Genomic DNA, 55205 nt, shown 5'->3' on the forward strand with positions numbered 1-55205 from the left:
TGCCCGTCGTGGGCGGCGCGTCGCTGCCGATCGCGCATCCGGGCCCGGATCTCGGGGCCGACACGCGCCAGGTGCTCGCGGAGTGGCTCGGCTGGGACGACGCGCGGATCGCCGCGCTCGAGGGCGAAGGGGTGCGCGCATGACCGTGCAGATCAGGGATGTCACGCTGCGCGACGGGCTGCAGCTCACCGGCAAGCCGCTGCCGACCGAGCGCAAGGTGCGACTCGTGCGCGAGCTGCTCGCGCTCGGCGTCGAGCAGATCGAGATCGGCTCGATGGCACGGCCCGACCTCGTGCCCGCCGTCGCGGACACCCTCGACGTCGTCGCGGCGCTCACGCCCGCCGAGCTCGAGCGATGCTGGGTGTGGGTCGCGACCCCCCGGCACGTCGAGCGCGCGGCAGCCGCGGGAGTGACGCGCTTCCAGTACTGCTTCTCGGCGAGCGACAGCCACAATCGCGCGAACATCGGCCGCGACACCGAGACCTCGATCGCGGCGATGCCGGATGCGCTCGCGGGGGCCCGGGCGGTCGACGGGCTCCTGCAGCTGTGCATCGCGACGAGCTTCACGTGCCCCTTCGAGGGCGAGGTGCCGCTCGAGCGCCTGCGGGGCATCCTGCAGGACGAGCGGACCGCGGGCGCGAGCGACGTCATCATCTGCGACACGCTCGGCCAGGCGCATCCCGCCGCCGTGCGGGAGCGGGTCGGGCTCGCGGCGGCGCTGCGCCCGGAGGCCGGGCTCGTGTTCCACGGGCACGACACGTGGGGCGCGGGCGTGGCCAACGCGCTCGCCGCGGTCGATGCCGGCGCCGGGGTGGTCGACGGCGCGCTCGGCGGGCTCGGCGGCTGCCCGTTCGCGCCCGGCGCCTCGGGCAACACCTCGACCGAGGACCTCACCTTCTCGCTGCGGCCGTCGTGGGCGAGCCCCGAGAGCTTCGCGTCGCTCGTCCGCCTCGGCGAGGAGATCACCGGCGTGCTCGACGAGCCCGACCGCGCTCGCGTGCGCGGCGGCGCGCTGAGCGACAAGGCGCGTGCCTTCGCCTGGACGCTCCGCGACTGAGGCGGTGCCGCCGCCGCGGCGCGCTCAGTCCGGCAGCGAGGCGTGCGCCCGCCAGGTGGCGAGCACGAGCCCGACGACGAGGATGATCGCCGCGAGCACCGCGAGGATCGCCCACTCCTCAGCGCCCGCCGCGGCGCGGGCCGCGAGCGAGCCGAGGGCGGCGACCGCCGCGACCGAGCCCGCGAGCCACGCGAGCGGCGTGGCCGCTCGGTGCGCGGCCCGGTAGACGCTCGCATCCGCGCGCAAGCGCCGACCGGGGAGGCCGAGCACGGGCGTCGGCGCGATGCGGCCGAGGCCGATCAGGTGGACGACGAGCGCGACCGCGATGCCGGCGGCGGCGAGCAGCGCCGAGCCGAGCGACATGAGCAGCGCATCCATGCGCTCATCCTGGCACGGTGCGCGGTCGCGGATGCGCCGCCACCGCCGGTCAGCCCGTGCGCAGCTCGCGGTGCGGCTCGTCGTCGCCGGGCCACTCGAAGCCGGCCACGAACCGCTCGAGCGCCGCCTGCTCGAGCACGACGGACTCGGGTCCGGGCTCGCGCTCCCGCAGCCGCTCGGCAAGCGTCTCGAGCGGCGCGCGGACGACGACCAGCTCGAGCGTCGCGCCCATCGCGACGCAGCGCATCCGCCAATCGTCGCGCACCGCGCGCGTCGACAGCGAGGCGTCGAGCACGACGCGCTCCCCCGCGGCGACCGCCGCCGCCATGCGCTCGTGCAGGTCGGCGTCGATGGAGGCCATGAGCTCCTCGGTGAAGGCGCCGTCGTGCACGCCGCGCGACCACGCCTCGCGATCGAACGAGAGCACGATCGCCCCGTCGGCCTCGAGCTCGCGCGCGAGCGTCGACTTGCCCGCGCACGCGGGCCCGCACAGCAGCGTGACGTCGGGCACGGGCGTGGCCATGCGCGCGAGCCTACGCGCCGCTCGCGGCCGCGGGCGGGTCAGGCGGCGGTGCCGGTGGAGCGGCGCGGAGCGCGGCCGAGCACGAACCAGGCGATCGATCCCAGCACCGGCGCGACCAGGATCACGAGCGCCCACAGCAGCTGCTCGCCACCGGCGTGTGCCCGCGAGCGCAGCGCCTGCCAGAGCGCCGTGACCGTCAGCGCGAGCACGCCCACGAGCACGAGCGTCCAGGCGATGTCGTAGCCGGCCGGGAGCAGCGGGTCCATGGCTTCGATGCGCATGACGCGAACCTACCGCGCACCGCGGCGGCTAGCGAGCGGCGACAGCGCCATGCCGGCCGCGGCGACCGCGAACCCGACGGCGACGATGACGAGCGCCGGGCCGAACCCGATCGCGTCGCCGACGAGACCCGCGATCGGAGCCGCGACCACGATCATCGCGCGGTTCACCGTGCGCATCGTGGCGTTCATGCGCGACTGCATGCGGTCGGGCGTCGCCCGCTGGCGCAGCGCCATCTCGCTCGGGTTGTCGATGCCCATCGCAAGCCCGGCGATCGCGAGGCCCACGAGCACGACGACGAGCGCCGCTCCCTCTGCGAGCGCCGCGAGCCCCGCCGCCGCGACGCAGCCCCACGCGACGGGATACGCCGCCTTCGCGACGACGATCGTGCGCCCCTCGCCGAGCCGGCCGGCGACGACCCCCGCGAGCGCCGTCCCGACGAGCGTCGCGCCGCCGAGCACGCCGAGCGCGAGGCCGAGCCCGGCCGGCCCGGCATCGAGGTCGAGCAGCACGAGCGGCACGAGCAGGGTCATCGCGGCGCCGTTGCACAGGAACCACACGTGCGTCCAGCGCGCGAACGGCCCGAGCAGCGGATGCCGGTGCACGAAGCGGAGGCCGCTCACGATCGCGGGCCCGAGGCGCTGCCGCCGGGCCGGGGCCGGCTCGTCGACCGGCAGCGTCGCGAGCACGACCACCGAGACGAGGTGCACGAGCGCCGCGGCGAGCAGCGAGACCGGTGCGCCGAGCCACGCGATGACGGCGCCCGAGACGGCGGGGCCCGCCGATTGCGCGGCAGAGCTGCCGGCATCGAGCCGCTGGTGCGCGCCGAGGAGTCGATCGCGAGGCACGAGCCGCGGGACGAACGCCTGCGACGCGGTGTCGTTCACGAGGCTCGCCCCGCCGAGCAGCACGGCCGCCCCGAGCAGCAGCCAGAGCGAGCCGAGCCCCGCGAGCCACGCCCACGCGAGCGCGCCCAGGACGACCGCGCGCGCGAGATCGCTGACGAGCATCGTCGTGCGCCGACGCATCCGCTCGACGACGGCGCCGACGACGAGCCCGAGCACGACGTAGGGCAGCCAGCGGGAGGAGGCAAGCCAGCCGACCTCCGCCGCTCCCCCGCCGAGGTCGAGCACGACCATCGTCTGCAGCGCGATGACCGCGAGCCCGATGCCCGTCTCGGTCGCGAGCTCGACGCTCCAGAAGCGCCAGAACGCGGAGCCCAGCCTCGACCGCGGCATGGCGTCAGCGCCGCCGCTGCGGATGCATCGCGGCGGCGCTCATGCCTCCGACGCTAGCGCGTCACCGCAGGTCGACCCGGATCACCGAACCGCCGCCCGACGAGATCGAGTCGACGCTCACGTAGGCGGAGCGGCCCTGGATCGCGAGCCCGTAGGGGGCCGAGAGGCCGTCGACGACCGCCTCGTGCACGGCCGCTCCCGGCGTGATCCTGCGCAGCGAGCCGACGTGGCCGTCGAAGAAGTTGTCGTCGTCGAGCTGCACGGCGTAGAGCGTGCGCCCCTTCCACTCGAGGCTCGTGACCATCGTGAGGCCCGTGGCGTACGCCGAGACCTGCCCGTCGCGCGTCACCCGCCAGATCGTCGACGAGCCGGTCGGGAACGGGAAGCCCGTGAGCTGCGACACGTAGTACGCGCCGTCGGGACCGACGGCGACGTCGGTCGGCACCGCTTGCGGGGTTACCTCGCCCGGCCCGAACGGGTTGGGCACCGGTGCGCCGTTCGGGAACACCGCGACCGCTCGCTCGCCGCCTCGGCCGACGCGCAGCAGCGCGTTGCCGCCCGCGTCGGTGATCGCCCAGCGCCCGTGCCCGAGCGCGGTGAAGCCGACGGCGTTGCTGTCGGGCGGCACGTTGCCGTCGGGGTTGTTCGCGACCTCGAACGCGTTCACGTCGGCGATCAGCGACAGGTCTGCACCCGTGATTGGCCCCCACCGCAGCCGCGCGCTCTGCAGCGTGCCGAAGTCGGCGTACTCGGCAGGCAATGCGCTCCGCGACGTCGCGGCACCGGCCATCCCGCCGATGAGCACCTCGATGCTGTTGCCGCGGACGGAGACGTCGGATGCGCCGATCACCTCGCCGTTGAACGTCATGGTGGGCAGCCCGGTGACGACCTGCCGCTGCTCGGCGCGCCGGTGATCGGGTCGCCGCACCTCGGTGACGCCTCCCGTCAGCCCACAGACCTGGAACTCCGGAGCCGCGCCCGGTATCGCGGTGCACGCGTCGGCGGTGCCCGCTTCGGCGACGTAGAGGCTGCGGCCGCTGAGCGACAGCTGCCGCGGATTGTCGAGCCCGGTGGCGACCGTCACGACATCGCGCGAGTGGCCGCCACCGGAGTGGCCACCACCGGAGTGCCCGCCGCCGGCCGCCGCGGGCGGGCCGGTCACGGCGATCAGGGCGAGTCCCATGACCGCGGCGGCTGTCGCCGCCACTGCCCTGGACCGAAGCTTGCGAGTCATCTGGCGCTCCTCACCATCGAGCATGCGGCGGCGGATGCCGCCGCGCCCTAGGGTCCGCTTCCGCCTGGTCGCCGACAAGCCCCCGGTTTGCTCAGGCGTCGCCCGCGAGGGCAGCGAGCTGCGCCTCCTCGTCGGCCTGGATGCAGGAGTCGATCACGGGCTGGAGCGCGCCGTCGAGCACCGAGTCGAGGTTGTACGCCTTGTAGCCGGTGCGGTGATCGGCGATGCGGTTCTCGGGGAAGTTGTACGTGCGGATGCGCTCCGACCGATCCATGCCGCGGATCTGGCTGCGGCGCGCGTCGGAGGCGGCCGCGTCGAGCTCCTCCTGCTGGCGCGCGAGGATGCGTGCGCGCAGCACGCGCATCCCGGCCTCGCGGTTCTGCAGCTGGCTCTTCTCGTTCTGCATCGAGACCGTGATGCCGGTCGGCAGGTGGGTGATGCGCACGGCCGAGTCGGTCGTGTTGACGCTCTGGCCGCCGGGCCCCGACGATCGGTAGACGTCGATCTTCAGGTCGTTCTGGTCGATCTGCACCTCTTCGGGCGCGTCGACCTCGGGGAAGACGAGCACGCCGGTCGTGGAGGTGTGGATGCGGCCCTGCGTCTCGGTCGCCGGCACGCGCTGCACGCGGTGCACGCCGCCCTCGTACTTGAGCGACGCCCACACGCCTTGCGAGGGGTCGTTCGACGACCCCTTGAAGGCGATCTGCACGTCCTTGAAGCCGCCCATGTCGCTCGGGGTGGACTCGAGCATCTCGATCTTCCAGCCGCGGCTCGTCGCGTAGTGCGAGTACATGCGCACGAGGTCGGCTGCGAACAGCGCCGACTCCTCGCCGCCCTCGCCGCCCTTGACCTCCATGATCACGTCGCGGCCGTCATCCGGGTCGCGCGGGATCAGGAGCCGCCGCAGCTTCTCCTGCGCCTCGTGCTCGACGCCCTCGAGCGCCGGCACCTCCTCGGCGAACGCCTCGTCGTCGCGCGCGAGCTCGCGCGCGGCGGCGAGGTCGTCGACCGCCGTGCGCCAGCGCTCGTGCGCAGCCTTGATCTGGCTGAGCTCGGCGTAGCGCCGGTTCACCCGGCGTGCACGACCCGCGTCGGCGTGCAGCGCCGGGTCGGCGAGCTGCAGCTCGAGGTCGGCGTGCTCGGCCAGCAGGCCGGAGACCGACTCGAACATGTCAGTCCTTGTCGTGCTGGCCGGGCACCGACTTCGAGACCTTCATCAGGAACTCGACGTTCGACTGCGTCTCCTTGAGCTGCTTGAGCGTGAGCTCGAGCGCCTGCTGCGTGTCGAGGCCAGCGAGCGCCCTGCGGAGCTTCCACATGACCTTCGTCTCCTCGACGCCCATGAGCATCTCCTCGCGGCGCGTGCCGGAGGCGTTGATGTCGACGGCGGGGAAGATGCGCTTGTCGGCCATCTGGCGCGAGAGGCGCAGCTCCATGTTGCCGGTGCCCTTGAACTCCTCAAAGATGACCTCGTCCATCTTGGAGCCGGTCTCGACGAGCGCCGTGGCGAGGATCGTGAGCGATCCGCCGTGCTCGATGTTGCGCGCGGCGCCGAAGAACTTCTTCGGCGGGTAGAGCGCGCTCGAGTCGACACCTCCGGAGAGGATGCGGCCCGAGGGCGGCGCCGACAGGTTGTAGGCGCGGCCCAGTCGGGTGATGCCGTCGAGCAGCACGACCACGTCGTGGCCGAGCTCGACGAGGCGCTTCGCGCGCTCGATCGCGAGCTCCGCGACGATCGTGTGATCCTCGGCCGGCCGGTCGAAGGTCGACGCGATGACCTCGCCCTTGACGGTGCGCTGGAAGTCGGTGACCTCCTCGGGGCGCTCGTCGACGAGCACGATCATGAGGTGGACCTCGGGGTTGTTCTCCGCGATCGCGTTCGCGATGGCCTGCATCACGAGCGTCTTGCCGGCCTTGGGCGGCGAGACGATGAGGCCGCGCTGGCCCTTGCCGATCGGCGCGACGAGGTCGATGACGCGCGTCGAGAGCTTGTTCGAGGTGGTCTCGAGGCGCAGGCGCTCCTGCGGGTAGAGCGGCGTGAGCTTCGAGAACTCGACGCGGTTCAGCGCATCCTCGACCGACTGGCCGTTGACCGAGTCGACGCGGACGAGCGCGTTGAACTTCTGCCGGTTCGACTGCTGCTGCTCGCCCTCGCGGGGCTGCTTGATGGCGCCGACGATCGCGTCGCCCTTGCGCAGGCCGTGCTTCTTGACCTGGGCGAGCGAGACGTAGACGTCGTTCGAGCCGGGCAGGTAGCCGGAGGTGCGCACGAAGGCGTAGTTGTCGAGCAGGTCGAGGATGCCGGCGACGGGCAGGAGCACGTCGTCCTCGTGCACCTCGAACTCGTCGTCCTGGTTGCGCCCGCGGTTTCGGTCGCGACCGCGACCACGGCGGCCGTCCTGGTCGGCCTGCGGCTGCTGCTGCGCCTGCGGACCGTTCTGGTTCTGGCCCCGGCCGCGGCCACGGCCGCGGCGGTTGTCGTCGTCGTCCTGCTGCTGGTCGTCCTGGCCGCCCTGCTGGCTGCCCTTGCCGCGGCTGCGGCGACGGCGCGAGGTGCCCTCGCGCTGGCCGTCGCCCTGCTCGGACTGGCCCTGCTCGGACTGACCCTGCTCGTCGGCCGTGACCTCCTCGACGGCGGCGCGCGCTCGCGCGGCACGGTCGTCGGATGCGGCTGCGGGTGCGTCGGGCTCGGCGAGCTCGCCGTCGCGCGCCGCTGCATCCGCGACCTCGGTCTCGGCGATCGGGGTGTCCTCGCGCGGCGACGGCTGGTCGTCGGACGGGGCGCCGGCCTTGGTGCGCGAGCGGCTCGCGCGGGTGCGCGGTGCGCGCTTCGCGGGAGCCTCGTCGGCAGGAGCGGCGGCGGCGGCGGGCGCCTCCTCGGCAGCGGCCTCGGCCGCGGGCGCCTCGGCAGCGGGGGCGTCGGCAGCGGGCGCCTCGACCACGGGTGCGGCGGTGGCGTCGGCCTGCTTCGAGGAGCGGCGCGGTGCGCGGCGCTTGGGCGCCGTCTCGGCGGCGGGCGCGGCAGCTGCGTCGCTGCTCGCGGCCGCGGCCGGCGCGGCCTCGGCCGCAGCGGACTCAGCCTTGGGCGCCTCGGCCTGCTCGGCCACCGACGACGACGTCGCGCGGCGAGAGCGGCGCTTCGGCGCGGTCTTGGCGGGGGCCTCGGACTCGGGCGCCTGGGCGGCCGCCGTCGAGTCGGTGCTGCTGGTCTGGACAGCGGCGTCGTCGGACGCCGGAATGCTGTCGATGATCTCGCTCGTCATGGGGCGAGTCTCCTTCGATATCGGCCCGCGCGCGATGCTCGCGGGCGTGGGACCACGTCTCCCGCTGCGCCCACGTCCGGGGTGCGGACAAAAGAACGCATCAGAGTGCGGAGAGAGGAGTCGGAACATCCCCTGCCGGGCTAGGCCGCGGCGTCGTTGGGAACGGCCTCAACTGTACCACCGCGGATGTCGACGGCCAGCAGGCGCGCGTGCCACGCATCCGCTCGCCGCTCGACCACCTCGACGGCGTCGAGCCGTGCCGCGGGGTCGCTCGCAAGCACGAGCACCGAGGGCCCGGCACCCGAGACGACCGCCGCGTGACCGGCGGCCCTCAGGTCGCCGATCAGCGCGCTCGTCTCGGGCATCGCGCTCGCGCGGTAGGTCTGGTGCAGGCGGTCCTCGGTCGCGTCGAACAGCAGCTCGGGGCTCTGCGTCAGGGCCGCGACGAGCAGCGCCGAGCGCGACAGGTTGAAGACCGCGTCGGCGTGCGGCACCTCGGTCGGCTGCAGGCTGCGCGCGAGCGACGTCGACATCGTCGCCTCCGGCACCGCGACGAGCAGCGAGACGCCACGGTGCACGGCGAGCTGCTTGTGGCGCGGGCCGGTCTCGTCGACCCACGCGATCGTCAGGCCGCCGAAGATGGCGGGCGCGACGTTGTCGGGGTGCCCCTCGAGCTCGGTCGCGTAGCGCAGCACGTCGCTGTCGCTCACGTCGACGACGCCCTCGAGCAGCCCCTTCGCCGCGAGCACGCCCTCGACGATCGCGGCGCCGGACGAGCCCATGCCGCGACCGTGGGGGATGCTGTTGGTCGCCGTGATCTCGATGCCCGGCGGCACGACGCCCACCCGATCGAAGACGTGCAGCAGGGCGCGCGCGACGAGGTTCGTCTCGTCGGTGGGCACGCTGTGCTCGGTGCCGGGCTCGCCGACGCCGGTGACCGAGATGCGGACGCCCGACTCGGTCGCGACGACCTCGAGCTCGTCGTGCACGTTGAGCGCGAGACCGAGGGTGTCGAAGCCGGGGCCGAGGTTCGCGCTCGTGGCGGGCACGCGCACGCGCACGCGCCGCCCGAGCGGCACGGTGCTGGCCGAGGACTGCGCGGCCGTCACGCGAGGCCCAGCATCTGCGCGACCTGCGCGGTGTCGGCGTCGGCCGACTCGGGCGTCGCGTCGGAGCCGTCCTCGAGGCGCAGGCCCCAGGCGGCGTCCTTCAGCCCGTGCCCGGTGACCGTGAGCGTTACGGTCGAGCCCGCGGGGATCTCGCCTGCCGCGTGGCGCTCGAGCAGGCCCGCGACCGAGATCGCCGAGGCGGGCTCGACGAAGACACCGGTCGACGACGCGAGCAGCCGCTGCGCGCGCAGGATGCCGGCGTCGTCGATCGCGCCGATGTAGCCGCCCGACTCGTCGCGCGCGGCGAGCGCCTGCTGCCACGAGGCGGGGTTGCCGATGCGGATGGCGGTGGCGACCGTGTCGGGGTCGCGCACGATCTCGCCGCGCACGATCGGCGCTGCACCTGCGGCCTGGAAGCCGATCATGCGCGGGCGCCGCGTCGCGGTGCCGGCCGTCTCGGCCTGCGAGAAGCCGCGCCAGTAGCTCGTGATGTTGCCGGCGTTGCCGACCGGCATGATGTGCATGTCGGGGGCGTCGCCGAGCACGTCGATGATCTCGAGCGCCGCCGTCTTCTGCCCCTCGATGCGGTCGTCGTTCACCGAGTTCACGAGGTGCACCGGGTACTGCTCGGCCAGCTCCTTCGAGATGTCGAGGCAGTCGTCGAAGTTGCCGCGGATCTGCACGATGCGCGCGCCGTGCACGACCGACTGGGCGAGCTTGCCCATCGAGATGCGCCCCTCGGGCACGAGCACGATCGCCTGGATGCCCGCCGCGGCCGCGTAGGCGGCGGCAGCCGCCGACGTGTTGCCGGTCGACGCGCACGCGATGGCCTTCGCGCCGCGCTCGATGGCACGCGAGACGGCGACCGTCATGCCGCGGTCCTTGAAGGAGCCGGTCGGGTTGAGCCCCTCGAACTTCACGAGCACGCGCGCGTCGGTCATGCTCGACAGCGCCCTCGACTCGATGAGCGGGGTGCCGCCCTCGCCGAGCGTCACGACCGTCGACGCATCCGTCACGTCGAGCACGTCGGCCCACTCGCGCAGCACGCCCTGCCACTGGTTCGCCATGTCAAGCCTCCTAGTCGATGAGTCGGATCACGCTGTCGATCCGCTCCACGTCGATGTGCGCGTCGAGCGCTTCGAGCACCGACGCGATGCGCGCCTCGCTCGCGGTATGGGTGCCGAGCACGAGCGAGGCGCTCGTCTCGCCCGCGTCCTGCCGGACGGACTCGACCGAGACGCCCTGCTCGGCGAAGACGCCGGCGACGGCGGCGAGCACGCCGGGTCGGTCGGCGACGGTGAGTGCGAGCTCGTGCCGGGCGAGCACGTCGCCGAACGGCGCGACGCGCAAGTCGGCGTGCGTCGATGCCGCGCGACCCGGTCCGCCGAGCACGTGCCGGCGGGCGATCGAGACGAGGTCGCCGAGCACGGCCGATGCCGTCTCGGGACCGCCGGCGCCGGCGCCGTAGAACATGAGGTCACCGGCAGCCTCGGCGGTCACGAAGATCGCGTTCTTCGCCTCGCGCACGGCGGCGAGCGGATGCGTCGCCGGCAGCGAGACGGGATGCACGCGGGCCGAGACGCGGTCGCCGGCGTCGCCGGACATGCGCTCGCAGATCGCGACGAGCTTGATCACGCGGTCGTTGCGCTCCGCCTGCTCGACCATCGCATCCGTCACGCCCGTGATGCCCTCGCGGTGCACGAGCTCGCCCGGCACGGCGGTGTGGAACGCGAGCGAGGCGAGGATTGTCGCCTTCGAGGCGGCGTCGAAGCCCTCGATGTCGGCGGTCGGGTCGGCCTCGGCGTAGCCCAGTTCGGTGGCGGTCGCGAGCGCGTCGGCGAGCGACGAGCCCTCGGTGTGCATGCGGTCGAGGATGAAGTTCGTGGTGCCGTTGACGATGCCCATGATGCGCGTCACGCGGTCGCCGGCGAGCGACTGCTCGAGCGGTCGGATGATGGGGATCGCGCCGCCGACGGCCGCCTCGTAGGCGACCTGCGCACCGACGATCGCGGCGGCGTCGAAGAGCTCCGGCCCGTGCGCGGCGATGAGCGCCTTGTTGGCGGTGACGACGTCGGCGCCCTCCGCGATCGCGTCGAGCAGCAGCGTGCGGGCCGGCTCGATGCCGCCGAGCAGCTCGACGACGATGTCGGCGCCCGCGACGAGCGTCGCGAGGTCGCTCGTCATGAGCTCGCGAGGCAGGTCGACGTCGCGCTGCGCCTCGGGGTCGCGCACGCCGATGCCGACGAGCTCGAGCGGCGCGCCCACGCGGGCGGCGAGCTCGTCCGCGTGCTCGAGCAGCAGGCGGGCGACCTGCGACCCGACGCTCCCGGCTCCCAGCAGGGCGATGCGGAGGCTCCGGTACGAGTTCATGCGTCTCCGTGGTTGTCGAGCGGTCGTGGATGCTGCGCGGCGAAGCCCGTGTCGGCGAAGCCCGTGTCGCGGGCGAGCAGGTCGTCGATCGACTCGCGCCGCACGAGCTCGCGCACGGCGCCGTCCCGCACCGCGAGCACGGGCGGGCGGGGCGTCGCGTTGTAGTTCGACGCGAGCTGGTGGCAGTAGGCGCCGGTCGCGGCGACGGCGAGCAGGTCGCCGGGTGCGACGTCGGCCGGCAGCCACTCCGCGTCGACGACGATGTCGCCCGACTCGCAGTGGTGGCCGGCGACGCGCGCGAGCATCGGCTCGGCGTCGCTGACCCGGCTCGCGATGCGGGCCGAGTACTGCGCGCCGTACAGGGCGGGCCTGGGGTTGTCGCCCATCCCACCGTCCACCGACACGTAGGTGCGGGTGCCGGCGTCGAGCCGCACGGGCTTGACGGTGCCGACGGTGTAGACGGTGACGCCGGCGGGGCCGACGATCCAGCGGCCGGGCTCGATCGCGATGCGCGGCACGGGCACGCCGAGCTCGTCGGCGGCCGAGCGCACGGCGTCGGCGAGCGATGCGGCGATCTGCTCGATCGGCTCGGGCCGGTCGGCGGCCGTGTAGGCGATGCCGAAGCCGCCGCCGAGGTTGAGCTCCTCGAGCGGGGCGTCGGCGCCGAGCTCGGCGTGGAGCGCGAGCATGCGGCGGGCCGACTCGGCGAAGCCCGACGCGTCGAAGATCTGCGAGCCGATGTGCGTGTGGAGGCCGACGAGCTCGAGGCTCGGCAGCTGGCGGATGCGCGCGACGAGCGCGGGCACCTCGTCGACGGGCACGCCGAACTTCTGATCCTCGTGGCTCGTCGCGAGGAACTCGTGGGTGGAGGCGTGCACGCCCACCGAGATGCGCAGGCGCACGCGCTGCACGCGGCCGGCGCGGGCGGCTGCCGCGGCGACGCGCTCGGCCTCGATCGGCGAGTCGAGCACGAAGGTGCCGATCCCGGCGGCGACGCCCGCCTCGATGTCGCGCTCGCCCTTGTTGTTGCCGTGGTAGCCGATCGCCTCGGGCTCGATGCCGGCGCGGAGCGCGATCGCGAGCTCGCCGCCGCTGCAGACGTCGATGCGCAGCCCTTCGGCGCGCATCCAGCGGGCGACCTCGGCGGTGAGCAGCGCCTTGCCGGCGTAGTAGACGTCGACGCGCTGCGCGTCGTCCTCGGTCGCGAACGCGGCCTCGAACGCCTCGCGGATGCGACGGGCGCGCGCGCGGGCGACGGTCTCGTCGACGAGCAGGAAGGGCGTGCCGTGCTGCTCGGCGATCTCGCGCACGTCGACCCCGCCGAAGCGGAGCGCGCCGTCGACGCGCTCGGTGCCCTCGGGCCACACCTCGGCGGCGAGGGCGTTCGGGTCGCCCGCGTCGAGCAGCTGGGGGGCGAGCGGATGCGGCACGGGACTCCGTCCGTGTGAGGTGCGGTGGGCTGGCGCGCAGGAGGCGCCGGCGGCGTCGGCGCTTGTGGCGCTGCGTCCATCCTATGAGGGCGCGCATGGCGGCTCGGCCGGTCGGGCGGTCGGCGGCCGCTCACGGCGCGAGGCGATCCGGAGCCGTCGTCACGGGCGGAGGCGATTTCCGGGTCGGGCTTGCGACCGAACCTCTCCCCCGCACGTGCCCTACGGTGGCGAGCGTGCCGACTCCCGACCCGACCTGGTTCGAGCGCGACCCGCTCGAGCTGGCGCCGCTGCTGCTCGGCGGCGTGCTCCGGCGGGCGGATGCCTCGGGTGCGGTCGCGCTGCGCCTCACCGAGGTCGAGGCCTATCGCGGTTCCGACGACCCGGGCGCCCACACGTTCCGGGGAAAGACCGCGAGGAACGCGACGATGTTCGGCCCCGGCGGTCACGTCTACTGCTACTTCACCTACGGCATGCACCATGCGGTGAACGTCGTCGCGGGACCGGAGGGCTCGGGCTGGGGTGTGCTCGTGCGCGCCGGAGAGGTCGTCGAGGGCGAGTCGCTCGCGCGCGAGCGCCGGTCCGCGCGACGGGCATCGGCGCCGACCGGCGAGCTCGCGCGAGGTCCGGGCAATGTCGCGCAAGCACTCGGGGCGACGCTCGCGGACGACGGCGCCGCGCTACTCGACGAGCCCTCCCCCGGTCATCGAGGAGGACCGGAGGCCCATATCGAGATGACGCCGCTCTGGTCCTTCGAGCCGGCCGCGGAGCCGCCTGCCCACCGCACCGGCCCGCGCGTCGGCGTGAGCGGCCCTGGTGGGGACGCATCCGCCTACCCGTGGCGCTTCTGGCTCCCGGGCGAGCCGAGCGTCTCGGCCTACCGGGCTGCCGTCGCTCGCCGTCGGTCGCGCTGACCTGTCGCGAACGGTCGGCATCTGGCGCGCAATCGACGCCTGGTGCCCTGCCGCGACCGGCACGTACACTCGCCGCGTGGCGGCCCCGCCGCCGCGTCCCGCGCGGATCCCGAGGGAGCGCCATGGAGGGTCGAGCGTCCCGCCCGCAGGCGGCGATCCTCGTCGTCGCCGCCGACGAGTCGGCTCGCCGCGCGCTCTTCGAGCCGCTCGAGCGCCGCTATGCGCGCGACTACCTGCTCATCGATGCCGAGGGTCCCGCCGACGGCGTCGCGGCGATCGACGAGCTGCGCGCCGCGGGCGGTGCCCTCGCGCTCGTGCTCGCCGACGACGCATCCGCCGTAGGCGACCACGCGAGTGTCTTCGCGGCGGCCCGGCGCGCGTTCCCCGACGTGCGCCGCGGCTTCGTCATCGAGTGGGGGTCGTGGGCGGATCGGCGGACGGCGGATGCGGTGCTGCAGCTCATGTCGCACCTGCAGATCGACTACTACGTCGTGCGGCCGACGCACTCGCCCGACGAGTCGTTCCATCGCGCCGTCACCGACTTCCTGCGCGAGTGGGAGGCGTCGGTCGGCAAGCGCCATCGCGCGTTCACGATCATCGGCGACGGCACCCAGCCGCGCACGCACGACCTGCGCCGACTGCTCGACCGCTCGGGCGTGCCCGCCGACCAGCTCGGCCCCGATTCCCCCGACGCGCTCGCGCTGCTCGCCGAGGCAGGCGTCGACTACGCGGGCGTGCCGCTCGTGCGCACCCCCGCCGGCCACGTGCTCGTGGACCCCGACGACGCCGAGCTCGCCCGGTCGCACGGGCTCACGACCGAGCTGCCGACCGGCGTGCGCGACCTCATCGTGGTGGGCGCAGGGCCGGCGGGGCTCGCCGCGGCCGTCTACGCGGCGTCGGAGGGGCTCGACACGCTCGTGCTCGAGACCGACTCGATCGGCGGGCAGGCGGGATCGAGCTCGCTCATCCGCAACTACCTCGGCTTCTCGCGCGGCGTCTCGGGCTCCGAGCTCGCGCAGCGGGCGTACCAGCAGGCGTGGGTCTTCGGCGCCCGCTTCGGCCACACGCGCCGCGTCACGGGCATGCGCGTGGATGACGGCTTCGAGCTGCAGGTCGCGCCCGACGAGGTGGTGCACGCGCGAGCGGTCGTGCTCGCGAGCGGCGTCAGCTACCGCCGACTCGCAGCGCCGGGGTTGCAGCGGTTCGTCGGCGCCTCGGTCTTCTACGGCGCGACGTCGGTCGAGGCGCGCGCCCAGGCGGGGCGCGACGTGCTCGTCGTGGGCGGCGGCAACTCCGCCGGGCAGGCTGCGCTGCACCTCGCGCGCTACGCCGGTTCCGTGACGATCGTCGTGCGCGGCGAGGGGCTCGCGGCGAGCATGTCGCGCTACCTCATCGACCAGCTCGAGGCGATGGGTGTGCGGATCGTCACCGGCGCCCGCGTGGTCGACGCGAGCGCCGCATCCGCCGACCGGCTCGAGCGGGTCGTGCTCGAGCGCACCGAGTCGAGCGAGCGCCTCGAGGTGCCGGCCGATGCCGTGTTCATCACGATCGGCGCGCGGCCGCACACCGAGTGGTTGCCGCCGGCGGTGCTGCGCGACCGCTGGGGCTCCGTGATCACCGGGCCCGAGGTGCTCGCCGAGGGCGGCCGCCGCGCGTGGCAGGGCGAGAGCGGCACGGAGCCCGCCCCGCTCGAGACGTCGGTGCCGGGCTGCTTCGCCGTCGGGGATGTGCGGCGCGGCTCGGTGAAGCGGGTCGCGTCGGCGGTCGGCGAGGGCTCGGTGGTGATCTCATCGGTGCACCGGCACCTGGGGGCGCTGGTGGGCGGGTAGCCTCCACGCCGGGCTTGTCCGACGCCGGGAAGCAAGATGAGTGTGGAAATCTGGGTGGTGCCGCCTGAAAGTGTCGCTCAGGTCGATCTCCACCTCCGCTCTGCACGCCGTGGGCGACGCGGCGTGCACGGCTCAACTACTGCTTGACGAGCTGCCCGACGCGTTGGTGCGAGACATCGAGCAGTTGACCAGCATCTCGATAGCTGACCCCGTGGCTCGTCAGGCCTACGGCGAGCGATCGCTGCAGCGTGGCTCGTTCCTCCTCGAGAAGTCGAGCTTGCTCGGTCACCGCCTGGTACTTCGCAAGCAGCGGGTCGACCTCTGCGTCAACATGAGGCACGAGACGGATCTCGATCTCATCCTCCCCGATTCCCTCGACCCAGGCGATCGCCTCACGGATGATGGTCACCTCTGACAGCTTCTTCACCTGACTGATCGCGCCGGGCACAGCTTCCGCCTGCAGCACCCACCAAGGCCCGCTCTTCCTGGCCGTCACGTCATACGTCTTCATCGCCACCACCCTTTCCCGAGCTCGTCCGCGAACTGATCCCAGAAGCTGTGCGCGGCAATGTCGGGAATCTCCGCATGTCGACCGATCGTCGACCGGCACTTGCCCACCTGGAGACCGGTGTGGTTGGTCAGTTCGGACACTTCGAGCTCGAGAGCTCGAGGCCTCGCCGCTTCGCTTCCCTCGTGAGCCACTGGATCACCTCGCGCCTCTTCCCGCTGACAGTCTACTCGCGTGGACGAACCGCGTCTAGCGCCATAGACAACCCGTCGATTACGACCCTTCGACTGCGCGATGACTGGCGGCGAAGAGCGGCGTCTCGATACGGGCCTTCGGTCCTACTCGACGAGCGGGTGGGGACGACAGCGGGTGGGAGCGGCGGAAGACCTACATGCGCTCGGGCGCGCTCACCCCGACCGTCGCGAGGGCCGCGCGCAGCACCGTGCCCGTCGCGTCGTTCAGCCACAGCCGCGTGCGGTTCAGCGTGCCGACCGGCTCGTCGCCGTGCGGCGCGACGCGGCAGGCGTCGTACCAGCGGTGGTAGAGCCCCGCGAGCTCCTCGGCGAAGCGCGCGACGCGGTGCGGTTCGCGCAGCTCGGCTGCCTGCGCGAGCACGCGCGGGAAGTCGGCGAGCGCGCCGAGCAGCGCCGACTCGGTCTCGTGCTCGAGCAACGTGGGGTCGAACTCGCTCCGGTCGACGCCGGCGGCCACGGCGTTGCGCGCCACCGCAGACATCCGGGCGTGCGCGTACTGCACGTAGTAGACGGGGTTGTCGTTCGTGCGCTGCGTGAGCAGCTCGAGGTCGATGTCGAGCGGCGTATCGGCGCTCGAGCGCACGAGCGCGTAGCGGGCGGCGTCGACGCCGACCGCATCCACCAGGTCCTCCATCGTCACGACGGTGCCCGCGCGCTTCGACATGCGCACCGGCTGCCCGTCGCGGATGAGGTTGACCATCTGGCCGATCATGATCTCGAGGTGCTCGTGCGGGGTGTCGCCGAACGCGGCGCACATCGCCATCATGCGACCGACGTAGCCGTGGTGGTCGGCGCCGAGCATGATGATGTTCTGGTCGAAGCCGCGATCGCGCTTGTTCTGGTAGTAGCCGAGGTCGCCGGAGAAGTAGGCGGGCTGGCCGTTCGAGCGGATGATGACGCGGTCGCGGTCGTCGCCGAACGTCGTCGTGCGCAGCCAGATCGCGCCGTCCTCCTCGAAGACGTGGCCGCGCTGGCGCAGCACCTCGATGGCGCGCTCGACCGAACCGTCGGACTGCACCTGGTGCTCGTGGAAGTACACGTCGAAGTCGACGCCGAACTCGTGCAGATCGTGGCGGATCTCGTCGAACATGAGCTTGACGCCGAGCTCGCGGAACGTCTCCTGCAGCGACTGGTCGTCGAGGTCGAGCAGGTCGCCGTCGTAGGAGTCGTCGACGCGGCGGGCGATGTCGGCGATGTAGGCGCCGCCGTAGCCGTCCTCGGGCGTCGGCTCGCCCTTGAAGGCGGCGACGAGGCTCTTCGCGAACCGGTCGATCTGCGCGCCGTGGTCGTTGAAGTAGTACTCGCGGGTGACGTGGGCGCCCTGGCGCTCGAGCACGCGGCCGAGGCTGTCGCCCGCGGCGGCCCAGCGGGTGCCGCCCATGTGGATGGGTCCGGTCGGGTTCGCGGAGACGAACTCGAGGTTGATCTTCACACCGCTCAGCGCGTCGCCCGAGCCATAGGACTCGCCAGCCTCGACGATCGTGCGGGCGAGCTCGCCGGCAGCGCCCGCCGAGAGCGTGAGGTTGATGAAGCCGGGACCGGCCACCTCGGCCCGCTCGATGCCGTCGACCTCGGCGAGCGAGGCGGCGACGTCGTCGGCGAGCTCGCGCGGCGGCACACCGACGCGCTTCGCGAAGCGCATCGCGGCGTTCGTCGCCCAGTCGCCGTGGTCGCGGTTGCGGGGACGCTCGAGCACGATGTCGGCCTCGCCGACCTCCACGTCTGCCGCTCGTCGGCCGACCGCGGTGCGGACGGCGGCGAGCACGGCGAGCGAGAGGTCGGAAGGCTGCATGGGGTCCAGGGTAGTCCGCGCGGCGTCGGGCCGACGCCCGCCCGGCACCGTAATCTGACTCCATGTCGAGCCCCAGCATGCGCATCCGCCGTCTCCTCCCCGTCGCCCTCGTGGCGACCGCGACGGCTCTTGCGCTCACCGGCTGCGAGCCGGGCGCGCTCGCCCCGAACGACTCTGAGGCCCCGTCGCCGAGCGCCTCCGAGACCGATCCGTCGTCGCCCACGCCCAGCGCGAGCGAGACCGAGCTGCCCGAGCCGCCGACGCCGACGCCCGCTCCCACGGGCAGCGCGCTGCCGACCACGCCGCCGGTCGCGGGCGACATCTCGTGCACCGACGTCTACTCGGCCGACCAGCTCTACGAGTTCAACCCCAACTTCGCGCCCACCGCCGAGCAGGGCTCGCTGCCGGGCGCGATCGACGACGTGGCGGATGCGGGCGGCACCGTGTGCGCATACCAGCACGTGACCGGCGCGGATCGGCTGCTCATCGGGGTGCTGAACGACGCGGCCGGCTTCGCCGCGCCGGCCTTCGAGACGGTGGCCGGGATGGGCGTCGCGACGTCGCCGCAGAACAGCGCGATCATCGCCGTCGCCTCGGAGTACTTCGACACCGTGCAGGACGCGCAGCAGGTCATCGACCAGGTCGCCGACAACCTCGATTGACCCCCGACCCCTGACCGCCGGTCACCTCAGCGCCTCGGCGCGTGGGCGCGGGTGGTCACGACACGCCGCACCGACGGTGTGGCTCGCGGCGTGTCGTGACCACCCGCGGCGTGCGCTGCGGCGTGTCCTGACCACCCCGCGGGAGACAGTCGTCAGGGGATGCGGATGCGCAGCGTCGCGTCGTCGACCGCATCCTCGGCGAGCGCATCGTCGGTCGCCTCGACCGTGAGCGACTGCAGCTGCACGGGATTGCGCGTCGTGGTCGCCCACGCGGTCTCGAGCGCATCCGCCCCTGTCGCGATGCGGATGAGGCTGCCGCGCGGGGCGAGGCCCGTCGCGTCGACGACCCACCACTCCCCCTCGACGTGCACCTCGGCCACCGCGTGGAAGTCGGGCGGCTGCAGGCCGGGCGCGTAGACGCCGACGTAGCGTGCGGGGATACCTGCCGCCCGTGCCATCGCGATCATGACGTGCGAGTAGTCGCGGCACATGCCGCCGCGCTTCTCGAGCGTCGAGACCGCCGAGTCGTCGATCACCGACAGCGCGGGCGAATAGGTGAACCCGCGAGCGATCCACTGCCGCATCGCGGCGATCTGCTCGAAGCCGTACGCGCGGCCGAAGCGCTCCTCGACGAAGCCGCGCAGCGCGCTCGCCTCGACGTAGCGGGAGTCGTCGAGGTAGCGCGACGCGTTCCCCTCGTCGACCGGGCGCTGCAGCCGGTCGACCGTCGTCCGCACGTCGACCTCGAGGAGGCCGGCGGGAGCGGTGAAGACGAGCTCGCGGGTGTCGTGCGCGGCCGGCTCGATCCGCCAGTCGACCGGCGCTCCGTCGACCGTGACCGAGATGCGGTCGTCGGATGCGTAGGCGTCGGCGGGCAGCACGAGGAGCGTGACGTCGGTCTCGCCCACGAGGCTCATCGTGAAGGCTGCATGGGCGGTGCGCATAGGCGTCGATCCTCCCACAAGGGACGGGGCTGCTACGGGGTGTTCGCCTCCGGCTGCAGCACGTAGAGGTAGCCGCCGATGGTCACGCCCCAGGGGTCCTCCGCGATCGACTGGAGACCCGGTCCGGCGTCGGGGTTCGCCACGGCGACCGCATCGATGTCTGCCTGCGCGTTGGCGATGAAGCTCGCCGTCTTCACCGTGACGAGTCGCGGGCCCATCTGCAGCTCGTGCAGGAACGCCTCGATCTCGATCGCCTCACCGGTCACCGCGATCGCGACCGGCACGGCCGCGAGGTTCTCGGGACCGATCGATGGGTCGACGTGGGGCATCGGAGCGGCCACCGCGGCGGGCTCCGCCGCTGCCGGTGTGGCTTCGGCGTCAGCAGCGGCCGCGCCGTCCGTCTCGGCCGCCGGCTCCGCTTCGACGGGCTGCTCGGCCTCGACCGGCGGCAGGTACGGCAGCGCCTCCGAAGCGCCGACGTTGACGATCGTGACGCCCGTCTGCACCGCGAGCGCGTCGATCTGGCGCATGAACTCCGCGTAGCGGAGCTCGCCCGGCAGGCCCTGCGCGAGCTCGTCGCGCGACGCCTCGAACTCGCCGATCCTCGCGGCAGCCTCCTCGAGGCTCGCGATGCGCAGCTCGTGCAGCGAGTTCTGGTGCTCGGCGGTCTCGAGGTCGTCGCGCGCGACGCTCGCGGTGCTCAGGTCGGGCGAGATCACGCCGAACCACGCGCCCGCCGCGACGCCGATCGCGACGAGCCCGGCTCCCAGGCTCCACAGCCGGTCCGCGGTGTTCATTGGAGCTCCTCCGCGTCTGCCTCGGCGTCGGCGTCGGCCGAGGCGTCGATCGGGGCCGCGGGCTGGTCGTCGGCGATCGTGACCTCCGCCGGGAAGCGGCCGGTGTACGCCTCCTCGCTCAAGTGGACGACGAACGAAGTCTCGAAGACGCCGTCGGCGGCGTTGATCGCCGAGCTCGGCACCTGCAGGTCGACGAAGCCGAGCACGCCCGCGAGCGCGTCCTGCACATCTGGCACCGAGAGGAACGTGGCACTGCGCACGGTGAACGACACCGTCGCGACCCGCGCACCCTGGAGCGGCGCGGTCGGCTGCGCGTACGCCTCCATCGGCGAAGCGCCTTCCACCGTGACGCTCGTCATGCTCGCGTCGGCGGGGAGCGCGCCCCGCATGGCCTGGATGACCGCTTGCCAGTCGATCTCGGTGCTCGTGATCACCTGGCGGGCAGCGAGCCGCTCGTCGATCTCGGCCTGCACGGCCATGACGTTGCCGAACTCGGCCTGGCGATCGATGAGCGCCTGCGTGCGAGCCTGCTCCGCGGCGAGCGTCGCCTCGGCGGTGACCGCCTGCAGCTTCGCGAAGACGCCGCCGCCTGCGACGGCGACGATGAGGAGCACCGCGAGCGCGACGACGCCGCGGCGGATGCCCCGGCTCCTGCGGCCGAGGCGCACCTCGGGCGGCAGGAGGTCGACGGTCGGATGCGCGCCGAGCGCGAGGGGCGCGGAGCCGCCGCCCCCGCCGATGGTGATGCCGAAGACCTTCATGCTGCGCTCCTCATGGCCAGGCCGAGCGCGACGACGGCCCGGTTGCCCTCGACGGCGGTCCGCTCACGATCGCGGCCGCGGATGGTCACGTCATAGAAGGGGTTGCCCCACTCGACCGGCAGGCGCAGCACCTCGCTGAGCGCGCCCGGGAGTCCCCCGAGGCTCGCCCCGTCGCCGGTGAGCAGCACGCGCCGCACCGGCAGGTCGGGCCGCGAGGCTGCGAAGTAGCTCACGGTGTTGCGCACGCCGGTGACGAGCTCGCCCGTCACCTCGCGGATGATCTCGACGACCGGCTCGTCGTGCGGCGGGAAGCCGTTGAAGCCGAGGCCGAGCGAGCGCTTGACGTCCTCCGCCGCGTGCCGCTCCATGCCGAGCCGCGCGTGGAGCGTGTGGGTGATCTCGTCGCCGCCGGAGGGGATGATGCGCACGAAGTGCGGCACGCCGTCGCAGGCGATCACGACCGTGGTCGTGTGCGCGCCGACGTCGACGACGGCGATCGCGCCCTCGCCCGCGGAGCGCCGCAGCAACGCGCGCGTGAGCGCGAAGGGGATGAAGTCGACCGTGACGGCCTCGAGCTTCGCCTTCCGCACCGCCTCGATCGTGGCGAGCACGCCCTCCTTCACCGCCGCGATCAGGAGGCCCTGCACCTGGCCGTGCCCCGCATCCGACACGGGGTAGAAGTCGAGGATCGCCTCGGGCGTCGGCACGGGCAGCATGTCGTGCACCTGGAAGGGCAGCGACTCGCGCAGCATCTGCTGCGGCGCGTTCGGCACGGTGAGCTCGCGTGCGAGCACGCGGTCGTTGCCGATGCCGAGCACGACCCGCTTGGTGGTGAACCTGCCGCGCTTCCAGAGCTCCTTGAGCGCCGCGGTCACGTGGTGCGGCTCCATGATCTCGCCGCGCTGCATCGCCCCCGGCGGCAGCGCGATCGAGTGGTAGCGCGTGAGCGTCGTGCCCTTGCGGGTGGTGATCACCTCGGCGGCGCGCACGGCGGTGGCGCCGATGTCGAGTCCCACGATGCTTGCCATCAGTTGTTCCTCACTCCAGTCCCACCAGGCGCAGGTACCCGCGCCAGATGGGCTCACCGGCGAGCACGGCGAGTGCCGTGCCGCCGAGCATCCATGGGCCGAACGGGATCCCGCTGCCACGACCGGCGCCCTTGAAGACGACGAGCGCGACGGCGAAGAGCCCGCCCAGCAGGAAGGGGCTGAACGCGCCGACGGCGAGCTCTCCCCAGCCGAGCCAGCCGAGCGCGATGCCCAGCAGGCCGGCGAGCTTCACGTCGCCGAGGCCCATGCCCTTCGGGTAGGCGAAGGCCATCGCGAAGTACGCGACGAGCAGGATCGCTCCCCCGAGCCCCGCGCGCAGCAGCGCCCACCAGTCCCCGGTCGCCGCGGCGGCGATGATGAGCAGCACTGCGAGCACCGGGTAGGCCGGCAGCACGATCACGTCGGGCAGCCGGTGCGTGTCGATGTCGATCCACGCGAGCGCGACGCCGACTGCGGCGAGCATGACGAAGGCGAGCGTGACGGCGAGGGCGCCGATGATCTCGGATGCGGTGCCCTCGAGCGCGTTCCACGGCGCGAACCGCAGGACCACGGCCGCGAAGACGATGCCGGTGAGCAGCTCGACGAGCGGGTAGCGCCACGAGATGCCGACCTTGCAGTCGCGGCAGCGCCCGCCCAGCAGCAGCCAGCTGAGCACCGGGATGTTGTCGAAGGGCCGGATGCCCGCCCCGCAGCCGCCGCACGCGCTCGGCGGGCTCACGATCGAGCGGCCGGCGGGGACGCGGAAGATGACGACGTTGAGGAACGAGCCGATGAGGAGGCCGAAGCCGCCGGCGAGCACGGGCGCGACGATCATGATCACCAGCTCTCGTCCACATCGATCGCATCGGTCTCGACCCACGTCGAGACCCCGTAGTTGGAGTTCATGGGTGAGAGGAAGTGCGGCGGCGAGCGGAAGAGGAGGCGATCGTCGTACTGGTAGTTCTTGATGTAGCCGCTGTACTGCCTCACGACGCCGCGATACCGCTGCACGATCGAGCCGTTGACGGTGAGGATCCCATCCGTGTCGCCAACCTTCGTCACGTTCTGCACCGAGAAGCTGCGCAGCGACATGATCGCGGCGTCGATCCTCCGGTTGGGGCTGTTGATCGAGCAGCGGTCTGGGCTATAGGAGGTCTGGCAGCTGAAGGCCGGATTGTGCACCCAGACCATGCTGTTGCCGATCAGGCCGAGGATGTCGCGCTCCGAGTCCTCGTACTTGATGTCGCCGACGACGTAGACGTAGTTCTCCGCGGCAAGCGTGACCTGACCGTCGACGACGCCTTCCACGAAGATGTCGCCGTTGGTGCAGCCGTACGCCGCGACGCTGCCGATCGCGCTCGGCACGACTTCGCCCACAGCCGGGTACCCGACGCCGTTGCTGTTGCTCGAGTTGGTGCAGTAGGAGGGCTTGGACGCGTGATAGTTCGGGTCGCCAACTGCCCGGTTGGCGTTCTGCACGTAGATCGCGCCGTTCTCCGGGACGGGGATGCGCGCGCCGTTCGTGGAACCGAGTTGGTCGGTACCGGTGCCGACCGTGCCGCAGCCTGAGGGGTTCGAGACCACGGCACCCGGCCTCGTCACCCGAGAGAGCGGCGACCTGACCCGCATGAAGCCGTCAGCCTGCATCGTGATCCGCGTCGGTCCGGTGAAGACGCATCCCCACTCGAGAGCGTCGGCGCGGATGTCGATGTTCGTCTGCGGCATCTCAAGACGGTTGCGGTAGAACGGACCTCCGCCCTGCGGATCCGGGCGCTGGAACGTCGTGCGCTCTCCCGAGGTGCACCCGGGAATCCGCTTGAACCGCATGCCGGTGCTGGAGTCTCTCCCGGTCCAGGCCGTCGAGACCTCGTCGTGGAACGTCGCCTGGCAGGTGAAGATCACGTCGTTGGAATGCACCCGGCCTTCAACCTGGTCTCCACCGCCGAAGTGGATAGCGGCGCAGCCGGTGGAGGGCCGCGACCAGAAGTATGTGCCGCAGGACGCCGACTCGCCGCTCTGCCAAGGGTCCTGCACTTCGAAGTCCGTGAAGTAGAGGTACTTCAGGAAGCCGTCCTGGCGAAGGTCCGCCACTACGGTCCTGACCTCCTGGCCGACGCGACCAGTCGAGCGCAAGCGCAGCGTGCCGTAGCCGTCGTACGCGCTCGAGTCGACCTCGTACCGGAACTCCGCGCTGCCGTTGCTGCCCGGCACCGTCGCCCAGCTGTCGTCGAAGCCGAGCGCGGGGTTCGAGGCGTCGGGCGTGAGCTCGCTCGTCGAGCTGAAGGGGGCTTGCGGATTCCCCTTGTACACGTATGACCAGTCCGCGGCGATCCTGCTCTGATACTCCTCGACCCCGGCGTAGGCCGCCGCGAGAGCGCCGTTCCAGCTGACGTCCTGCCGGGCGTATCGCTGTCCTGACACGACGATGGAGATGGCAGTGGCGAGCAGGGCGAGGACCAGCGCGCTGATGCCGATCACGACCACCATGGCCGCTCCTCGATCGCGGTCTGCGGAGTGCGCGCGCAAGATTCGACGCATCAGCCGACCTCTCTCGTGGCGGTCAGGTTCGGAAGACCGAAGGTTCGGAGCATCCGGGTCGCCGGAGCGCCGCCGGACACGTTCGTCTGAACGGAGATCGCGACTTCGACCGCGACGACGTCGGCCAGCTCTGCAGAGGTAAGTGCGCGATCGACCCACGTCCTGTTCGACAACTGGTATCGGAACAGCGCCGGCACGGTGGCGCCGTCCACTGATGCGCCTGGCGCCGCCACGTCCCGAGCGATGACTTGGCGTCGGCTCGGCGGTCGGTCGAACACCCACACCCCGCCAGCGACTCGGCCCTCGATCCGCGTCTCGATCAACTCTCCGGCAGCGCTGCGCTCGATGGTGACGCGAGTAGGCGCGAGGGGGGTGGAGTCGGCGTCGAGGTAGGCATGCATGCTGACCGACGTGCGACTCCCGGCCGCGAACGCCTGCAGCGTCTGGGTGCCGCGGCTCACGACTCCACCAGCGCGGATCACCTGACCGACGCGCTGCATCCCCAGAGCAGCCTCATTGCTGTTGTCCTGCTGCGTCTCCTGGCGCGTGAACGTGTGCGTGAGCGTGACGACCATCATCGTCAGGAGCGTCATGACGACGGCGAACAGGGAGATCGTCACGAGAAGCTCGACGAGCGTGAAGCCGCGCTCGGAGGCCCGAAGTGACCGGCGGCTCATGGCGTCACCGGCTGACGCGGGTCGAGCGTGACGATGTTGCGCTCAGAGATGTATGCCCCTCCGGTGATGATCCCGACGTTCACCGCGGTCGCGCTCGATCCCGTCCGAGTGAAGCGCCAAGCGCCGAATGGAAGGGCGATGACGGTGCCGGCGTCGACACGGCTGTTGAAGACGAACTCCGGATGGCTGGCGCACTGGGGGTCGCCCGCGCGCCCATCGGCTCTCCGGATGCGCAGGTCATTGACGCCGCTCTCGACCCGGACGAGCCCCATCGGGACCGATAGCGGAACCCTCGCGCCCGGGGCCACACTGACCTCCTCAGAGGCTCCAGCCGCGAGCTGCACCCCGCCCACCAGGGCCTCGGGCCACTCCGTGGGATCGACCGACAGGCACGATGCAGTGGTGACGGTGCTGTAGCTGCCAGCGAAGACGCGATACGGGATGCGGGGATGCACCTCGAGTGGCTGCGCCGACGTGATGCGTGTCGGCGTCACCAGTCGCGGGCCGTAGGTGCTGCTGATGGTGGCTTGCAGGCTCGGCGGGATGGTGATGGTCGTGCCGCGCGGCAACGACGCGGGTGCCGGGGCGAGCGAGGCATCGAGCCGTCCGGCCTGGTCGTACTGGAACTGGTAGCTCTCAGCAGAGCCGCGGTCGACGACGACGCCCGTGCGGATCGGGTCCTTCTCGAAGACGCCGACGTAGCCGAGCTTGGCGATCGCCATGTCGTAGGTGCCCTTGGTCACCTGCAGGAAGAACGCGCAGCCGAACGAGTCCGTGGCCGTCGCAGCGATGGGGCTGCCAGCCACCCTGGGCGTCAGGCTGACGGAGACGCCGCTGACGCCGTTGCCGAGGGAGTCGACGACCGAGACGAGGACGGTGCCCTTGGTCGAGTCGTTGAGCCGTTCTGGGGAGTCGAGGATGGTGTCGGCACGCACGGGGTCGGCACCAGCCCATGACACGGTGACGTTGACCCTCTTGTAGCTGAGCGATTCGCTGCCGGTGCCACAGCTGATGTCTGCGCCGGTAGCACTGACCCACTCGGTCTCTCGGGTGATCGTGAAGACGGTGTTGTTGAGGGTGACGGGTCTCGTCCTGTCCTGCACCTGGAAGAGGTCCGCGGCGTCGTGGACGAGGTCGATCTCTTCGGCGGCGAGGTTGGCTGCGACGTGCTGGTTCTGCGACGTGCGCTCGACGCCCATCACCTGCAGCAGAGAGGAGAGCACCATCGTCGAGATGATCGCGAAGACGAACATCGCGACCATGACCTCGACGAGCGTCATCCCCTCGTCGCCGGTGGCGACGTGGAGACGTGCGCGGATGCTGCGCATGGTGCTCTCCTCTCTGGTCAGGATGGCCGTGGCCGCGGGCCGAGCCCGCGGCCACTCTTGTCAGTGGTCCGTCTACGGGTTGACGGGAGCCGCGGGCGCGTCCTGCCAGGTCTGCAGACCACCCGACGCGCTGTTGTACTCCAACGTGTCGCCACTCAGGTCGGGGTGCGTGCCCTTCAGGACGAAGTTCTGGCCGGGAGCCGGCGTGCCAAGGACGACATAGTCAGTGTCGGTCGCGACATCGTGCGAGAGACGGAGGCCGTAGTCAGACACGAGCTTGGCGACGGTCAGCCCCGTGTAGGAGCCGTCGTTGTCCACCGCAAACGTCTCGGCCGCGAGCGCTGCATTCTTGAGGTCAGACTCCATCTCTGCACGCCACGCGCTCTCGCGCTGGTTCAGGAAGACCGGAATCGCGATGCCGGCGAGGATGCCGATGATGATGACGACGACGAGCAGCTCGACGAGCGTGAAGCCCTTCTGCGACTGCTTGCCATCCTTGAGCGCGATGCGGCGGTCGCCGAGCGCGCGGAGCAGGTTCTGCATGGTGGTACCTATCTGTGTTGGGTGGGTAGGGATGGTGGATGGGTCAATGAAGCTGTGGGGCATCCGCGCAGAGAGGCGCGCAGCGGCGGCGGCCATCAGATCTGCTCGAAGATGGTGAAGACGGGCATGTAGAGGGCGATGATCATGGCGCCGATGAGCGCGCCGACACCGGCGATGAGGATCGGCTCGATGATCGACGTCATCTGCGCAGTGGTGGCCTCGACCTCGGCGTCGTAGGAGTCGGCGATGCTGGCGAGCATCGTCTCCATCGAGCCGGCGTCCTCGCCGACCGAGATCATCTGCACGACCATGGGCGGGAAGACGGGCTCCTGCGCGAGCTGCTCGGCGACCGGGCGGCCCTCGCGCACGGCATCGGCGATCCGGGCGCTCGCGCCCTGGATGACGCTGTTGCCCGAGACCTCGCCGACGACGTGGAGCGCGAGCACGATCGGCACGCCGGCGCCGAGCAGCGCCGCGAAGTTGCGGGTGAAGCGGGCGAGCGCGATCTTCACGATGAGCGGGCCGAAGACCGGCAGCTTCAGCAGCAGCGGGTCGAGGAAGCCGCGCACCTCGGGCGTGTGCTTGTTCTTGCCCCACCAGACGGAGAAGATGATCGCGCTGACGATGAGGAGCGGACCGAGCCATGCCATGTTCCCCGAGATCGAGACGAGGATCTGGGTCGGCAGCGGCAGCTCGCCGCCGAGGTCGGAGAACATCTTCTGGAAGATCGGGACGATGAACCAGACCATGCCGACGACGGCGAGCAGCGCCATGCCCACGACCACGACCGGGTAGGCCATCGCCGACTGCACGGTGCCGCGCAGCTTCACTTCCTTCTCGAACGCATCCGCGACCGCGTCGAGCGCGCTGTCGAGGAATCCGCCGGTCTCGCCGGCGCCGATGAGGTGGATCATGAGCGGCGGGAAGACGGTGTCGTGCCGGCCGAACGAGCTCGACAGCGAGCCGCCGGTCTCGATCTCGAGCCGCACCTCGTCGAGCACGGTGCGGAGCGTCTTGTTCTCGGTCTGCTCGGCGAGGATGCGCAGCGTGCGCAGGATCGAGAGACCGGCCCCGATCATGGTCGACATCTGCCGACTCATGACCGCGAGGTCCTTGAGCTTGACGCCCTTGTTGAACGGCAGCTCGATCTCGCGCTGCAGCCCCGTGCCGGTGTTGCTCTCGTCGACGCTCACCGGTGACAGGCCGAGCTCGCGCATCCGAGAGACGACCGCGGCCTGGCTCGCGGCGTCGAGCTTGCCCTTGACGACCTTGCCGGTCGTGTCGCGGCCGCGGTATGCCCACGTCTTCGTGCTGCTCATGCTCGCTGCCCCTTCGAGAAGGTGTCGCCGAAGTCGACGCCGGCATCGAGCTTGGGAGCGCCGCTCGCGGCGAGCATGCCGCGGAACTCGTCGACGTTCTGCGCCTTGTCGCGCGCATCGTCCTCGCGCACGAGCGCGCGGTTGACGAGCTCGGCGAGGTGCTGGTCCATCGTGCGCATGCCCTGCGAGGCGCCCGACTGCAGGGCGCTCGCGATCTGGTGCGTCTGGCCCTCTCGGATGAGGTTCGAGATCGCCGACGTCGCCACGAGCACCTCGCTCGCCGCCACTCGCCCGCGACCACTGGCTCGCGGCACGAGCGTCTGGCACACAACGCCCTGGAGCGTCGCGGCGAGCTGCGCCCGCACCTGGCTCTGCTGGTGCGGCGGGTAGACGTCGATGATGCGGTCGATGGTCTGGGCCGCGCTCTGCGTGTGCAGGGTCGCGAACACGAGGTGGCCGGTCTCGGCGGCGGTGAGGGCGACCGAGATCGTCTCGAGGTCGCGCATCTCGCCGACGAGGATGATGTCGGGGTCCTGGCGCAGCACGTGCTTGAGCGCCTTCGAGAAGCTGTGCGTGTCGTGCCCGACCTCGCGCTGGTTGATGACCGCCTTCTTGCGGGGGTGGATGAACTCGATCGGGTCCTCGACCGTGACGATGTGCTCGGCACGCGTGCGGTTGATGAGGTCGATGAGCGCCGCGAGCGTCGTCGACTTGCCCGAGCCGGTCGGTCCCGTCACGAGCACGAGGCCGCGCGGCAGGGTCGCGAACCGGGTGATGGCCGGCGGCAGCTCGAGCTCTTCGATCGTGCGGATGCGCGTGGGGATGAGGCGGAACGCCGCGCCGCGCGCGGAGCGCTGCTGGTAGATGTTCACGCGGAACCGCGCGGCGTCGGAGAGCTCGAAGGCGAAGTCGAGCTCGAGCTCGAGCTCGAACGTCTCGCGCTGCTCGGCCGTGATGATCGCGTCGAGCGCCGCGGTGACGCGCGCCGACGACCAGATGCCGAACTCCTCGAGCGGGATGAGCTTGCCGTCGAGCCGCATCGTCGGCGGCGTCTCCGCCGTGACGTGCAGGTCGGAGGCGCCGACGCGCACGACCCACTCGAGCGCGAGCAGCAGATCGCTGCTGGCGCCTGTGGGCATCGGCTCGTCGTGGACGGCCGTGTCGGGCTCGACGGATGCCTGGGCGCGCTGCCGCAGCGCGGCCCGCGTCATGGTGCCGGCCGACTCGCCGAGCATCTCGGCCATCGTCGCGCCGCTCATACGATCACCCGCAGGATCTCGTCGACGGACGTGAGCCCGGCGCTCGCCTTGAGCCACGCATCCTGGCGCAGCGTGCGCATGCCCTGCGAGGCCGCGACGCGCGCGATCTCGGACGTCGACTCGCGAGCGACGGTGAGCCGCTCGATCTCCTCGGTGACGCTCATCACCTCGTGGATGGCGAGTCGGCCGCGGTAGCCCGTGCCGCTGCAGTGCGTGCAGCCGACCGCGCGCTGCACGCCCGCTGCCATGCCGGGCTCGAACCCGAGCACCGCGAACTGCTGCGGGTCGCGGGTGTCGGGCTGCTTGCAGCGGTCGCAGAGGCGACGGGCGAGGCGCTGGGCGACGACGCAGTCGAGCGCGGAGCCGACGAGGAAGGGCTCGATGCCCATCTCGGTCAGTCGCGTGATGGCGCTCGGGGCGTCGTTGGTGTGGAGGGTCGAGAGCACGAGGTGTCCCGTGAGCGACGCCTCGATGGCGATCTGCGCGGTCTCGTGGTCGCGGATCTCACCGATGAGCACGACGTCGGGGTCGGAGCGCAGGATCGAGCGCAGCGCGGCGGCGAACGTGAGGCCCGCCTTCGGGTGCACCTGCACCTGGTTGACGCCGGGCATCCGGTACTCGACCGGGTCCTCGACGGTGATGACGTTCACCTCGGCGCGCGAGACGGCGTGGAGCGTCGTGTAGAGCGTCGTCGACTTGCCGGATCCGGTGGGTCCGGTGACGAGGATCATGCCGTACGGCTTGCGGTACGACGCCTCGTAGCGCGCCGCGTTGTGCGGCAGCAGGCCCAGGTCGGCGAGGTCGAGCTTCGTGCTGCCCGAGTCGAGGATGCGCATGACGATCTTCTCGCCCCACACGGTCGGCAGCGTCGCGACGCGGAGGTCGATCTTGCGGTCGGCGTGGCGGATCGACATGCGGCCGTCCTGCGGGCGGCGGCGCTCGGCGATGTCGATGTCGCTCATGATCTTGAGCCGCGAGATGATGCCCTGCTGCATGTTCTTGGGCGCGCTCTGCATCTCGTGCAGCACGCCGTCGACGCGGAACCGCACGCGCACCGCGTGCTCGCCGGGCTCGATGTGGATGTCGCTCGCGCGGTCCTGCACCGCCTGCGTGACGAGCAGGTTGACGAAGCGCACGATCGGGGCGTCCTCGTCGGCCCCGTCGGTGTCGCCGAACATCGCCGCCTCCTCGGCTCGCTGCTCCTCCTGCAGCGTCGAGGTGATGTCGTGCAGCTCGCTGTCGGCACGCAGGTACCGGTCGATCGCCGCGAGCAGGTCGGCGCGCTCGGCGACGACCGGCTGCACGGGCATGCCGGCCGCCTGCCGCACGTCGTCGATCGCGAGCACGTCGGCCGGGTCGGCCATCGCGACCACGAGCCGGCCCTCCTCGACGGCGATCGGCAGGAGGCAGTGCCGCCGCGCGGTCGTGCTCGGCACGCGAGCGAGCGCCGCCTGGTCGATCGAGGTCTCGCTCAGCACCACGAACGAGACACCCGCCTGGATGGCGCGAGCCCATGCCGCCTGCGAGCCGGTGATCGTGCCCTCGGCGATGAGCGTCTCGACGGCGGCCTCATCGCCGATGCCGGCAGCGACCAGCTCGTCCCGACGAGCCATGGGGAGGTCCCCCTGGCGCATCAGGAGGTAGGTCAGCGAAGCCATCGTGAGCGGCGTTCGCTAGCGCATCGAGCGGTCGGCGGCAGGCGCAGCGACCGCACCGTGGGGTGCGTGCATGGAGGGGGGTCCTTCGGTGACAGGGCCCGGGGCTGGGGGTCCGGGGCTGTAGCGGGTGCCGGCTCCGATGAGCTGACGACGTGGATCGTTGCACGGCAATTGCGCGACCCGCAACGTTGCGATGTCTTAAGATTCGCTCAGCACGGATGTTGCACTCTCAGCATTTATATTGCAAACGTTGTTCTACTTGACCGTGCTCGGGCCCTGCCCGGACACTTGTCGCGCGGCAGCTTCCGCTCGTCGCACGAACAGGACGCGCTCGCGTCCCTCGAGACCGGACGCAGCCATGACACCCATCCGTCGCGACCGCCAGGCCGCCGGCTCCGCGCGCCCAGGGCTCGCACTGCCGACGCACGTACAGTGGCCAGCACATGACTGATGCATCACCGACCCCGACCGAGCGCGGCCTGCGTGAGCGCAAGAAGATCCTGACGCGGCAGACGATCGCGACGGCGGCCTTCGAGCTCGCCGAGGCGAATGGCCTCGAGGACGTCACGATCAGCCAGATCGCCGACCGGGCCTTCGTCTCTCCGCGCACGGTCTCGAACTACTTCCACTCGAAGGAGGCGGCGATCGTCGCCGCTGACGACAACGAGCCGGTCACGATGCTCATGGGCTTCGACGAGCGCCCCACCGACGAGGCGCCGCTGCTGTCGCTGCGCACCGTGCTCGCCGAGACCGTGCGCGGATGGTCGAAGGAGCAGCTCGAGCGCCTGCGTGCGAAGGAGCAGCTGGTCGACCGCTCCCCCAGCCTGCTGCCGCACCGGATGGCGCAGTACGACGAGCTCGAGGACGCGATCCGCATCGCCGTGGCGCAGCGCACCGGCGCCGATCCCGAGACGGATGCGTTCTCCCGCATGATGGCGGGCGCCGCCTCTGCTGCTGTCAAGACGGCGATCCGCGTCTGGGTGAATACCGAGGCCGATCCTGAGGATCTATCCGCTCTTGTGGAGCGGGCGTTCGACGATCTCGAGTCGGGGCTGAGCCCCGAGCACTGACGCCGGCGGCGGCCCGCGGTCGGCGACCACCGCCGCCCGATGATAGATTGGGCGACGCTGCCTCGGCAGCCCGGCCCCCATAGCTCAGGGGATAGAGCGTCTGCCTCCGGAGCAGAAGGCCGTAGGTTCGAATCCTACTGGGGGCACCACCACTCTCCTCGAGGGCGCGATCGCGCCTTCCGCGCCGGCATCCTCGCCGCGACGCCGAAGCGCCTCTGCACTGCGACTCTTCGCCGCTGCATCCAGATGGTCGGGCAGCGCCCCCGTACGATGGACGCGGTGAGCCGGGAAGCCTGGTCGGCATGCCGTTGAGCGAACCGGCTCGGCGGATGCTGTGAGGAGACCCATGGAGCCCACCCGCACGCCGACCGGCGCCCGCCGAGCGAAGCTCGCGCAGACCCTGCGACTCGAGACCACGAGCGGCGCGCTGCTCATCATCGCCGCCGCGCTCGCCCTCATCTGGGCGAATTCCCCCTGGCGCGAGTCGTACGCCTCGCTCATGGAGACGAGGATCGGCCCGGCGGCCCTCCACCTCGACCTCTCGGTCGCGGCTTGGGCGGCCGACGGCCTGCTCGCCGTGTTCTTCTTCGTCGTGGGCGTCGAGCTCAAGCACGAGATCGTCGCCGGCAGCCTGCGCAACCCGCGCCAGGCCGCCGTTCCCGTGCTCGCCGCCGTCGGCGGCATGGTGCTGCCGGCGCTCGTCTACGTCGGCATCGTGCTCGCCGCCGGAGATCCGGCGGCGCTGACCGGCTGGGCGATCCCCGCCGCGACCGACATCGCGTTCGCGCTCGCGGTCCTCGCGATCTTCGGCCGCGGCCTGCCGATCGGGCTCCGCACCTTCCTGCTCACGCTCGCCGTCGTCGACGACCTGCTCGCGATCGTCGTGATCGCGCTGTTCTACACCGCGGGCGTGCAGGTGCTCGCGCTCATCGGCTCGCTCGCGGCGGTCGCCGCCTTCGCGCTCGTCGTGCGCTCGCGCTGGGCGCGCTGGTGGCTGCTCATCCCGATCGCGCTCGTCGCATGGTGGCTCATGCACGAGGCGGGCGTGCACGCGACGATCGCCGGCGTGCTCCTCGGTGCCGCCGTGCCCGCGAAGGCGCTGCGCGGCGAGCGCGAGCCGCGCACGCACCAGCTCGAGGCCGCGGTGCGACCCTGCTCGACGGCCATCGCGCTGCCGGTCTTCGCGTTCTGCTCCGCCGGGGTCTCGATCGCCGGCGGCGGCGGATTCGCGGAGCTCGCCGCGCAGCCCGTGCTGCTGGCCGTGGGTGCCGGACTCGTCGTCGGCAAGCTGCTCGGCGTGCTGGGCGTCACCGCGCTCGTCACCCGCTTCACGGCACTGCGACTGCCCGACGGCATCAGCATCCGCGACCTCCTGCCCGTCGCGCTCCTGACCGGCATCGGCTTCACCGTCTCGCTGCTCATCACCGAGCTGTCGTTCGACGACCCGGGCCGCACCGACGCCGCGAAGCTCGCGGTGCTCGTCGGCTCCGGGCTCGCCGCGCTGCTTGCAGCTCCGCTGCTGCGCTGGGACGCGAAGCGTGCCCGAGCCGCGGACGAGAACGCGGATGGCGTGCCCGACGCTCCGCAGGCGCGCATCGGTGACGAGACACGCCCGTCCGCCTGACCGTCTCATGCGACGAAGTGCGTACTATAACAGCGTTGCCAGGTCCAGCGCCCCCGAGGGACCGATCCATAGGCGGCGGAACGAGCGCGCACAGCGCGCGACACGCAGAAGCACACGAGGTTGACCGATAACGGCGTCCTCGACCCCGTACGCTGTCGAGCATGGGACGACCACGCCTGCATGACGAGCACCTGCGACTCCGCCTCCTCGAAGCCGCGACGGAGCTGATGGCGACCGAGGGGCCGGACTTCTCGCTGCGCCCGCTCGTGGCCTCGATCGGCACGTCGACGTCGGCCGTCTACTCGCTCTTCGGCTCGCGGGGCGAGCTCCTCGAGGCGATCACGCTCCGTGCCGCTCGCTCGCTCGTCGACGCGCAGCACGAGTCGCACGTCGACGACGATCCGGTGCAGCGCATCCTCGCCCTCGCCCACGCGTGGCGGCAGTGGGCCACCGACAATGCATCGATGTTCCAGGTGGTGTTCGGCCGCGGCGAGTCGACGCCCGCCGTCGACGAGGCCCGCGACAGCACGACCGAGCCGCTCATGCACGCCGTCACGTCCGCCGTCGAGCAGGGCGTGCTGCACGGCGATCCCGAGACGTCGACGCGCACGATCTTCGCGGCCGTGCACGGCTTCATCAACCTCGAGCTGCTCGGCCTCTACCCCGCAGACGAGGCCGACGAGCTCTTCGATGCCCTGCTCGCCGCCATCTGGCGCAGCTGGGCGACGCCCGAGCACGTCGACGCCGTCGCCGCCTGACCATTGCCTCGCATACCCCACCGGGGTATGATCGAAGCATCATGAGCATCACCACCGAGCCTGGCACCATCGAGCACGGCACTGTCGAGCAGGGCGCCGTCGAGCAGGGCGCCGTCGAGCACGGCGCTGCCGAGCAGGGCGTCGTCCAGCACGGCTACACCGCCGACAAGGACGCGCTGCTGAAGCGCCTCCGTCGCGCCGAGGGCCAGGTGCGCGGCGTCGCCCGCATGGTCGACGAGGACGCGTACTGCATCGACATCCTCACGCAGGTCTCCGCCGCCACGAAGGCGCTCGAGACCGTCGCGCTGCAGCTGCTCGAGGATCACCTCGCGCACTGCGTCGCCGAGGCGGCCGAGGCCGGCGGTCCCGTCGCCCAGGCGAAGCTCGCCGAGGCGAGTGCCGCGATCGCGCGCCTCGTCCGCTCCTGACCATCCGACTTCTCCCGTCCGCGACCGAAAGGCATCCCATGCTGCAGAACATCGAGATCATGTCCACCCCCGCCGAGGCCGACGCGCAGGCGCAGGCTGGCGGCTGCTGCGGCGGCGGCGCGTGCGGCGTGCCCTCCGGCGCAGCTGTCTCGTCGAGCACGCAGTCGTTCGAGGTCGACGGCATGACGTGCGGCCACTGCGTCTCGTCGGTCACCGAGGAGCTCTCGGGGCTCGCCGGCGTCGAGGGCGTCGACGTGCAGCTCGTCGCCGGCGGTCGCTCGACCGTGACCGTCGCCGCCGACGCGCCGCTGCGCCTCGACGACGTGCGCGCCGCGGTCTCGGAGGCCGGCTACACGCTCGTCGAGGCCTGAGCCGAGCCGCACCGCCTGAAGCTCCAGAGCGCCGGTCCCCCGCGGGGCCGGCGCTCTGCTCGTCCTCGGCAGCGCGAGCGCAGCCGAGGCATCAGCCTGCGGACTGCTCGATGCGCACGAGGTTGCCGGCCGGATCGCGCAGCGCGATGTCGCGCACGCCCCAGAACTGGTCCGTCGGCTCCTGCACGATCTCGACGCCCGGCGCGGTCGTCGCTCGCTCGAAGACGCCGTCGAGGTCGCCGGCGCGCAGGTTGACGCTGCCGAGCTCGCCCTTCGCGAGCAGCGCCGCGACCGCCTCGCCGTCCTGCTCCGACCGGCCGGCGCGCGGATGCGACAGCACGATCTGGATGTCGGGCTGCGACTCGGGCGACAGCGTCACCCAGCGGAACCCCTCGTTCTCGACCTCGCTCGTCACGGTCATGCCGAGGACGTCGCGATAGAACCCGACCGCGGCATCCGCGTCGTCGACCATGACGTGCACTGCGCTGATGGAGATGCTCATGCGCACGACCCTAGGCGGGCACGGCGCGGCGCGCTTCTCGGAACCTGCTCGATGGATCGCCCTTGCGGGGCCTCGTCAGCACCATGGCGAGACAGCCCGGCATGCCGTCCAGTGCCTCGTGGTCGCGCGCGCGGTAGGCGCTCGGCGTCTCGCCCATGAGCTTCGTGAAGCTCGCCGAGAACGAGCCGAGGCTCGTGCACCCGACCTGCATGCACGCATCCGTCACGCTCACCTCGCCGCCCCGGAGCAGCGCCGCGGCGCGCTCGATGCGACGCGTCATGAGGTAGGCGTAGGGCGTCTCGCCGTAGGTGTCGCGGAAGCGGCGGCTGAAGTGCGCGGTCGACATGAGCGCGGTGCGGGCGAGCGCCGCGACGTCGAGCGGCCGCGCGAACTCGCGATCCATGCGGTCGCGAGCGCGACGCAGGCGGCGCAGCTCGTCGAGGTCGACCATCCATTCATCATCGCCGATGCGCGGTCACTCCGGCAGTGCCGCCAGGAACTCGGTCACCCGGCGCCGCACGCGGTCGCGGATGCGTCGCACCTCGTCGGTGCTGAGGCCGGCTGGGTCGTCGAAGTCCCAGACCTCGACGCGCTGTCCCGGGACGAGGTCGAAGGGATGCTCGATGAGCATCGTCACGATGACGTCGGCCGCGCGGACGAGGTCGTCGGTGATGGGCTTGGGGAAGCTGTCGGTGAGCGGCACGCCGTCCTCCTCCATCACGTCGCTCACGGTGCGGAGCACGTCGACCGCCGGGTTGAGCGCCGCCGAGAGCGCCTCGACCCTGCCGTCGCCGAGCGCGTCGAGGTAGGCGGCGGCCATCTGCGAGATGCCGTCGTTGCGGATCGACTCGACGAGCACGCGCAGCGGCTCCCCCGGCGCGCGTGGGCCGGTGCGCTCGAGCGCGCGCAGCCGGTCGGCGGCGAACCGCAGCGCGAGCGGCGGCAGGTGGTCGCGCTGCCGCGCGCCGCGGGCGAGCGTCGCGTGCGATTCGAACACGATGCGCTCGACGAGCCGGGGATCGAGGTCGGGATACTGGCCTGCGAGGTGCTGGGCGCCGCGCCGGAGCGTCGCGTCGGGAGAGTCCAGTCCGCGCTCGGTCTCGGTCATGTCGGCTCCTTCGGTCGACGTGGCCCTCTGAGGCTACGTGCAGGCTGTGCGCCTGCCAAGAGTCGAGGCCGTGTCTCGGGCGCGGGTCAGATCGCCGGCGCGTGCCGCTCGAGGAAGGCGTAGAGCTCGGCGTCGTCGACGCCGGGGTAGGTGCCCGACGGCAGCGGCGCGAGCGTGTGCTGATGCATGCGCGCCGACGCCCACGACTTGCGCCGCCATCGGTCGACGAGCCCGTCGTCGGGCCGGGCGCAGCAGCGGTCGTCGGGACACCGGGAGACCTCGCGGAACGCCGTCTGCGAGCCGCGGAAGTACTTCGCGTCGTCGAATCGCACGCCGAACGAGATGGAGAACTCGCCCTCCGCGCCGGCGCCCGTCTGCGTCGAGCACCAGAAGGTGCCGTTCGGCGTGTCGGTGTACTGGTAGAACTCGGTCGTGCGCGACGTGCGCTCGAAGGCGCTGCGGGCTGCGAACTTGCGGCACACGAGCTGGCCCTCGGCGTGGCCGGAGGCATCGACCGGGATGGGGATCCCGTCGTTCTCGTAGACCCGCGAGAGCGCGCCGTCCTCCCCCACCCGCAGGAAGTGCACGCGGAGGTCGAGGTGCGTCGTCGCGAGGTTCGTGAACCGCATGGCGGCGGTCTCGTGCGTGACGCCGAACGCGTCGCGGAAGTCCTCGACCGCGAGGTTCCGCTCCTTCTTGGCCTTGCGCAGGTAGTCGACCGCCCGTGAGCGCGGCATGAGCGTCGCCGCCGCGAAGTAGTTGATCTCGAGGCGCTGCTGCAGGAACTCGCTGTAGTCCTGCGGCTCGTGGTGCCCGAGCAAGCGGTGGGCCAGCGCCTGCAGCGCCATCGAGCGGAGGCCGTGGCCGCCGGGGATCGACGCGGGCGGCAGGTAGATGCGGCCGTTCTCGAGATCGGTCACCGAGCGGGTGGAGTGCGGCAGGTCGGTGACGTAGACGAGCTCGAAGCCGAGCCGCGCCGCCATCTCGCTCACGGTGCGGTGCGTGAGGCTGCCGCCCTCGTAGCCCACGGCACGGAGCTGCTCCTCGGCGAGGTCCTCGATCTCGGGCAGCGCGTTCGCCTGCTCGCGCATGCGGTGGCGCAGCGCCGTCGCGTCGCGGCGCGCCTGCTCGGGGGTAGCGATCGCCTCGCGCGCACGGCGATCGAGCTCGCGGTGCATGCCGACGAGCGCGGCGAGCAGGTCGTCGTTCATCGAGCGGGTGGGCCGCACGACCGGCAGGCCGAGGCGCCGGTAGCTCGCCCCCTCCTGCAGCCGCTGCAGGTCGAGCTCCATGCGCGAGCGCTCGCTCGGCGGCTCGGGCTCGAGCAGCTGCGCGGTCGTGACGCCGAGCACCTCGGCGATCGCCTGCAGGTGGCTCAGCTTCGGCTCGCGGTGACCGTTCTCGATCAGCGAGAGCTGGCTGCCCGCGAGGCCGATGCGCTCCCCCAGCGCGTCGAGCGTCAGCTCGGCCGCGCTTCGGTAGTGCCGGATGCGGTGCCCCAGGATTGCTGCGTCGACCATGCGACCAGTGTACGAAACTTCTGCGGATCCTTCCGGCATGCGTCGGTTCGGTTCGGGGCGCGGCCGGATGGGTGACTTCCGCGCCGTCGTGAGCACCGCATCCGGGTACGGAACCACGCCGGAATGCGGCGTCACGCGGGGCTTCCCGAGTCGCAGGTTCTCGTGCGTGAAGGAAATGACGATCCTTCTGCGTCTCCCAGCCCCACGCGGCAGTGGACCGGCGGAGACTCAGAGCATGACGATCCTTCCCGCCGCGCCCTCCCGCTCCACCGCCAAGCCCGTGCGGCCGAAGGCCGTCCACGCGCCCGAGGGTGCCGATCCCGGTGTCGTCTCGTGGGTCGCGAGCATCGCCGAGCTGCTCGAGCCCAAGCACATCGTCTGGTGCGACGGCACGAAGGAGGAGCTGCAGCGCCTCACCGACGTGATGCTCGACGCCGGCACGATCGTGCCGGTGCCCGCGCGACCCGGCAGCTACCTCGCGCGCTCGCATCCCGACGACGTCGCTCGCATGGAGGACCGCACCTTCATCTGCGCGGAGGACGCCGACGACGCCGGCCCCACGAACAACTGGCGCGACCCGCAGTCGATGCGCCAGGTGCTCGGCGGGCTCTTCGACGGCGCGATGCGCGGCCGCACGATGTACGTCATCCCCTTCTCGATGGGCCCGGTCGGCGGCCCGATCTCGAAGCTCGGCATCGAGATCACCGACTCCCCCTACGTCGTCGCATCCATGCACTTCATGACGCGCGTGGGCACCGCCGCCCTCGAGGCGATGCACGGCACCCACGACTGGGTGCCCGCGGTGCACTCCGTCGGCGCGCCCCTCGCCGAGGGCGAGCAGGACGTCGCCTGGCCCTGCAACCCGACGCGCTACATCTCGCACTTCCCCGAGACGCGCGAGATCTGGTCGTTCGGCTCCGCCTATGGCGGCAACGCGCTGCTCGCGAAGAAGTGCTTCGCGCTGCGCATCGCCTCGGTGCAGGCGCGCGACGAGGGCTGGCTCGCCGAGCACATGCTGCTGCTGCGCATGAAGCACGAGGACGGCCGTCAGCTGCACCTCGCCGGCGCCTTCCCGTCGGCGTGCGGCAAGACGAACCTCGCGATGCTGCAGCCGACGATCCCCGGCTGGACCGTCGAGACGCTCGGAGACGACATCGTCTGGATGCGCCCCGGCCCCGACGGCCGGCTGTGGGCGATCAACCCCGAGAACGGCTTCTTCGGCGTCGCCCCCGGCACGAGCGAGAAGACCAACGCCACCGCGATGGCGATGATGACCCACGACACGATCTTCACGAACGTGGCGCTCACCCCCGACGGCGACGTCTGGTGGGAGGGGATGACGAAGGAGGCGCCCGAGGGCCTCATCGACTGGCAGGGCCGCCCCTACGACCCCGCCAACGGACCGGCCGCGCACCCGAACGCCCGCTTCACCGTGCGCGCCGAGCAGGCGCCCTCGATCGCGCCCGACTGGGATGCGCCGACCGGCGTGCCGCTCGACGCCATCATCTTCGGCGGCCGCCGCCCCACGCAGGTGCCGCTCGTGCTGCAGGCGCGCGACTGGGAGCACGGCGTCTACGTCGGCGCGACCGTCTCGAGCCAGCAGACCGCTGCGGCCGAGGGCCCCGTCGGCGAGATCCGCCGCGACCCGTTCGCGATGCTGCCGTTCTGCGGCTACAACATGGGCGACTACTTCACGCACTGGATCGACATGGGCCACCGCCTCGGCCGCGGCGCGCCGAAGATCTTCTCGGTCAACTGGTTCCGCCGCGACGACGAGGGCGGATTCCTGTGGCCCGGCTTCGGTGAGAACGCCCGCGTGCTCGAGTGGATCGCGGGCCGCGTCGACGGCACCGCGCAGGGCGTCGACACCGCGATCGGCGTCATGCCGGCCGACGGTGCGCTCGACCTCGACGGGCTCGACATCGACCCGGCCGTCATGGCCGAGCTGTTCGCGATCGAGCCGAAGGCGTGGCTCACCGAGCTCGTCGACGTCGAGGCGTTCTTCGGCCAGTTCGGACGCGCGCTGCCGACCGGTCTCATCCGCCAGCTGAACCACGTGCGGTGGCGCCTCGAGCACATGCAGCAGGCGCAGCCGGTCGCCGTCTGAGCGATCCCGACCCCGCTGGTCGAGCCGCACGGACGCCCCTGGCGGCCGCGCGAGTCGAGACCACTCGCCTCCGCAGTGGTCTCGACGCGGGCGGGGCGCGGGGCGCCCCGCCCGGCTCGACCAGCGGGAGGGGCGGGTGCGATGATCGGGGCATGCAGCCGAATCCTCTGTACCGGGTCGGGCTCGCCGACGTGCGCGAGCTCGCCACCCGCGCGCCGTGGATGCTCCTGGTCTCGCACCCGGCATCCGGGGCCGTCGCGTCGCCGTCGCCGGTGCTCGTCGACGACGAGCGCTCGACCGACGACGAGCTCGTGCTCGTCACGCACCTCGGCCGGGCGGATGCGCGCGGCCACGGCCTGCTCGTGGAGCGCACGAGCGAGCAGTGCCCGGCGCAGATGCTCGTCGTCGTGCAGGGCGAGCACGGCTACATCTCCCCCAGCTGGTACGTCGGCGACGACCGCGGGCAGGTGCCGACCTGGAACTTCGAGATGGCGACGCTCACGTGCGACGTCGAGGTGCTGAGCGCCGACGAGAACATGCGCGTGCTGCACGGGCTCGTCGACCACTTCGAGCGGCAGTACGCCGGCGATGAGGGCGTCACCCTCGACATCGACGACGACGGCAACCGCGGCATGGCGATGGGCACGGTCGGGCTGCGGCTGCGCGTGCGCTCCTTCGAAGCGAAGGCGAAGATGAGCCAGAACAAGTCGGCCGAGACGCGGGCGAGCGTGCTCGCGCACCTCGACGCATCCCACCCCCGACTCGCCGCGCGCATGCGCGTCGCCGGCTGAGCCCAACCTTCGGGCTCGCTCGTTCGTCTCAGAGGGTAGGAGGACTCGCGTGGCAGCCAGGTGGGAGCTGGTCGTCGCCGAGCTGGTGGCGCAGCGCGGCGAGGCGCTCGTGCGCTACGCGATGCTCCTGACCGGTGACGAGGAGGAGGCCCGCGACATGGTGCAGGACGCCCTGACGGCCACGTTCGGCCGCTTGCGCAACGGCTTCGAGGTCGAGCAGGCCGAGGCCTACGTGCGCAAGGCGATCGCCAACCGCTTCCTCGACCGCGCCCGGCGCGGCCAGCGCTGGCGCCGCATCCAGCCGCTCGTCGCCGAGCGGGAGCGGCTCGACTCCGGCTCGACCCTCACGGGCGAGCGGCTCGACATGGCCCACCGGCTGCAGCGGCTCACGCCGCGCGAGCGCGCGTGCATCGTGCTGCGCTACGACGAGGACCGCACCGTCGACCAGATCGCCGCCGAGCTCGGCATCTCCGCCGGCGCCGTGAAGCGGTACCTGTCGGATGCGCTCGGCAAGCTGCGCGGGATGCTCGAGCGGGAGCGCGAGCGCGATGCCCGCGCCGCCGACCGACCGCGGGAGGATCGAGCATGAGCGACGACGAGCTGCGGCGACGCCTGCGGGACCTGCCCGGACCCGGGTCGGGTCTCGACGTGGATGCAGTGGTCGAGGGTGCGAAGCGACGACGCCGGCCCAAGGTCGCCGCGCTCAACGCCGCGGCGGCTGGCGTCGGCGTGCTGATCATCGCGCCGTTCGTCGTGCCGGGGCTCTCGCCGATCGCGCCGACGAGCGTGCTGTCGGAGCAGGGCGCCGCGCAGCCCGCGCAGGAGTCGGGCGAGGACAGCGCTGGCGCGGGCGCGGCCGAGTCGGCGCCGGGCGCGCTCCCCCTCGCGTGCAGCTACCCCGCCATCGTCGACGAGATCGGCATCCGCGCCGCGTTCCTGGACGATCCCGCCGACGGCGTCGCCGACCTCGAGCTCAGCGGCGGCGAGGCGGGCACCACGCTGCAGATCCTGGGCGTCGCCGTCGCGCAGGTCGCCGCCGAGGGCGACGCGCGCACGATCGTCGCCGCCCCGGAGCCGACCGCGCTCGAGGACGCCCCGCCGGCCGGCGAGGGCGAGGTGATCGGGTCGGTGGGCGGCAGCGTCTTCCGCGACGGCGCCGTGCTCGACGCGCCCGCGGTCGACTGCGGCGTCGACGCCCCGAGCGCACCGGCTCCGCTGCTGCTCGTCGAGTTCGAGGGTCGACGCATCGCTGTCGTCGGAGCGCCGTTCGACGTTCGCTGACAGCGGCGGCGCCGACGCGCATCTCCAAGGCTCCCGGCAACCTCCGCTGGCTAGACTCGCGCCAAAGACGGCACCGTCAGGGCGTGCCGCGGGCAGGGAGCGCAGATGCAGGCCAGGATCGTCCGTCCGTTCGCGGTCGTCGCGATGGGAGCCGCCGGCCTGCTGGGACTCTCGGCGGGCGCGCTCGTGACGGAGGACCCGGTGGATGTCGCCGGCGACCCCTTCGTCGACCGCACGGGCGACTACTCGGGCGACGACGCGGAGGTCACCGCGCAGCTCGAGGAGCAGAACGCCTCCTCGGAGGCCGACGTCTACGTCGTGGTCGTCGACTCGTACGACGGCATCGAGCGGGGCGAGTGGTCGGTGCAGGCCGCGGAGGCTTCCGGGCTCGGCCAGGACGAGCTGCTCATCACGATCGCGATGGAGGACGGCCAGTGGGGCTACGCGTACCCGCAGGGCTACGCGCTCACCGAGGCTGAGGTCAACCAGCTCGGGCAGGACGCGCTGCTCCCGGCGCTCAACAACGGCGACGTGCCGGGCGCCGCGACGGGCTTCAGCACCGCCGTCGCCGAGGCCGCCGCGGCTCCAGATGCGGCAGCGGGCGGCACCGAGGTGAACATCGACCCGTGGCCGGTCGTGCTGCTCGTCGGCGGCGCCGCGGTCGTGGGCGGCGGCGCGCTGCTCGTGACGCGCGGCATGCGCGCGAACCGCAAGCGCAAGGGCGAGAAGGCCGCGATCGAGCAGCAGCAGCTGAGTCTCGAGGAGCTCAAGCAGCGCGCCGACATCGCGCTCGTGCAGCTCGACGACACCGTGCAGCAGAGCGAGCAGGAGCTCGCGTTCGCGAACGCCCAGTTCGGCGAGGAGGCCGTGCGCCCCTACCGCGAGGCCCTCGACAAGGCGAAGGCCGGCCTCAGCGAGGCGTTCGCGCTGCAGCAGCAGCTCGACGACGCCTTCCCCGACACCGACCAGGAGCGGCACGACTGGTCGAGCCGCATCCTGCAGATCGCGAGCGGCGCCGGCACCGAGCTCGCGAGCCACGCGTCGTCGTTCGAGCAGCTGCGCGACCTCGAGCGCACCGCCCCGCAGGTGCTCGAGTCGCTCGCGCAGTCGCGCCAGCAGCTCGACGGACGCATCGCCAATGCGAAGCAGATCCTCGACCGGCTCGACGACCGCCACTCCGGCGCGTCGATCGACCCCGTCCGCGACAACATCGCCGGCGCCGAGCGCCAGCTGCCGAACATCGACCAGTCGCTCGCGGCCGGCCGGCAGGCGGTGGAGTCGGGCCACGGCTCGAACGCCGCGCTCGCCGTGCACGCAGCGGAGGCCGCGCTCGCCCAGGCGTCCGGCCTGCTCGCCGCGGTCGAGCGCGCCGAGCGCGACCTCGACAACTCCGCCCGGCAGCTCGCCGAGCTCGTCGACGACTCGATCGGCGACATCGCAGCTGCCAAGACGCTGCGCAGCACGAGCACCGTCGACCTGGCCCCGCTCATCCGCCACGTCGAGGAGCAGGTCGCCGTCGCACAGCAGCGCCCCACCGACACCCTCACCGTGCTCAGCAACCTGCAGCGCGCCAACCAGCGCCTCGACGACGCGACCGCGCAGCTGCGCCAGGCGGGCTCGCAGCGGCAGCACCTCGAGTCGGGGCTCGGCCGCTGGATCGAGTCGGCGCGCGCCAACATCGACCGTGCCGAGGACTACATCCGCACCCGTCGCATGGGCGTCGGCCCGCACGCGCGCCAGCTGCTCGCGACCGCGCAGCAGGAGCTCGCGCAAGCGCTGCGGCTGCGCGAGGCCGACCCGAACACGGCCACGCAGTACGCGCAGGCCGCCTCGCAGCACGCCGAGCAGGCGATGCAGGATGCCTCGGGCGACGTCGGCGGCTGGGGCGGCCGGGCGCAGAACCCGTACTACCGCGGCGGCCAGGGCGGCGGCCGTGGCCAGGACATGCTCACCGGCGGCCTGCTCGGCTACATCCTCGGCGACATGCTGAACGGCTCCGGCGGCGGCTACGGCGGCGGCCTCGGCGGCGGCGGCGACGCGGGCGGCGGCGGCGGGCTCGGCGACCTCTTCTCGGGCGGCGGCGGCTCGTTCGGCGGCGGCGGAGGTGGCGGCTTCTTCGGCGGCGGCTTCTCCGGCGGCGGCGGCGACTTCGGCGGCGGCGGGGGCTTCTTCGGCGACTGACGCGGCTCCCGCGCTCGAGCGCATCCGACCGGACCCAGACCGGGCATCCATCTCGACCACACCACTCTCGACCACACCGCAGTGCAACAACCACACGGCCGCTCCGGCGGCATCGCAGGAAGGAAGACCATGACCAAGCAGTCCATCCTCGGCCGCATCTCGCAGCTCGCGAAGGCCAACATCAACGCGCTCCTCGACCAGGCCGAGGACCCGCAGAAGATGCTCGACCAGATGGTTCGGGACTACACGAACTCGATCGCCGAGGCCGAGGCCGCCATCGCGCAGACGATCGGCAACCTGCGCCTGCAGGAGCAGGACTACCAGGAGGACGTGCGCGCCGCCGAGGACTGGGGCCGCAAGGCGCTCGCCGCGAGCCAGCGCGCCGACGAGCTGCGCGCCTCGAACTCGCCCGACGCCGCGAAGTTCGACAACCTCGCGAAGGTCGCGATCGGCAAGCAGATGCAGTCGGAGTCGGAGGCGCGCGCCGCCGAGCCGTCGATCCAGTCGCAGAACCAGGTCGTCGACAAGCTGAAGACCGGCCTCGACACGATGAAGGGCAAGCTCGACCAGCTGAAGTCGAAGCGCTCCGAGCTCATCGCGCGCGCCAAGGTCGCCGAGGCGCAGACGCAGGTGCACGACGCCGTCAAGTCGATCGACATCCTCGACCCCACGAGCGAGATCGGCCGCTTCGAGGAGAAGATCCGTCGCGAGGAGGCGCGGGTCGTCGGCCAGCAGGAGCTCGCAGCGTCGTCGCTCGACGCGCAGTTCGAGGCGCTCGAGGACGTCGGTCGCGAGACCGAGATCGAGGCGCGCCTCGCGGCCCTCAAGCACGACCAGCAGCGGGCAGTCGGCGCGGGCTCGTCGCAGGGCTCGATCGAGAGCGGGCAGCAGCAGGGCTCGCAGCAGGGCGGCGACACCGTCGAGGCGGAGGTCGTCGACCGCTGATCGCGCTCGACGCGTCACGCGCTTGGAGGGGGTGGACGAACGTCCGCCCCCTCTGCTCGTGCCACCACTAGGTTGACGAGCATGAGCGAGTCGACCCCGCGCGTCGCGATCGAGCGACGCGGCCACATCCTGCACATGGCCCTCGACCGGGTCGACAAGCGCAATGCCGCCGACGAGCGGATGCTGCAGGAGCTCGCCCTCGCCTACGGCCAGCTCGACCGCGACCCGACGCTGCGCGCGGGCGTCGTGAGCGCTCGCGGCGACCACTTCACGGCGGGCCTCGACCTCGCCGACGTCGCGCCGAAGCTCGCGACCGGGCGCATCCGCCTCGTGCCCGACGGCGGCCTCGACCCGTGGGGGCTCCAGACGGAGCCGGTGCGGAAGCCCGTCGTGCTCGCCGTGCACGGCACGTGCCTCACCCTCGGCGTCGAGCTCGCGCTCGCGAGCGACATCGTCGTCGCCGCCGACTCGACGGTCTTCGCGCAGCTCGAGGTCGCGCGCGGCATCATGCCGTTCGGCGGCGCGACCGTGCGGTTCCCGCGGCTCGGCTGGGGCGACGCGATGCGATGGGTGCTGACGGGTGACCGGTTCGACGCGCAGGAGGCGCACCGGATCGGGCTCGTGCAGGAGGTCGTGCCAGCGGGCGGTGAGATGGAGCGCGCGTTCGAGCTCGCCGAGCGGATCGCGGCGCAGGCGCCGCTCGCCGTGCAGGCGACGCTCGCGGCGGCGCGCGAGGCGCTCCCCGATGCAGCGGATGCCGTCGGCTCGCTGCTGCCGACGGTGCAGCGGCTCGGCATGACGAACGACGCCCGCCGCGCGGCGGAGGGCTACCTCGCCGGCCGGCCGATCCCCTTCGAGGGCAGCTGACACGCTGCGCGCGCGTCGGGGCAGCCGGACAGGCGCGTCAGGCGCTCGCGGGGATCGTCGTGCGGTAGACGACCTCGAGCTCCTGCGCGACGTCGCGCCAATCGCGCCGGCTCACGATGCGGCGGCCCGCGAGGCCGAGCTCGAGCTGCAGGTCGGCGTCGTCGAGGATCGCGCCGACGACCTGCGCCCACTCCGCAGGGTCGCGCCCGTCGACGAGCACGCCCGTCTCGCCGTCGACGACCGACTCCATGAGCCCACCCACGCGCGACGCCACGACCGGCGTGCCGCTCGCCGCGGCCTCGAGCGGCACGAGCCCGAACGACTCCGAGCGGCTCGGCACGACGACGACCTCGGCGGCGTCGAGCAGACGCGCGAGCGCGGGTCGCTCGAGGCTGCCGATGTGGCGCACGCGCCCCTCCACGCCGATCGCACGCGCGATGTCGTGCAGCGACTCGAGGTAGCGCTCGTCGCCGGGCGTCGCGTCGCCCGCGAGCACGAGCACGGCCCCCGGAAGGTGCTCGAGCATCCGCACCGCGAGGTCCTGCCCCTTGAGGGGCTGCACGCGGCCGACGCACACGACGAGGCCCTCGTCGAGCCGCACGCCGAGCCGCGCGCGCACCTCGGCGCGCGAGCCGACGGGCGCGGGCTGGAAGAGCACGGTGTCGACGGCGGGCGGCACGAGCCAGACGCGCTCGGCGGATGCGCCGATGCCGTCGCAGAGCACGTCGATCTCGGCCCGCGAGACGGCGGCGATCGCGTCGGCCTCTCCCGCGAGGTAGCGCTCGGTGAGCACGCGCCGCTCGGGCTCCGGGCGCTCGCCGTCCGCGAGCCGCCGGTTCTTCTCCTCCGCGAGCGTGTGGAACGTCTGCACCATGGGGATGCCGAGCGAGAGCGACACCGGCAGCGCGGCGAGGCCCGAGAGCCAGTAGTGCGCGTGGATGACGTCGTACGAGTCCGAGGCGGCGAGCGCGGCTCGCTCGAGCTCCGCGCCGAAGGCGTCGGTCAGGTTGGGGAGCTCCTGCTTGCGCACGACGCCGCCGCCCGTCTCGAGCGCGTAGAGCGTGACGCGCGGCGCGAGCGCCTCCGAGTGCGGCGCGCCGGCCGAGCGGGTGAAGACGTCGACGTGGTGGCCGCGCGCCGCGAGCGCCTTCGCGCTCTCGAGCACGAGCACGTTGAGCCCGCCCGCGTCGCCCTTGCCGGGGCGATCGGCGGGCGAGGTGTGCATCGAGACGACCGCGATCCGCAGGGGCTCCGCGTCGGGGATGCCGTACGGCTCCGGGCGCATGGCTCCAGGCTATCCACGTGCGAGCGCTCGCGTCATCCACCGGCGGTCGGGCGCGGGTGGCGCGCATCCGGGTAGCGTCGACGGCATGACCTCGACTCCGAGCCGCATCGCGCGGATGGGCCGCCGCGTCGGCGTCGTCGGCCGCGCGGCATCCGGCCCCGCCTTCCGGGCGCTCACGGCTCCGCCCGTCGCGCGCGCCGGGCACCGCATCGCGACAGGGGCCGCTCGGCTGTGGGGACGGATGCTGGGCGGCGAGGAGCGGCGCGTGGGTGAGCTCACCGTCATCTCCGGCCTGCCGAGCTGGGCGTTCGGCAGAGGCGGCACGACGGTGGGCGCGACGTTCCTCACGGCGGATGCGGTGTCGCCGGAGATCCTCGAGCACGAGGACGTGCACCGGCAGCAGTGGGAGCGCTACGGGCTGTGGTTCATCCCGATGTACGTCGCGGCCGGGGTCGACGCGCTGCAGAACCGGTTCGAGATCGAGGCGGGCCTGGTGAAGGGCGGCTACCTGCGGAAGCCGCGGCGGGGGATCGTCGAGTAGCCGGGTCTCCCGATCGTCGAGCGTGATCTCGACTCGCGGCCGGGCGCAGGCGCCCAGCAGCGGCTCGATCAGCGGGCGGAGGGGCGCATGCGGGTGACGACTCGCTGCGTCCACGGGATGCGGCGCTCGAGCTGGCGGCCGATCGCGAGCAGCGTCGCCTCCTCCCCCGGCCGGCCGATGAGCTGCACGCCCATCGGAAGGGCATCCCCGTCGGCGGTCGGTGCCGTGCGGTGCACGGGCAGCGCGATCGCGGGCAGTCCCGTCATGTTCACGAACGAGGTGTGCGGCGTATGCCGCACCTGCGCGTCGAAGTCGGCGCGACCGTCGTCGGTCGGGTACCAGTCGAGCGGGCGCGGCGTGAGCGCCGTCGCGGGCGTCAGCACCGCATCCCACGGCGCGAACGCCGCGAGCACCCGCCGCTCGAGCTCGGTCGCCCACAGCTGCGCGGTCGCGAGTCCGCCGGCGCTCAGCTCGTCGCTCGAGTCGATGATCCAGCGGGCGAGCGGCTCGAGCAGGTGCCGGTCCTCGCGCGCGATCGGCACGGTCGCCGCTCCCCCGCGCCACAGCGCGGTGAACGCCTCGGCGTAGCTCTCGATCCCTAGGAACCCCGACGCATCCGGCATCGCCACCTCGCCCACCTCGTGGCCGAAGGCGGTGAGCGCCGCGATCGTCGCGTCGACCGCCGCCGTCGCCTCGGGCGCGATGCGGATGTCGTGGGTCGCGTCCCAGGGCGTGCCCCGCAGCACCGCGATGCGGAAGCGGCCCTCGCCGCGCACGGCGGCCGCGAGCAGCGAGCCGTCGTCGTGCTCGGGCGAGCGCAGCACGAGCTCGTACGGCGTGACGCCGTTGACCCGGCCGATGAGCGCGTCGGTGAGCAGCGCGACGTCCATGACGGAGCGACCGATCGCGCCCGCGGTCGTGAGCCCGCCGACCTGGCCGACGCCGCCCTGCGCGGGGATGCGGCCGCGCGTGGGCTTGAGGCCGACGAGCCCGCACGTGGCCGCGGGGATGCGGATCGAGCCGCCGCCGTCGGAGCCCGGCGCGAAGGGCACCAGCCCCTGCGCGACCGCGGCGGCCGCGCCGCCCGACGAACCGCCGGCGTGGAGCCCGGGGTGTCCCGGGAGCGTCGTCGGCCCGTGCAGCGCGGAGCGCGTGTAGCCGGCGAAGCCGAGCTCGGGTGAGGCGCTGCGGCCGAGCACGACGCCGCCCGCGTCGTCGAGCACGCGCGCGACCGGGTCGGTGGTGTCGGCGACCGCATCCGCCTGCCACCGCGAGCCGAGCGTCGCGGGCTGCCCGGCGCGGCGCGTGAGGTCCTTGTCGGCGAACGGCAGCCCGTGGATGAGCCCGGTGCGGTCGTCGGCGCCGTCGACCGCGCGCGCCCGCTCGAGCGCGAGCTCGCCGTCGACGTGCACGATCGCGTTGGCGTCGTCGAGCCGCTCGATGCGGTCGAGGAAGTGCTCCGCGACCTCGACGGCGCTCAGCTCGCGCGCGTGCAGCAGCCGCCAGAGATCGAGCGCGCCGAGCTCGTGGATCGCGGTCACGCCGCGGCCCCGGCACGTCGGCGCGCGAAGGTGATGTGCTGCGCGAACCAGCCGATCGCGGCGCCGAGCACGAGGAACCCGGCGCGCGCGAGCAGCGGCTCGCCGATGCCGCCGGAGATCCACACGAGCGCCGCGCTCGTCGCGAGCGTCGCCGCGACGCCGAGCAGCGAGCGCAGCAGCAGGAGCGGGGCGCCGCCGTGCGCGAGCCGTCGCAGGATGAGCGCGAGCACGGCCATCGCGGCGCCGACAGCACCGCCGAGCAGCAGCGACCACAGCCCGATCGACACCCACAGGACCGCATCGGTGCTGCCGCCGGAGACGACCGCCACACCCAGCACGACCGCGCCCGCGAGCGCCGCCCCGATGCCGATCGCCCACAGCGCGACCTGCCAGAAGGCCCAGCGGAAGTCGAGGCCCTCGTAGCGCTCCCGCAGCCCCGCCGCCTGGGCGCTCACCCGAAGTACCGGCCCGCGCGCCGCTGCAGGCGCTTACGCTCCGTTCGCTCGAGCATCTGCTCGCGGCTCGCGTAGTTCGTCAGCTCCCGGAAGGGGTCGCGACCGACGAAGCGCGGCGGCTCGGCGATGATCGCGGCGATCGCCCGGTCGAACTCCCAGTACTCCCCGATGCGGGTGCCCTGGCCGGGATTCACGTGCCGCAGGCGCGCCTCGAAGCGCACCTCGCCCTTCACCTCGATCTGCACGATGAAGCCGCGCGTCGCGCCCGCGACCGACACCATCCAGAAGCCCGGGCCCAGGTCGGTGACGGTCGCGCTCACGTCGCTCGCGGCCGCTGCGGCCTGCGCGTCGGTGCGCTCCCGGGACTGGTGCCATTCGTCGAACTCCGTCATGCGCCCATGGTGGCACTGCGGGGTGACATCGGCGGGTGACATCCGTCGTCAGCGCTCGCCGCGCTCGTCCCGCCGCGCTCGGGCGACGAGCCCCGCGAGGGTCGACGCGCCCTCCTGCGCGCCGTCGACCGTGACGGCGAAGCGCGACCCCTCGCGCGTCGTCACGACGATGCCGGGGCCGCGCTGCAGCACGATCGCGAGCCGTCCCGGCACGCCGCGGTAGCCCCATCCGCCCCAGTCGAGCGGCTCCACGACGAGCGCCTCGACCACGCGGATGCGCTCGAGCGGGATGGTGCGCAGCGGCAGCGGCACGAGGACGCCACGCACGCGCAGCCCGTCGGCGTCGACGCGCACCCGGATGCGCGCGAGCGCGACGACGACGAGCGCCGCGACGACGAGCACGGCCGCGACGGTGATCGGGATCCACGGTTCCGGCGCGACGGGCAGCAGCGCGGCGAGCAACAGGCTGCACGCGCCGACCGCGACGCCGACGGCGAGGAACGCGGTCGAGCTCGCCTCGCCCGTCCACGACGCGGCGCGGCTCGGCGCGAGCGGCATCGCCCGCTCAGCGTGCCGGGGCACCTCGTCGGTGCGGGGGTGGATCGCCCACGGGACGACGAGCAGCAGCACCGCGCCGAGCAGCAGCGCGAGCCACGGCCCGAGCACCGCCTCCTGCGCGCTGCCCGCTTCGACCGTCGTGACGGCGGAGACGACCCAGGCCGCCGCGAGCATGCCCGAGACCGCCGCGAGCAGCGACAGCAGCATCGCGCGCGTGGCGTCGGCGATGCGGGCGGCGGCGAGCACGATCGCGACGACGAGCATCGTCGTCGTGATCGAGAGCAGCGCGACCGCGGTCGGCACGGTCGCCGACACGTCGTCGGCGACCCCCGCATCCGACCAGTGGGTCGCGACGGTGTCGGGCAGCCGCGGCGCGAGCGCCGCCCACGTGCCGGCGATGACGATCGGCGGCAGTGCGAGCACGAGCGCCGCGAGCCACACGCGCACCCGGTTCACGCGCGCTGCTTCCGCAGCGACTTCTGCAGCAGCACGATGCCGAGCTCGCGTCCGAACTTCTGGCCGACCCGGCCCATCCGCCCGATCTCCGCGAAGCCGAGCCGCTCGTGCAGCCGGATCGACGCATCCGCCCCCTGATCGGCGATGACGGCGATCATCTCGCGCACGCCGCGCGCTCGCGTCGCCTCGATGAGCGCCTCCATGAGCGCCCGGCCGAGGCCGCGCCCCGCGGCGGCGGGCGAGAGGTACACCGACGACTCGACCGTGTAGCGGTAGGCGGCGCGCTGCTTCCACGGCTGCACGAGCGCGTAGCCGAGGATCGAGCCCGTCGCGCTCTCGGCGACGAGGAAGGGCAGCTGCAGCTCGCCCGACTCCCGCAGGCTGCGCCGCCACTGCGCGAGCGTCTTCGGCCGCTCGTCGAACGTGACGGTCGAGTTCAGCACGTAGTGGCGGTAGATGTCGCGCACGACCGGCAGGTCGGGAGCCTCGGCAGGCCGGATCGTGAACGCGAAGTCGGGCGCGCGGTGCTCGGGCTCGCGCAGGTGGTGCGGCAGGCGGCGGCGGCGCTCGTACTCCTCGGGGAGCACGTCAGCGCTCCGCCTCGTCGATGCGCCAGTCGATCGGCGCGGCCCCTTGCGCCTCGAGCGCGGCGTTGGCGCGCGAGAAGGGGCGCGAGCCGAAGAAGCCGCGGCGGGCCGAGAGCGGCGACGGATGCGCCGAGGCGATGATCGGCACGCCGTCGAGCAGCGGAGCGAGGGACTGCGCGTGCGCACCCCAGAGGATCGCGACGAGCGGCACCCGGCGGCCGTCGGGGGCGCGGCGATCGACGAGGGCCCGGATGGCCGTCTCCGTCACCTGCTCCCATCCCCACCTGCGGTGCGACGCGGGTGCGCCGGCGCCGACGGTGAGCACGCGGTTGAGCAGGAGCACCCCCTGATCGGCCCACGCGGAGAGGTCGCCGTGCGGGGCGGGCGGGAGGCCGAGGTCGTCGTGGAGCTCGCGGTAGATGTTCTGCAGCGATCGCGGCAGCGGCCGCACGTGCCGCTCGACCGCGAACGCGAGCCCGATCGAGTGGCCGGGGGTCGGGTACGGGTCCTGGCCGACGACGAGCACGCGCACCTCGCCGATCGGCCGCCGGAAGGCCCGCAGCACCGCGTCGCCGGGCGGCAGGTGCTGCCGTCCCTCGGCGGTCTCGCGCCGCAGCCGCTCCCCCAGGTCGCGCAGCACCGGGTCGACGGGCGCGAGCGCCTCCGCCCAGCCAGCGTCGACGAGCTCGGTGAGCGGGGCGACGGTCATGACGCGGCGGCGAGCACCGAGACCGTGACGCGGTCGCCCGCGGCCTCGCCCTTGTCGACGGTCCAGACGCTGCCGTCGCCCGCGACCTCGAGTCCGCCGGCTCCGACGATGAGCGACGTGCACTCGTCGATCGCGACGACGCGGTCGGAGAGCCCCGCCGCGACGATCGCGATCGCGCGCGAGACGGTGCCGTACTGCGCCGCGTGCACGTCGACGACGAGGTCGACGAGGCCGAGCCCCGCGTCGAGGGTCACCTCGTCGAGGCCCTCGGACGTCGCCTCCGCCGCGACCGCGATGCCGCCGATGCGGTAGCCGCCGAGCAGCGCGACATCGCCGGCGATCATGGCGCCCGCCGAGTAGCCGGCGTACGGCAGCCCCGTCGAGACGAGGCCGCGGATGGTGTCGGCCGCCGGCATGATCGCCGCGTGGTAGCCGGGCGTCAGCCCGCCGCCGACGAAGAGGCCGTCGGCGCTGCCGAGGTCGATCGGCAGCAACGTCCGCTCGGCCGTCAGCTGCACGATCCGCACCTCGCCGGCGCCGAGCTCCATGAGGTCGGCGCGGTAGTCGTCGTGCCACTGCTCGCCCTCCGACGCATCCGCCGCCCAGAGGACGACGACGATGACGGGGGGACCCTCGGCGCGCTCGCGGGCCTCGGCGACGAAGCGGCCGGTCCAGCGCGACTCGTCGTCGGCGTCACCGCCGCCCAGCAGGTGGATGCTCATGGCACGAGTCTGCCGCATCCTCAACGTCGCCTGTGGTCGTTCGCGCCGCTCTGGGCGCCGAACGACCACAGGCGACGTCGAGAAGTCACGTCAGGGCGGTGAAGGCGTCGTCGAGGATGGCGAGGCCCGTGCGGGCGTCGTCATCGCTCATGACGAGCGGCGGCACGACGTGCAGGCGGTTGTCGGCGGCGAACGGCACGTAGCCGCGGTCCATGAGCAGGCCCTTGAGGCGACCGATGACGGATGCGTCGACCGGCTCGCGCGTGCCGCGGTCGGTCACGAGGTCGAGCGCCCAGAAGGCACCGCGGCCGCGGACCTCGCCGATGATCGCGTGCCGCTCGGCGAGCTCGGCGAGCCCCGGTCCGAGCACGTCGGCGCCGAGGTGCGCGGCGTGCTCGACGATGCCCTCGTCGGTCATCGCGTCGATCGCGGCGACGATCGATGCGGCGGCGAGCGGGTGGCCGGCGTAGGTGAGCCCGCCCGGGATGGCCCGCTTGCGGAAGGTGTCGAGGATCGGCTCGCTGATGATGACGCCGCCGACGGGCACGTAGCCGGAGTTCACGCCCTTCGCGAAGGTGACGAGGTCGGGGCGGACGCCGTCGTGCTGGTGCGCGAACCAGTGGCCCGTGCGGCCGAAGCCCGCCATCACCTCGTCGAGGATGAGCACGATGCCGTGCTGGTCTGCGAGCTCGCGCAGCCCCTGCAGGTAGCCGGGCG

At 72.4% G+C, this 55205-nt stretch carries 56 protein-coding genes, 1 tRNA gene and 1 pseudogene (2 of these 58 cut by a window edge); 19 read left to right on the plus strand and 39 right to left on the minus strand.

The genetic code is table 11. The annotated features are described in order from the left end of the window. Together ABD106_RS13800 and ABD106_RS13805 are read left to right on the plus strand one after the other, a co-directional pair. Positions 1–143 carry the 3' end of a CaiB/BaiF CoA transferase family protein gene (locus ABD106_RS13800; RefSeq protein WP_343921360.1) on the plus strand. Its footprint begins 1102 nt before the window's first position, so the window shows 143 of its 1245 coding nt (coding positions 1103–1245); its start codon lies off the left edge, out of view; the stop codon is at positions 141–143. Then, complete coding sequence (locus tag ABD106_RS13805; protein ID WP_343921362.1) at positions 140–1057, plus strand: beta/alpha barrel domain-containing protein; 918 nt, start codon at positions 140–142, stop codon at positions 1055–1057. Before ABD106_RS13800 ends, ABD106_RS13805 begins: the two co-directional genes overlap by 4 nt. A 24-nt stretch (positions 1058–1081) precedes the next feature. Here the strand turns inward: ABD106_RS13805 and ABD106_RS13810 are convergent, their stop codons facing one another. The 11 genes from ABD106_RS13810 to lysA form a co-directional block, all read right to left on the minus strand. Beyond that, positions 1082–1435 carry a hypothetical protein gene (locus ABD106_RS13810; protein ID WP_343921363.1) on the minus strand — a complete coding sequence of 118 codons (354 nt, stop codon included), beginning with the start codon at positions 1433–1435 and terminating at the stop codon, positions 1082–1084. Positions 1436–1484: 49 nt separating this feature from the next. Further along, complete coding sequence (locus ABD106_RS13815; protein WP_343921365.1) at positions 1485–1958, minus strand: P-loop nucleotide/nucleoside kinase family protein; 474 nt, start codon at positions 1956–1958, stop codon at positions 1485–1487. 38 nt (positions 1959–1996) lie between these two features. Next, positions 1997–2239 (minus strand): PLDc N-terminal domain-containing protein, encoded by a 243-nt coding sequence (locus tag ABD106_RS13820; RefSeq protein WP_343921367.1) that lies wholly within the window; start codon positions 2237–2239, stop codon positions 1997–1999. Between the two features lie 9 nt (positions 2240–2248). Beyond that, complete coding sequence (locus tag ABD106_RS13825; RefSeq protein WP_343921369.1) at positions 2249–3475, minus strand: MFS transporter; 1227 nt, start codon at positions 3473–3475, stop codon at positions 2249–2251. A 61-nt stretch (positions 3476–3536) separates the two neighbouring features. Next, positions 3537–4709: a ScyD/ScyE family protein gene (locus tag ABD106_RS13830; protein WP_343921371.1), complete on the minus strand. Its 1173-nt coding sequence runs from the start codon at positions 4707–4709 to the stop codon at positions 3537–3539. Between the two features lie 91 nt (positions 4710–4800). Continuing rightward, entirely contained in the window at positions 4801–5880 is a 1080-nt protein-coding gene (gene prfA / locus ABD106_RS13835) for a peptide chain release factor 1 (protein ID WP_343921373.1), read from the minus strand. Position 5881: 1 nt separating this feature from the next. Beyond that, the gene (gene rho / locus ABD106_RS13840; protein ID WP_343921375.1) at positions 5882–7972 is read right to left on the minus strand and encodes a transcription termination factor Rho; all 2091 of its coding nucleotides are present in this window, start codon (positions 7970–7972) and stop codon (positions 5882–5884) included. A gap of 140 nt (positions 7973–8112) precedes the next feature. Beyond that, positions 8113–9081: a homoserine kinase gene (gene thrB / locus ABD106_RS13845; protein WP_343921377.1), complete on the minus strand. Its 969-nt coding sequence runs from the start codon at positions 9079–9081 to the stop codon at positions 8113–8115. Beyond that, entirely contained in the window at positions 9078–10148 is a 1071-nt protein-coding gene (thrC, locus tag ABD106_RS13850; RefSeq protein ID WP_343921379.1) for a threonine synthase, read from the minus strand. The genes thrB and thrC overlap by 4 nt, the downstream gene beginning before the upstream one ends. A gap of 10 nt (positions 10149–10158) precedes the next feature. Continuing rightward, a complete protein-coding gene (locus ABD106_RS13855; protein WP_343921381.1) occupies positions 10159–11451 on the minus strand; it encodes a homoserine dehydrogenase in 1293 nt (430 codons plus the stop codon). Further along, on the minus strand, positions 11448–12881 hold the full coding sequence (gene lysA / locus ABD106_RS13860; protein ID WP_343921383.1) for a diaminopimelate decarboxylase: 1434 nt from the start codon (positions 12879–12881) through the stop codon (positions 11448–11450). The genes ABD106_RS13855 and lysA overlap by 4 nt, the downstream gene beginning before the upstream one ends. 233 nt (positions 12882–13114) lie before the next feature. On the opposite strand from lysA, the gene ABD106_RS13865 reads away from it, so the two are divergent. Continuing rightward, entirely contained in the window at positions 13115–13792 is a 678-nt protein-coding gene (locus ABD106_RS13865) for a DNA-3-methyladenine glycosylase (RefSeq protein WP_343921385.1), read from the plus strand. A gap of 122 nt (positions 13793–13914) precedes the next feature. Continuing rightward, the gene (locus ABD106_RS13870; protein ID WP_343921387.1) at positions 13915–15621 is read left to right on the plus strand and encodes an NAD(P)/FAD-dependent oxidoreductase; all 1707 of its coding nucleotides are present in this window, start codon (positions 13915–13917) and stop codon (positions 15619–15621) included. Positions 15622–15757: 136 nt separating this feature from the next. Here ABD106_RS13870 and ABD106_RS13875 read toward each other — a convergent pair whose 3' ends face one another. Together ABD106_RS13875 and argS are read right to left on the minus strand one after the other, a co-directional pair. Then, positions 15758–16132, minus strand: coding sequence for a hypothetical protein (locus tag ABD106_RS13875; RefSeq protein ID WP_343921389.1), 375 nt, complete (start codon positions 16130–16132; stop codon positions 15758–15760). Between the two features lie 384 nt (positions 16133–16516). Further along, a complete protein-coding gene (gene argS / locus ABD106_RS13880; protein WP_343921391.1) occupies positions 16517–18175 on the minus strand; it encodes an arginine--tRNA ligase in 1659 nt (552 codons plus the stop codon). A gap of 62 nt (positions 18176–18237) precedes the next feature. Here argS and ABD106_RS13885 point away from each other — a divergent pair, with 62 nt between their 5' ends. Further along, positions 18238–18837, plus strand: coding sequence for a hypothetical protein (locus tag ABD106_RS13885; protein WP_343921393.1), 600 nt, complete (start codon positions 18238–18240; stop codon positions 18835–18837). A gap of 152 nt (positions 18838–18989) precedes the next feature. On the opposite strand, the gene ABD106_RS13890 is transcribed toward ABD106_RS13885, so the two are convergent. The 13 genes and pseudogenes from ABD106_RS13890 to ABD106_RS13945 form a co-directional block, all read right to left on the minus strand. Further along, positions 18990–19781: a transglutaminase-like domain-containing protein gene (locus tag ABD106_RS13890; RefSeq protein ID WP_343921395.1), complete on the minus strand. Its 792-nt coding sequence runs from the start codon at positions 19779–19781 to the stop codon at positions 18990–18992. Between the two features lie 32 nt (positions 19782–19813). Further along, positions 19814–20578, minus strand: coding sequence for a hypothetical protein (locus ABD106_RS13895; protein ID WP_343921397.1), 765 nt, complete (start codon positions 20576–20578; stop codon positions 19814–19816). Beyond that, positions 20575–21339: a hypothetical protein gene (locus tag ABD106_RS13900; protein WP_343921398.1), complete on the minus strand. Its 765-nt coding sequence runs from the start codon at positions 21337–21339 to the stop codon at positions 20575–20577. The genes ABD106_RS13895 and ABD106_RS13900 overlap by 4 nt, the downstream gene beginning before the upstream one ends. Further along, on the minus strand, positions 21336–22367 hold the full coding sequence (pilM, locus tag ABD106_RS13905) for a type IV pilus assembly protein PilM (protein WP_343921400.1): 1032 nt from the start codon (positions 22365–22367) through the stop codon (positions 21336–21338). The genes ABD106_RS13900 and pilM overlap by 4 nt, the downstream gene beginning before the upstream one ends. Positions 22368–22377: 10 nt before the next feature. Continuing rightward, positions 22378–23202 (minus strand): prepilin peptidase, encoded by an 825-nt coding sequence (locus tag ABD106_RS13910; protein ID WP_343921615.1) that lies wholly within the window; start codon positions 23200–23202, stop codon positions 22378–22380. A gap of 2 nt (positions 23203–23204) precedes the next feature. Next, positions 23205–24854, minus strand: a complete 1650-nt coding sequence (locus ABD106_RS13915) for a hypothetical protein (RefSeq protein ID WP_343921402.1) — start codon at positions 24852–24854, stop codon at positions 23205–23207. A gap of 50 nt (positions 24855–24904) precedes the next feature. Then, a complete protein-coding gene (locus tag ABD106_RS13920) occupies positions 24905–25582 on the minus strand; it encodes a PulJ/GspJ family protein (protein WP_343921404.1) in 678 nt (225 codons plus the stop codon). Continuing rightward, positions 25579–26781, minus strand: coding sequence for a carboxypeptidase-like regulatory domain-containing protein (locus tag ABD106_RS13925; protein WP_343921406.1), 1203 nt, complete (start codon positions 26779–26781; stop codon positions 25579–25581). Before ABD106_RS13925 ends, ABD106_RS13920 begins: the two co-directional genes overlap by 4 nt. 24 nt (positions 26782–26805) lie before the next feature. Continuing rightward, positions 26806–26910, minus strand: a pseudogene (locus ABD106_RS14570) (prepilin-type N-terminal cleavage/methylation domain-containing protein); the annotation flags it as partial. Positions 26911–26982: 72 nt separating this feature from the next. Continuing rightward, on the minus strand, positions 26983–27453 hold the full coding sequence (locus ABD106_RS13930) for a type IV pilin protein (RefSeq protein WP_343921408.1): 471 nt from the start codon (positions 27451–27453) through the stop codon (positions 26983–26985). Positions 27454–27548: 95 nt separating this feature from the next. After that, positions 27549–28772: a type II secretion system F family protein gene (locus ABD106_RS13935; RefSeq protein WP_343921410.1), complete on the minus strand. Its 1224-nt coding sequence runs from the start codon at positions 28770–28772 to the stop codon at positions 27549–27551. Next, the gene (locus ABD106_RS13940) at positions 28769–30031 is read right to left on the minus strand and encodes a type IV pilus twitching motility protein PilT (protein WP_343921412.1); all 1263 of its coding nucleotides are present in this window, start codon (positions 30029–30031) and stop codon (positions 28769–28771) included. The genes ABD106_RS13935 and ABD106_RS13940 overlap by 4 nt, the downstream gene beginning before the upstream one ends. Beyond that, positions 30028–31644, minus strand: a complete 1617-nt coding sequence (locus ABD106_RS13945; RefSeq protein ID WP_343921414.1) for a GspE/PulE family protein — start codon at positions 31642–31644, stop codon at positions 30028–30030. The genes ABD106_RS13940 and ABD106_RS13945 overlap by 4 nt, the downstream gene beginning before the upstream one ends. Before the next feature lie 488 nt (positions 31645–32132). Here ABD106_RS13945 and ABD106_RS13950 point away from each other — a divergent pair, with 488 nt between their 5' ends. From ABD106_RS13950 to ABD106_RS13975, 6 genes are all read left to right on the plus strand, one after another. Further along, positions 32133–32759 carry an acyl-CoA-like ligand-binding transcription factor gene (locus ABD106_RS13950; RefSeq protein WP_343921416.1) on the plus strand — a complete coding sequence of 209 codons (627 nt, stop codon included), beginning with the start codon at positions 32133–32135 and terminating at the stop codon, positions 32757–32759. Positions 32760–32832: 73 nt separating this feature from the next. Next, a tRNA-Arg gene (locus ABD106_RS13955) sits at positions 32833–32908 on the plus strand. 197 nt (positions 32909–33105) lie between these two features. Next, positions 33106–34383 carry a Na+/H+ antiporter NhaA gene (gene nhaA / locus ABD106_RS13960; RefSeq protein WP_343921418.1) on the plus strand — a complete coding sequence of 426 codons (1278 nt, stop codon included), beginning with the start codon at positions 33106–33108 and terminating at the stop codon, positions 34381–34383. Between the two features lie 161 nt (positions 34384–34544). Continuing rightward, entirely contained in the window at positions 34545–35141 is a 597-nt protein-coding gene (locus ABD106_RS13965; protein ID WP_343921420.1) for a TetR/AcrR family transcriptional regulator, read from the plus strand. Positions 35142–35317: 176 nt separating this feature from the next. Next, on the plus strand, positions 35318–35569 hold the full coding sequence (locus tag ABD106_RS13970) for a metal-sensitive transcriptional regulator (RefSeq protein ID WP_343921617.1): 252 nt from the start codon (positions 35318–35320) through the stop codon (positions 35567–35569). A 38-nt stretch (positions 35570–35607) separates the two neighbouring features. After that, complete coding sequence (locus ABD106_RS13975) at positions 35608–35940, plus strand: heavy-metal-associated domain-containing protein (RefSeq protein WP_343921422.1); 333 nt, start codon at positions 35608–35610, stop codon at positions 35938–35940. A 91-nt stretch (positions 35941–36031) separates the two neighbouring features. On the opposite strand, the gene ABD106_RS13980 is transcribed toward ABD106_RS13975, so the two are convergent. From ABD106_RS13980 to ABD106_RS13995, 4 genes are all read right to left on the minus strand, one after another. Continuing rightward, a complete protein-coding gene (locus ABD106_RS13980) occupies positions 36032–36442 on the minus strand; it encodes a VOC family protein (RefSeq protein WP_343921424.1) in 411 nt (136 codons plus the stop codon). A gap of 10 nt (positions 36443–36452) precedes the next feature. Then, positions 36453–36893 (minus strand): helix-turn-helix transcriptional regulator, encoded by a 441-nt coding sequence (locus tag ABD106_RS13985; protein WP_343921426.1) that lies wholly within the window; start codon positions 36891–36893, stop codon positions 36453–36455. Positions 36894–36917: 24 nt separating this feature from the next. Further along, a complete protein-coding gene (locus ABD106_RS13990) occupies positions 36918–37550 on the minus strand; it encodes an arsenate-mycothiol transferase ArsC (protein ID WP_343921428.1) in 633 nt (210 codons plus the stop codon). Positions 37551–37636: 86 nt separating this feature from the next. After that, positions 37637–39070, minus strand: a complete 1434-nt coding sequence (locus ABD106_RS13995) for a helix-turn-helix domain-containing protein (protein ID WP_343921430.1) — start codon at positions 39068–39070, stop codon at positions 37637–37639. A gap of 235 nt (positions 39071–39305) precedes the next feature. On the opposite strand from ABD106_RS13995, the gene ABD106_RS14000 reads away from it, so the two are divergent. The 7 genes from ABD106_RS14000 (at position 39306) to ABD106_RS14030 (ending at position 47242) form a co-directional block, all read left to right on the plus strand. Further along, complete coding sequence (locus ABD106_RS14000) at positions 39306–41177, plus strand: phosphoenolpyruvate carboxykinase (GTP) (RefSeq protein WP_343921432.1); 1872 nt, start codon at positions 39306–39308, stop codon at positions 41175–41177. Positions 41178–41329: 152 nt separating this feature from the next. Beyond that, positions 41330–41968: an FMN-binding negative transcriptional regulator gene (locus ABD106_RS14005; RefSeq protein WP_343921434.1), complete on the plus strand. Its 639-nt coding sequence runs from the start codon at positions 41330–41332 to the stop codon at positions 41966–41968. 49 nt (positions 41969–42017) lie between these two features. Continuing rightward, positions 42018–42557: a sigma-70 family RNA polymerase sigma factor gene (locus tag ABD106_RS14010; RefSeq protein WP_343921436.1), complete on the plus strand. Its 540-nt coding sequence runs from the start codon at positions 42018–42020 to the stop codon at positions 42555–42557. Further along, positions 42554–43249, plus strand: coding sequence for a hypothetical protein (locus tag ABD106_RS14015; protein WP_343921438.1), 696 nt, complete (start codon positions 42554–42556; stop codon positions 43247–43249). Before ABD106_RS14010 ends, ABD106_RS14015 begins: the two co-directional genes overlap by 4 nt. Positions 43250–43354: 105 nt before the next feature. Then, entirely contained in the window at positions 43355–45430 is a 2076-nt protein-coding gene (locus tag ABD106_RS14020) for a TPM domain-containing protein (protein WP_343921440.1), read from the plus strand. A gap of 129 nt (positions 45431–45559) precedes the next feature. Further along, the gene (locus ABD106_RS14025; protein ID WP_343921442.1) at positions 45560–46375 is read left to right on the plus strand and encodes a PspA/IM30 family protein; all 816 of its coding nucleotides are present in this window, start codon (positions 45560–45562) and stop codon (positions 46373–46375) included. Between the two features lie 81 nt (positions 46376–46456). Then, a complete protein-coding gene (locus ABD106_RS14030; protein ID WP_343921444.1) occupies positions 46457–47242 on the plus strand; it encodes a crotonase/enoyl-CoA hydratase family protein in 786 nt (261 codons plus the stop codon). A gap of 37 nt (positions 47243–47279) precedes the next feature. Here the strand turns inward: ABD106_RS14030 and ABD106_RS14035 are convergent, their stop codons facing one another. After that, positions 47280–48527 (minus strand): glycosyltransferase, encoded by a 1248-nt coding sequence (locus tag ABD106_RS14035; protein ID WP_343921446.1) that lies wholly within the window; start codon positions 48525–48527, stop codon positions 47280–47282. Positions 48528–48612: 85 nt separating this feature from the next. Between ABD106_RS14035 and ABD106_RS14040 the strand changes: the two genes are divergently transcribed. Beyond that, positions 48613–49068 (plus strand): hypothetical protein, encoded by a 456-nt coding sequence (locus ABD106_RS14040; RefSeq protein WP_343921448.1) that lies wholly within the window; start codon positions 48613–48615, stop codon positions 49066–49068. A gap of 68 nt (positions 49069–49136) precedes the next feature. On the opposite strand, the gene ABD106_RS14045 is transcribed toward ABD106_RS14040, so the two are convergent. From ABD106_RS14045 to ABD106_RS14080, 8 genes are all read right to left on the minus strand, one after another. After that, the gene (locus tag ABD106_RS14045; RefSeq protein WP_343921450.1) at positions 49137–50609 is read right to left on the minus strand and encodes an amidase; all 1473 of its coding nucleotides are present in this window, start codon (positions 50607–50609) and stop codon (positions 49137–49139) included. Next, positions 50606–51064, minus strand: a complete 459-nt coding sequence (locus tag ABD106_RS14050; protein ID WP_343921452.1) for a hypothetical protein — start codon at positions 51062–51064, stop codon at positions 50606–50608. Before ABD106_RS14050 ends, ABD106_RS14045 begins: the two co-directional genes overlap by 4 nt. Continuing rightward, positions 51061–51456 (minus strand): hypothetical protein, encoded by a 396-nt coding sequence (locus tag ABD106_RS14055; protein WP_343921454.1) that lies wholly within the window; start codon positions 51454–51456, stop codon positions 51061–51063. Before ABD106_RS14055 ends, ABD106_RS14050 begins: the two co-directional genes overlap by 4 nt. A 48-nt stretch (positions 51457–51504) precedes the next feature. Next, on the minus strand, positions 51505–52470 hold the full coding sequence (locus ABD106_RS14060) for an SdpI family protein (protein WP_343921456.1): 966 nt from the start codon (positions 52468–52470) through the stop codon (positions 51505–51507). Continuing rightward, on the minus strand, positions 52467–53057 hold the full coding sequence (locus ABD106_RS14065) for a GNAT family N-acetyltransferase (protein ID WP_343921458.1): 591 nt from the start codon (positions 53055–53057) through the stop codon (positions 52467–52469). The genes ABD106_RS14060 and ABD106_RS14065 overlap by 4 nt, the downstream gene beginning before the upstream one ends. Position 53058: 1 nt before the next feature. Next, positions 53059–53766: a uracil-DNA glycosylase gene (locus ABD106_RS14070; RefSeq protein WP_343921460.1), complete on the minus strand. Its 708-nt coding sequence runs from the start codon at positions 53764–53766 to the stop codon at positions 53059–53061. Then, positions 53763–54488: a Type 1 glutamine amidotransferase-like domain-containing protein gene (locus tag ABD106_RS14075; protein WP_343921462.1), complete on the minus strand. Its 726-nt coding sequence runs from the start codon at positions 54486–54488 to the stop codon at positions 53763–53765. The genes ABD106_RS14070 and ABD106_RS14075 overlap by 4 nt, the downstream gene beginning before the upstream one ends. An 85-nt stretch (positions 54489–54573) precedes the next feature. Then, positions 54574–55205, minus strand: partial view of an aspartate aminotransferase family protein gene (locus ABD106_RS14080; protein ID WP_343921463.1) — the 3' portion only. Its footprint extends 679 nt past the window's final position; 632 of the gene's 1311 nt are visible here — the last part of the coding sequence; the start codon falls outside the window, past its right edge; the stop codon is at positions 54574–54576.

Origin of the sequence: Agrococcus citreus, assembly GCF_039527715.1 — a bacterium.
GTDB lineage: Bacteria > Actinomycetota > Actinomycetes > Actinomycetales > Microbacteriaceae > Agrococcus > Agrococcus citreus.

What these genes read in the sequence shown, in the direction of transcription:
- ABD106_RS13885 (WP_343921393.1), top strand. Translation starts at nt 18,238, where the DNA reads ATGTCGAGCCCCAGCATGCGCATCCGCCGTCTCCTCCCCGTCGCCCTC.
- ABD106_RS14055 (WP_343921454.1), bottom strand. Translation starts at nt 51,456, where the DNA reads ATGACGGAGTTCGACGAATGGCACCAGTCCCGGGAGCGCACCGACGCG.
- ABD106_RS14015 (WP_343921438.1), top strand. Translation starts at nt 42,554, where the DNA reads ATGAGCGACGACGAGCTGCGGCGACGCCTGCGGGACCTGCCCGGACCC.
- argS (WP_343921391.1), bottom strand. Translation starts at nt 18,175, where the DNA reads ATGCAGCCTTCCGACCTCTCGCTCGCCGTGCTCGCCGCCGTCCGCACC.
- ABD106_RS13965 (WP_343921420.1), top strand. Translation starts at nt 34,545, where the DNA reads ATGGGACGACCACGCCTGCATGACGAGCACCTGCGACTCCGCCTCCTC.
- ABD106_RS13935 (WP_343921410.1), bottom strand. Translation starts at nt 28,772, where the DNA reads ATGAGCAGCACGAAGACGTGGGCATACCGCGGCCGCGACACGACCGGC.
- thrC (WP_343921379.1), bottom strand. Translation starts at nt 10,148, where the DNA reads ATGGCGAACCAGTGGCAGGGCGTGCTGCGCGAGTGGGCCGACGTGCTC.
- ABD106_RS13825 (WP_343921369.1), bottom strand. Translation starts at nt 3,475, where the DNA reads ATGCCGCGGTCGAGGCTGGGCTCCGCGTTCTGGCGCTTCTGGAGCGTC.
- ABD106_RS13945 (WP_343921414.1), bottom strand. Translation starts at nt 31,644, where the DNA reads ATGGCTCGTCGGGACGAGCTGGTCGCTGCCGGCATCGGCGATGAGGCC.
- ABD106_RS13930 (WP_343921408.1), bottom strand. Translation starts at nt 27,453, where the DNA reads ATGCAGAACCTGCTCCGCGCGCTCGGCGACCGCCGCATCGCGCTCAAG.
- ABD106_RS14025 (WP_343921442.1), top strand. Translation starts at nt 45,560, where the DNA reads ATGACCAAGCAGTCCATCCTCGGCCGCATCTCGCAGCTCGCGAAGGCC.
- ABD106_RS13995 (WP_343921430.1), bottom strand. Translation starts at nt 39,070, where the DNA reads ATGGTCGACGCAGCAATCCTGGGGCACCGCATCCGGCACTACCGAAGC.
- pilM (WP_343921400.1), bottom strand. Translation starts at nt 22,367, where the DNA reads ATGGCAAGCATCGTGGGACTCGACATCGGCGCCACCGCCGTGCGCGCC.
- ABD106_RS13925 (WP_343921406.1), bottom strand. Translation starts at nt 26,781, where the DNA reads ATGGGCGTCGAGCGCACGTCGCAGAACCAGCACGTCGCAGCCAACCTC.
- ABD106_RS13980 (WP_343921424.1), bottom strand. Translation starts at nt 36,442, where the DNA reads ATGAGCATCTCCATCAGCGCAGTGCACGTCATGGTCGACGACGCGGAT.
- ABD106_RS13870 (WP_343921387.1), top strand. Translation starts at nt 13,915, where the DNA reads ATGGAGGGTCGAGCGTCCCGCCCGCAGGCGGCGATCCTCGTCGTCGCC.
- ABD106_RS13975 (WP_343921422.1), top strand. Translation starts at nt 35,608, where the DNA reads ATGCTGCAGAACATCGAGATCATGTCCACCCCCGCCGAGGCCGACGCG.
- ABD106_RS13985 (WP_343921426.1), bottom strand. Translation starts at nt 36,893, where the DNA reads ATGGTCGACCTCGACGAGCTGCGCCGCCTGCGTCGCGCTCGCGACCGC.
- ABD106_RS13810 (WP_343921363.1), bottom strand. Translation starts at nt 1,435, where the DNA reads ATGGATGCGCTGCTCATGTCGCTCGGCTCGGCGCTGCTCGCCGCCGCC.
- ABD106_RS14035 (WP_343921446.1), bottom strand. Translation starts at nt 48,527, where the DNA reads ATGCGCCCGGAGCCGTACGGCATCCCCGACGCGGAGCCCCTGCGGATC.
- rho (WP_343921375.1), bottom strand. Translation starts at nt 7,972, where the DNA reads ATGACGAGCGAGATCATCGACAGCATTCCGGCGTCCGACGACGCCGCT.
- ABD106_RS14070 (WP_343921460.1), bottom strand. Translation starts at nt 53,766, where the DNA reads ATGACCGTCGCCCCGCTCACCGAGCTCGTCGACGCTGGCTGGGCGGAG.
- ABD106_RS13890 (WP_343921395.1), bottom strand. Translation starts at nt 19,781, where the DNA reads ATGCGCACCGCCCATGCAGCCTTCACGATGAGCCTCGTGGGCGAGACC.
- ABD106_RS14040 (WP_343921448.1), top strand. Translation starts at nt 48,613, where the DNA reads ATGACCTCGACTCCGAGCCGCATCGCGCGGATGGGCCGCCGCGTCGGC.
- ABD106_RS14000 (WP_343921432.1), top strand. Translation starts at nt 39,306, where the DNA reads ATGACGATCCTTCCCGCCGCGCCCTCCCGCTCCACCGCCAAGCCCGTG.
- ABD106_RS13805 (WP_343921362.1), top strand. Translation starts at nt 140, where the DNA reads ATGACCGTGCAGATCAGGGATGTCACGCTGCGCGACGGGCTGCAGCTC.
- ABD106_RS14075 (WP_343921462.1), bottom strand. Translation starts at nt 54,488, where the DNA reads ATGAGCATCCACCTGCTGGGCGGCGGTGACGCCGACGACGAGTCGCGC.
- ABD106_RS13940 (WP_343921412.1), bottom strand. Translation starts at nt 30,031, where the DNA reads ATGAGCGGCGCGACGATGGCCGAGATGCTCGGCGAGTCGGCCGGCACC.
- ABD106_RS13855 (WP_343921381.1), bottom strand. Translation starts at nt 11,451, where the DNA reads ATGAACTCGTACCGGAGCCTCCGCATCGCCCTGCTGGGAGCCGGGAGC.
- ABD106_RS13820 (WP_343921367.1), bottom strand. Translation starts at nt 2,239, where the DNA reads ATGCGCATCGAAGCCATGGACCCGCTGCTCCCGGCCGGCTACGACATC.
- ABD106_RS13900 (WP_343921398.1), bottom strand. Translation starts at nt 21,339, where the DNA reads ATGAAGGTCTTCGGCATCACCATCGGCGGGGGCGGCGGCTCCGCGCCC.
- nhaA (WP_343921418.1), top strand. Translation starts at nt 33,106, where the DNA reads ATGGAGCCCACCCGCACGCCGACCGGCGCCCGCCGAGCGAAGCTCGCG.
- ABD106_RS13950 (WP_343921416.1), top strand. Translation starts at nt 32,133, where the DNA reads ATGACTGATGCATCACCGACCCCGACCGAGCGCGGCCTGCGTGAGCGC.
- ABD106_RS13895 (WP_343921397.1), bottom strand. Translation starts at nt 20,578, where the DNA reads ATGAACACCGCGGACCGGCTGTGGAGCCTGGGAGCCGGGCTCGTCGCG.
- ABD106_RS13875 (WP_343921389.1), bottom strand. Translation starts at nt 16,132, where the DNA reads ATGAAGACGTATGACGTGACGGCCAGGAAGAGCGGGCCTTGGTGGGTG.
- ABD106_RS14030 (WP_343921444.1), top strand. Translation starts at nt 46,457, where the DNA reads ATGAGCGAGTCGACCCCGCGCGTCGCGATCGAGCGACGCGGCCACATC.
- ABD106_RS13830 (WP_343921371.1), bottom strand. Translation starts at nt 4,709, where the DNA reads ATGACTCGCAAGCTTCGGTCCAGGGCAGTGGCGGCGACAGCCGCCGCG.
- ABD106_RS13910 (WP_343921615.1), bottom strand. Translation starts at nt 23,202, where the DNA reads ATGATCGTCGCGCCCGTGCTCGCCGGCGGCTTCGGCCTCCTCATCGGC.
- ABD106_RS14005 (WP_343921434.1), top strand. Translation starts at nt 41,330, where the DNA reads ATGCAGCCGAATCCTCTGTACCGGGTCGGGCTCGCCGACGTGCGCGAG.
- ABD106_RS13990 (WP_343921428.1), bottom strand. Translation starts at nt 37,550, where the DNA reads ATGACCGAGACCGAGCGCGGACTGGACTCTCCCGACGCGACGCTCCGG.
- ABD106_RS13915 (WP_343921402.1), bottom strand. Translation starts at nt 24,854, where the DNA reads ATGGTGGTCGTGATCGGCATCAGCGCGCTGGTCCTCGCCCTGCTCGCC.
- ABD106_RS13815 (WP_343921365.1), bottom strand. Translation starts at nt 1,958, where the DNA reads ATGGCCACGCCCGTGCCCGACGTCACGCTGCTGTGCGGGCCCGCGTGC.
- ABD106_RS14020 (WP_343921440.1), top strand. Translation starts at nt 43,355, where the DNA reads ATGCAGGCCAGGATCGTCCGTCCGTTCGCGGTCGTCGCGATGGGAGCC.
- prfA (WP_343921373.1), bottom strand. Translation starts at nt 5,880, where the DNA reads ATGTTCGAGTCGGTCTCCGGCCTGCTGGCCGAGCACGCCGACCTCGAG.
- ABD106_RS13920 (WP_343921404.1), bottom strand. Translation starts at nt 25,582, where the DNA reads ATGAGCCGCCGGTCACTTCGGGCCTCCGAGCGCGGCTTCACGCTCGTC.